Genomic DNA, 57,671 nt, shown 5'->3' on the forward strand with positions numbered 1-57,671 from the left:
GAGCGCACAAAATGGCGGTAGCCATTTCCCCGCCAGGAAAATGCCAGGGCCACGGGGTCGGAGCCGCCGTTGCTGTCGGCACCGCCCTGCACGTCGAGCATCGCTGCGGGGCTGCTGGTGCCAATGCCCACGCGCCCGCCGTTCAGCACGGTCAGGCGGGCGTTGTCGCTGCCCTCCACCACGAAGTCGCCCAGGCTGTTCTGGCCGATGTCCATAAAGCCACTGCCGGCCCCGGAGAAGCGCAGTTGGGGGCCGATGCCGCCCGTGGCTTCCAGGGCGCCCAGCAGCACGGTGCCGGCACCCGGCGCGTTGTTGTAGAGCGTGAACTGCCCGTTGGCCACTGTGGTGCGAAGCGCCCCGTTTACGTTCAGCCGGAAGCTGCCGCTGCCCGTTGTGCCAATGCCCACGCCGCCGCCGGTGCTGCTAAGGGTCAGGTGGCTGTTGCCCAGCCCCACGGTGGTATTTCCGGTGAGGGGGCCGCCTAGCTGAATATTCTGACCGGTCTTGGTCAGGCCGTTGTCGGCGGTAATAGCCGCGCCGCTGGCTGTGGCCAGCTGCTGCCAGCTGGGCACGGCCGGGGTGCCGGCATTGTAGTAAAAGCCTGCCGGGGCCCCGGTCTGAAACACGAGCAAGCCGGTAGCCGGGCTGGCCAGGGCTGCCGCATTGGCTACGCGCGGCAGCAGTACCCCCTTGGTCGTGCTGATGATGTCTAGTGCCGCCGAAGCGTCGGGGGCGGTGGTACCAATGCCCACGCCAGGCGTCTGGGCCTGGGCTGTGGTGGCAGCGGCCAGCAGCAGGGAGCCGGACAGTAGAAGTAAGTGTTGTTTCATATTAAGAAAGGTTAAAGCGTGTAAGCAACAGCAAGTGTAATCTGATTGAAAAGGTAAAGATAAAATCAAGAAATTTATATTAATTTCAGTTTGTTTATTTGTAAAGAATTAACAATCAAAATGATAGGTAAATAGTGTAATAGATGGTAAGGCAAGCATTCTTTCGCCTCAACCATAAAAAAGAGGGTCCGCCTGCCGGCGGACCCTCTTTTTTATGTGCAGGCCCGGCTGGGCAACTAGTGCAGCACCACGCGCTTGGTCAGAGTGCTGGTGCCGGCGTGCAGGCGGAGCGTGTACACGCCGGCCGACAGGCCGCTGGCGTCAACGGCGAAGCCTGCGCCGGCGGCGGTCAGCACTGCCGACTGGCTGCGTACCACCTGCCCCAGGGCATTCAGCAGCTGCGCTTCCACCTTGCTAGTGCCTGCCACGGCCGGCACCTGCACGGTAAAGGCTGCATGAGCCGGGTTGGGATAAAGCGAAACCTGCGCTGCTGTCAGGCCAGCGGTGTTAGCCAAGGCCGTTTGTGAGCGGAAAGCCAGCGCAAAGCGGCCGGTGACGGGGCCGGCGGCCTGCGAAGCCGTTACGGCGAAGGAGTAGCTGGCCAGCTGGCGGAGCGCTACTGCCTGGCCCGTAAGCGCGTCGGTCAGGTAGGCGTCGATACCGGCGGGCAGATTAGCCAGGATAGCAGCTGTGAGGCTGTAGGTGCCAGCAGCAGGTACATTCACCACCAGGGGCAGCACGGCGCCGGCCGCAAAAGCCGGGCGGCCATCGATGGCCAGCAGCTCATTGCCAGCGCTCAGGCTGGCCAGGCTCAGGCCGTTGGTGTTGGGCAGCTTCATGGCGTCGTACTGGGCGAGGAAGCCTGCGTCGGCCCCGGCTTCCGCGTAGGCGTCAAACACGTCGGTGGTGCCGGTGCTGCTGCGCAGCTCCAGCTGCACGCGGGCCCGGCTATCGGCGCTGGTACGCTGAAAGGCGGTGGCATCGGCCGTGGTGAGGCGCTGGCTGTTGCGGAAGGTGAGCGAGCCGCTGGTTTGCCCGCTGCTTACCCGCACAAAGAAGCCCTGGGCGACGGGCAGCACGGGGTTGCCGCCAATGCCGTTGACGTAGCTGCGGTAGGTGCCGCCATACTGGCTGGTGCTGGAGAACACGTAGATGGCAGCGTCGAGGTTGGTACGGTCGGCCGGAGCTACCAGGCTGTAGTTGAGGGGGCTGGGGTAGGGGTTGCCCACCAGGTGCCAGCCGGCATCAGCGTCGTTGGCCGTGCCGGCGGCGTTGCGGGCCAGCGTCAGCGTCGAGTTACCGGTGCTAAGCGCGCCGCCGAAGTCTACTACCGACGAGGCAGGGATGTTGACGGTGTAGCCGCGGCCGGTCAGCATGGGGTCGCTCAGCGAGCCCGGCGAGAACCAGCCTTTGTCGAAGCCCGATAAGTCGTTGGTCGCCGTAGCCAGGCGGGCCTGGTTGTAGCCAAACACGTTGGGGAAGGGCGTCACCAGTGCCGGGGTAGCAGAAGTGTTGTAGGCGGGGTTGACGAGGGGCGTGAAGCCCGGGGCAGCAAGGTCGGCAAAGGTGGTGCTTTGTACCGGCGAGCTGAAGTGGCGGTAGCCGGCGCCGGGGTTGAGGCTGGGGTCGATGTAGCGCTGCACGAGGGCGCTGCCGCTGACGATGCCGGTGCTGCCGTTTACCACCATCGCCGTTCCGCTGGCGCTGGAAAGCAAGGTCAGGGTCTGGCCGTTTAGGCTCAGGTTGCCGGTGCTGCCTACGGTTACCATCTGCGAAACGGCTACGGGGGCGGTCAGCGTCACGGCGCTGCTGTTCGTAGTTGTGAGGCTGCGAACCTGGCTGGGGAGGCCGCTGCCAGTGCTTTGGGCCGCGGTGCCGTTGTATACATAGCTGGCATCAGTGGAGAAGGAGCGGGTGCCGCTTACCTGCACCGAGCCAGTGGCGCCGCTGCTGCTGATGCCCGCCGCACTGCAGATGCCCAGGGTGCTGCCGGCCGCCAGGGTGAAGGTGCCGGTGCCGCCAATGGTGCTGCAGCCGTCGTTGAGTACGCCCCCGGCCTGCACCGTGAGGCCGCTGGCCACAGTTACCGGCCCACCCAGGGTGCCCACGCCGGTGCCGGTGATGGTAATGCTGTTGTAGTTGCCGGCGGGAATCGTCATGGTCGTGCTTACCACCAGGTCGGTTACTACGGTGAAGACCGGACCGTTGAAGCGCGACAGCAGGGCCGACGATACGCTAACGGCTCCGGTCGTGGCCGCGGCCGGTACGGTTACGGTAGCCGAGTAGTCGTCGGTGGGCGTAGTAAAGGGAGCTACCGCCGTGTTGTTGAAGGCCATGCCCGTAGCGTCGAGCAGGTTGGTGCCGCCCACGAGCACGCTGCTGCCCCGGGGCCCGCTGCTGGGCGTGAGGCTGGTGATGGTGGGGAAGCTGCGTACCCAGTTCGACGCCGTGCCGCTCAGGCCGAAGCCGTTCAGCGTGCCGGTGCGGCCGTTGCCGCTTTGGTCATTCAGGGTGGTCTGCCCCGCGTTGTTGCCGCCGGCCGTGCCCTGGTCGAAGGTGTAGTAGGCCACCTGGCTGCCGGGCAATGCCGAAGCCGAGCTGTACATGTCGGCCTGAATCTGGGCCTGGCTGAGCACGGCGTTGTACACGCGTACCTCGTCCAGGTCGCCGCGGTAGTTTTCGGCGAATCCCGGCTGGGTGCCCAGGGTCTGGGGGTTGGTGTTGGTGGTGATGGGGCCGTTAATCACTGCCCCGCTGGCTGTGGGCGTCATTTGTACGCCGTCGATGTACATGCGGACGGTGGTGCCGTCGTAGGTGGCCGCCACGTGGTGCCAGGTGCCGATGTTGGCCGCGTAGGGCACTGTGTACTGGCTCCAGTTGCCGCTCCGGTTCAGCCAGATGCGCAGCGAGTTCCAGGTGTCGTCGGTGCGTGGGAAAATGTAGCCCGTGTTCTGGCTGTTCGACGACTTGCACACCACGTTCTGGGTGGCCTGGCCCGTGCCCACCGGCCTAATCCAGGATTCGATGGTGAGGGCCGTGGTCAGGTTGAAAGCGGCATTGTGAGGAATGCTCACATTGTCGTCGATTCCATCGAAGCGTAAGGCGTTGTTGGGACTGCCCACCACAAACGAGGAAGTGGTGTAGCTGCTGAACTGCCCGTTGTTGGCCGGTTGCACGGTGCCCACCTGCACGCCGTTAATCAGCACGTTCAGGCGCTGGTCGTTGCTGGAGCAGCAGTTGCGCTGGGCCACCTGAAACCGCAGCTGGTACACGCCGTCGGCCAGGGTTAGGGTTTGCTGCAGCTGGCCGTTGGGCGAACCGGCCGTGCTTTGCACAAAGGCCACGGCCGAGCCGGCCGGCGCCGTGGGTGCCCCAAAGGCGCTGCCATTCACGGCAATGCCCGAGCGGGTATTAAACGACCAGGGCGCCGCCGTGGGGTTGTAGCCGTAGTTGCCGTTGCTCATGCCGCTGAAGGTTTCGAAGCTGGCATTGCCCACTGCGCCGGCCATCACCATGTTGTCCGACACGCGCACGATTTCCAGCTGGTCCACGAAAGCCGTTACGTCGGGGCTGGTGTTGCCCGTGCCCTGAATGGTGAGCACAGGGTTGGCCGCATTGGCCGCCAGCGGCATAGCCAGCAGCAACCCCAGGGCGTATTGCAGCCAGGGGCGTCTCCGCGATAGGCTCTTTCTTGTTGCAGATGGTGTAATCATTTGTAACATAGTAAAATGAGATGAAGTAAGGTGAGAAAAAAGGCAGTTGATGTTCGAGGACGAATATAGTAGAAATAGGAAGGTGAAAAGTAGCTGCGCGCAACGATGTTTTCCGCTTGCGGGCCAGAGGCTGGAAGCGCGCTTCAACAGAAGCGCTTCCCTGGCAAGCCAGCAGGATATATAGCCGCAGTATTCAGCTTGTCAAAAAAAAAGCCACCCCAAAGGGCGGCCTTTCTAGTGAAGCTATTCAGGAGTTATCAACACATTCTACTGGACACAACGCTTTATTGGTCGTCCTGCTGAATATGCTGCGCATCAGGCAGCGCTGAGGCGTGTAGCCCGCAAAATTCGTGGGTCAGGCAAACGGCTCGGCTATGTCCTCATACTTCAGGCCGTGGCGCTCGGCCGACTCGCGCAGCAGCTGTTGCTGCCAGGGGCGCAGGGCCGCGCCGGCGCCCTGCTCGATGATGTCGGCAATGAGGCGGTTGCTGAGCACCATGTTGGACATCACCGCGCCGTGGTCGGTGGCAAGGTGGCCTTTCAGGGCCATGAGCAGGCTTTCGCGGGCATCGGCGCGGGCCGCGGCCGGGCCGCTGAGGCGACGCCGGAAAGGGAAGCGGCGCTGGTCGGGCGGCAGGGGCGTTTCGGGCTCCAGCTCGGCGTGGGCCAGGTTGAGCAGCTGCTCGGCAAAGGGCGGGCGCTTCAGCTCGGGGTGCAGGCCGTTGGCGGCGCGCAGCTGGGCCACGGTTTTGATGGGCTGCCGCACCAGCTCGGCCAGCTTGTCGTTGCTGAGCACGTGGTAGGGCGGGCGGTCGAGGCGGCGGGCCACCATGTCGCGCAGCTTGTACAGCTCGCGGTACAAGGGCATTTCCTGGGGCGTGATTTTGTACTTGGCCGCGTTGCGGGCCCAGGGACGCTGGTCGTCGCGGCCGTAGCGCACGTCTTCCAGCGCCGCGTTTTCTTCCATGGCCCACTGCACCCGGTTCAGCTCGGCCAGGCGGGCCGTGAGCTTGTCGGTGAGCTCGAAGAGGTAGAGCACGTCGTTGGCGGCGTACTCTTTCTGGGCCTCGGTGAGGGGGCGCTTCAGCCAGTTCGATTTCTGCTCGCCTTTATCAACCTCAAAGCCCATCTCGGCCTGAATGAGGCGGCCCAGGGAAATGTTGTTGTCTTCGGCAGCCAGCAGGGTAAACTGCACGCTGGTATCCACGATGTTGCGGCAGTGCACGTCGAACAGCTCGTCGAGCAGCAGGATGTCGGACTTGCAGGAGTGAAACACCTTGGCCACGGCCGGGTCGCGCAGCACCACAAACAGCGGCTCCAGCCCGGCCGCCATGTCGGGCAGCTCCAGCGGGTCGATGAGATAGGCTTCCTGGCCGTCAAACACCTGAATCAAGGCCAGGTGGCGGCCATAGCGGTGGCGCATGTCATCAAATTCGAGGTCGATGGCAATGCGGGGCAGGGTGGCGAAGTGCGCGGCGGCTTGGGCAATGCCCTCGGCCGTAGTCAGGTAATGAATGGTTGGCTTCATGCAGCTGTAAAGGTAGCAGGGCCTGCAATGTTGCGGCGCCTTCGGCCCGGAAAACCTTTTTACCTCGCCAGGGGCAGGCTACGCTTCACCGCCTTTCTATTCCGCTTCACCGTTGTTCTGCTATACTGCGCTCTTAGCAGCGGGCAATTTTGAGTTATCAACTCAAACACCTGCTGTATGAAGACTACGTTTTCCTTTTCCGTACCCCTGCGCGCCGGCATCATCCTGCTGCTGGTTTTGCTGATGCACCTGGCCGGCTTTGCCCAGGGCCTGCCCACGCAGGTTGTGCGTGGCACCGTGCTCGATGCCGCCGCCAAGGCGCCCGTTATTGGCGCCACCGTGGTGGTGGTGGGCGTGGAGCCCGCCCTGGGCGCCACCTCCGACGTCGACGGCCGCTTCCGCCTGGCCGGCGTGCCCGTGGGCCGCGTCAAGCTGCGCATCAGCAGCATCGGCTACGAAGACTTATTCCTGAACGAAGTGACCGTGACGGCCGGCAAGGAAGTGGTGCTGGAGCTGGCCCTGACCGAGCGCCTGACCAAGCTCGACGAGGTGCAGGTGGTGTACAAGCGCAGCGAAGACCGCACCGTGGCCAACAACGAGATGGCCAGCGTGTCGGCCCGCCCGTTCTCGCCCATCGAGGCCAACCGCTACGCCGGCTCCCTCGGCGACCCGGCCCGTATGGCCCAGAACTTCGCCGGCGTGGGCAGCGCCAACGACACCCGCAACGACATCGTGGTGCGCGGCAACTCGCCGGCCTCCCTGCTCTGGCGCCTCGACGGGGTGAACATTCCCAACCCCAACCACTTCGGCTCCCAGGGCACCACGGGCGGCCCGGTGAGCATGCTCAACAACAACCTGCTGGCCAAGTCCGACTTCCTCACCGGTGCCTTCCCCGGCGAGTACGCCAACGCCCTGGGCTCGGTGTTCGACCTGCGCCTGCGCAAGGGCAACGACGAAAAGCGCGAGTTTCTGGGCCAGCTGGGCTTCAACGGCATCGAGCTGGGCGCCGAAGGGCCTTACAGTAAGAATTCCAAGGCCTCTTACCTGGTCAACTACCGCTATTCTATCTTTTCGCTGCTGAAAGCCGTGGGCTATGAAATTGCCGGCACGCCCAGCTACCAGGACTTCACCTTTAAAACCGACCTGCCCGTAGGCCAGCGCGGTACCCTGAGCGTGTGGGCACTGGGCGGGCTTAGCCACATCAAGTTCTTTGGTGCCGACATCGATTCCACCAAAGCCGATGTGTACGGCGACGAAAACCAGAACTCCCGCGTGCGCTACACTACCGGCATCGGGGCGGCCAGCTACGAGCACCGCTTCACCGACCGCACCGTGGGCAAGCTCACCCTGTCGGGCTCCCGCACCGTGCAGGACTACGGGCAGGATACCATTCTCTACCGCAGCGGCCGCAACATCCTGGCGGAGATTGAAAACTATAAGGCCGACTTCACCCAGGAAAAGCTTTCGGCCAACCTGTCGGTAACCCACAAGCTCAGCGCCCGCGACAAAGTCTCGGCCGGCCTCATCATCGACCTGATTCAGTACAGCTACTACAGCGCGATGCTCTACCCCCGGGTGGTAACTGAGCGCAAGGCCAGCGGCAACACGGCTTTCTCCCAGCTCTACGCCCAGTGGAAGCACCGCTTCACCGACCAGCTCACCCTGAACACCGGCTTGAGTGCCTCCCGCTTCGAGCTGAATGGCAGCACCGTGGTGGAGCCCCGCGTGGGCCTGCAGTACCAGGCCTCGCCCGCCAGCAGCATCAGCCTGGCCTACGGCCTGCACAGCAGTCTGCAGCCCCTGCTGGTGTACTTCTACCAAGCGCGGCAGGACGACGGCCGCTACCTGGAAAGCAACCGCGACCTGGGCTTTACCCGCAGCCACCACTTGGTGCTGGCCTACGACCGGCAGCTGAGCGACAACCTGCGTCTGCGAGCGGAAGCCTACTACCAGTCGCTGTTCGATGCCCCCGTGGAGCGCACGCCCAGCTACTTCTCCATGCTTACCGAGGGCACCGACTTCGCGCCCACCAACAAGGGCAACCTCGTGAATGAGGGCACCGGCCGCAACTACGGAATCGAGCTGACCCTGGAGCGGGCCTTCTCCCGGGGCTATTACTTCCTGCTTACCACCTCCCTGTTCGAGTCGAAGTACAAAGGCTCCGATGGTGTGGAGCGCAACACGCCCTTCAATACCGGTTTCGTAGCCAATGCCCTGGTAGGAAAGGAGTTCAAGCTGGGTCGTAAAGACAACACCTTCACCGTAAGCCTGAAGGCGGCCACCACCGGGGGGCGCTACACCACGCCCATCGACTACGAGGCATCCGGCGCCCTCCGCTCGGCCGTGTACCGCTACGACCAGGCCTTCAGCCAGCAGCAAACCCAGTACTTCCGGGCCGATGTGAAGCTGGGCTATAAGGTGAACCGCGCCCGCCTCACCCACGAAATTGCCATCGACCTGCAGAACGTCACCAACAACCGCAACATCTTTCAGCAGGCCTACAACCCCCGCACCAACAAAATCGGCACCGCCTACCAGCAAGGCTTCCTGCCCGTGCCATTCTACCGGCTCACGTTTTGATGTGCTGATTGTTTGGTGTGCTGATGAGCAAAGGCGTGTCATTGCGAGCACAGCGAAGCAATCCGTCCTCTCTGCGCGACCAACCAGGTAATGTGAAAAGCCCCACCGCCTGCTTCGGCGATGGGGCTTTTTTATGTCTGGGCTTACCTGATTTCTGAGAGCTAGAGGAAGGTTTGCCGCGCTCCGCGTTGCTCCGCTCGCAATGACACGCCTTTGCTCATCAGCACATCATTTATCCCCAATCAGCACCTGGGGCCCGTTCCCGCGGCCGTTCATAATAATTACCTTGGCGTTTTCGGAGGTGGCAATGGCCTGGTTGGCTTTGATGGTCTCGTACTGCAGGAGCTTGTCGCTGAGCTCGGCGTTGATGATGCGCTGGTAGTCGGCAATGCCCTGGGCCTCGACGCGCTTGCGCTCGGCTTCCTGGCGCTCCTTCTGCACCACAAACTGCATTTTCTGGGCTTCCTGCTCGGCGGAGATTTTGCTTTCGATGCTGCGCTTCACCGACTCGGGCAGCTGAATGTTGCGAATCAGAAGCTGGTCGAGCTGCAGGCCGGCGTTGCGGAAGTCCTTTTCGATAGCAGCCAGAATGCGGGTCTGAAACTCCTCGCGCCGCGTCGAGTACAGGGCCACCGCGTCGTAGTACACGGCATTGTCGCGGATGCGGGTGCGGGAAATGGCCCGCACAATCTTGTCCTGGTAGTCTTCGCCGATGGTAGAGAGAATTTTGGGCGTCTGGCTGGCTACCACGTGGTACAGCACCGTCAGGTCGATAACCACCTCCAGCCCGTCGGCCGACAGCACCCGGATGGCGTCGTCGCCGGCCTGCTGCCCCTCAGAATGCTGCGCCGACATGGTATAGTTCTGGGTGCGGGTGTCGAAGCGCGTGATGTCGACCAGGGGATTCACCACGTTCAGCCCGGGCTGCAGAATGCGGGGCTCCACCTTGCCAAACAGCGTTTGTACGCCCACCTGCCCGGCCCCAATCTGCACCACGGTGCTGAGGGCAATGCCCAGCCCAATGAACACCAGGCCCAGGCCCAGCAGCGCCCCGCGCAGCCGAACCAGGCCTTCGGAAAACCGGCCAGCGTTCAGGCCCAGCATCAGTAGAATAAAACCAAGGACTGCAAGTAGCATGGGAAGAGTAATTAAAAATTATGAATTAAAAATTGAAAATGAACTGAAGCTTGGCTTCAAGTTATAGCCTGATGGTGAGCAAAGAAGAATAACTCATAACTCATAACTCCCCTCTAATCCTCCTCCTCTTCGTCCTCAGTGAAGTCCAGCGTGCGGGCCAGGTCTACGGCGTCGAGGGCCACTTCTTCGAGTAATTGGGGGGCATCGGCATCCAGGGTGCGGCCGAACAGGTTGAGCAGCTCTTCGCCCTGCTCGTTCACGTAAAGGTTGCTGTAGAGCTGGTCAAACAGCTTGGCATCGCGGCTGATGATGCGGTCGATGTCCTCGGGCGAGCGGCCCTCGTTGAGGGCGCGGTGCAGCACGGCCAGCACCTGCCGGCTTTCGTGGTGGTCGCCGAGGTCGGCCAGCAGCTTGAGCAGGCCCATGGCCAGGCCCAGTCGTACCTGCTCGAAGCGGAAAGGCTGCTCATTCCGTGGCGCCTTTCGAAACGCGTCATAGGCCTGCAGCGCGGCTGGCGTGAGGTAGTAGCGCACGTCGTTGGGCGCGTGAAAGGCAATGTGCAGGAGCTGCTCGTAAGGCGACATGAGGAAGAGGGGGAGTAAATGCGAGGCACGATTGGGCTGCCACTGCCACCCAGGGATGACTTTTGGCGTAAGCCGGATAGCCAAAAGTACAACGCCCCCCCAAGCCGGGGCCTTCTTTCACTTCCATCTTCCGATTTCCGATGACGCACAAATCAAAATGGCTGCTCTTTGCCCCGGCCGGGCTGGTACTGGTAGGCGCTGGCGCCAGCATGCTGCCCTGGGCGGGCGGCCTCAAAGAAAAAGGGCGCCCGGCGCCCGAGTGGGTAGCAGCCGGCACGCTGGCCCTGGCCGTATTCAATGCCGGCCTGAGCATTTTTGGGCGCGGGGTAGTTGAAAAGGTGCTGCACGAGCTGCGCGAAAAGCCCCAGCCAGCCACCATGCCCACGCAGCTCGACCGCCTCAGGCTTCCTGCCTGAGGCGCTGGGCCTCGTCGTCTTCCAGGTCGTTGAGCTCGATGTTGAGGGCGTCGACGGAAATCTGAATCTCAACCAGCGCCATGCCCAGCGACACCAGCAGGAGCAGCAGGCTGGCCCCGAACAACACCTTGCCGGCTGTGAGCAGCCCGGCGTACAGCAGAAACATGGTGAGCACGCAGCCAAACATGCTGGCAATGCCCACGGCCTGCATGTTGCGCACGATGAGCAGGCGGCGGCGCAGGTTCTGAATCTGCCGCATCAGGTGCTCGCGGTGGGTGTCGACGTACAGCGACTTCAGGCTGCGCACCCGGTTGGCCAGGGTCATAAACCGGTTGGTGTAGGCCAGCAGCAGCAGCGACAGCGCGGGAAAGAGCAGGGCAGGGGTAGTAAGGGTTATTTCCATTGGCCGTTACGCCAGTATTGCGTAGTAAGTAGTGGGAAAAGATGCCAGGCAGTGCCGGACATACTTACAATCGGTACAACAAAAAAGCCCCGTCCGGGTGAGACGGGGCTTTTGGCTGGAAATGGAAAGGGGTATTAGTCGGCTACGTCCTTGGCTTTCTCGGCTACCTTGTTGGAGCCTTTCTGCACGACGTTCTTGGTTTTCTTAAACCCTTTTTTAGCGACGCTGCCGGTTTTCTGAGCGCCGCTCTTCACCGCATGGCCGGTTTTGTGGGTTACGTCTTTGCCGACTTCCTTGCCGGCGTGAATCACCTCGCCGGTGTTGGTGCGGCCGGTTTTGGTCGATACCTCGGCCCCGTTGGCATCCACGGTTTTGGTGCGAACCGTGCCATTGGCGCGTACGTTGGTTTCGGTTTTGGCCGTGGCCGGGTCAACGGGCGACTTAGTAGTAGTCTGTGCGCTGGCAGCCGTGGCAGCAAAGGCGAAGCAGGCGAGCAGCAGGGTTATCTTTTTCATGTGAATGGCGGAATGGAAAGGAGGAATGCCGCCTTATACGCAGGCCTCCAGTCCGGGTTCAACCGGCTTCAGGGCAGCAGCAAGGAGCTGTCGCCGTAGCTAAGGAAGCGGTAGCCCTGGGCCAGGGCGTGCTCGTACACCTGCCGCCAGTGCTCACCTATCAGGGCGGCCACCAGCAGGAGCAGGGTGCTTTCCGGCTGGTGGAAGTTCGTTATCAGCCCCTGCACGATGCGGAAGCGGTAGCCCGGCGCAATCAGCAGCTGCGTGGTAGCCCGCAGCTCCCCGTCGGTGTACTGCTCCATGTAAGCCAGCAGGGCCTGCAGGGCAGCTGCAACGGCTACTTCGGCTCCCTCTTCGTAGGGCTGCCACTGGCCTACGTGTAAGGCCGCATCCGGCGGCGTACTGCCACGGCCGGCTGCGCGCACCAGCCCGGCGCCCAGCCAGTACAGGCTTTCGAGGGTGCGCATGCTGGTAGTGCCCACGGCAATAACCGGCTGGCCGGCCTGGGCCTGCAGCTGCCGGATTAGCCCGGCCGACACTACGAAAGGCTCGCCGTGCATGGCGTGCCCGGCCATCTGCCCGGCCTTTACCGGCTGGAAGGTGCCCGCGCCCACGTGCAGCGTCACCTGGGCCGTGCCGAAGCCCTGCTGCCGGAGCTGCTCCAGGATTTCCGGGGTGAAGTGCAGCCCGGCGGTGGGGGCCGCCACGGCGCCCTCGTGGGCGGCATACACGGTCTGGTAGCGTACGGCATCCACGTCGGTATCGGCCCGGTTGAGGTAGGGCGGCAGGGGCAGGTGGCCAGCGCCGCGCAGCACCTCGGCAAAGGGCAGCTCGCCGGGCTGCCAGCTGAAGCGAACAAGGGAGAAACCGTCGCCGGCTTCCAGGCGCTCGGCCTGCAGGGTGGCCGGCTGGCCATTGGCTTCAAACTCCAGCAGCACCGGCCCGCTTTTCCAGCGCTTGCCGTTGCCCACCAGGCATTTCCACACGCATTCACCGGTTTGCTGCATGGCCGGCTCAATGGCCCGGTGCGGGGCAACGGGCTCCAGGCAAAACAGCTCTACCTGTCCACCCGAGGGCCGCCGGGCAAACAGCCGCGCCCGCACCACGCGGGTGTCGTTGAACACCAGCAGACTGCCCGCCGGCAGCTCAGCCGGCAGGTCGCGAAACTGCCGGTCCTGGATACGGCCGCTGCGGCTCAGCAGCAGGCGGCTGCCGCCACGGTCGGGCAGGGGCTCCGGCGCGATGCGCTCGGCGGGTAGGGCATAGGTAAAATCCTGAATGGAAAGCTGGCGCGGGTCGGTACTCATCGCCGCAAAGGTCGGGTGCAGGAAGTAGTAAATAAAAGCTACGTGTCATTGCGAGGCGAAGCCGAAGCAAACGCAGCTCGGCGTAGCCAATCCGTCCTCTAGCATGCAGTCGCCTTAAGTTGTGACACATGAAAAAGCCCCAATGCCAGACCTGGCGTTGGGGCTTTTTACATTAGAGGGTTGGTCGCTGAGAACAGGACGGCTTGCCACGGGCTGCGCCCTCGCAATGACACGTTGCTTCTCCTCACTCCTTCCGCTTAAACAGCAGCAGGTGCTGCTGGGGCAGGGTGCCCACGGTTTGCACCAGCTCCAGGCCGGCGGCGGCCATTTCCTTCTGGGCCTGCTCCACGCTCATTTTGTGGATGCGCTTGATGGGCACGTTCACGTCTTCGGCGCGGTACTCTACCAGGGCCAGGCGGCCGGTGCCGGGGCGCAGGGCCTTGCGAATGGCGCGGGCCATTTCGCGGGGATGGTCAAACTCGTGGTAGGCATCCACGATGAGCACCAGGTCGAGGCTGTCGGCCGGCAGGTGGGGGTCGGTGGTGGTGCCGAGCACGGGCACCACGTTGCTGATTTTGCGCCGGACTTTGTTCTCGTTGATGGCCGCCAGCATCTCGGGCTGGATGTCGACGGCCAGCACCTGGCCCTTGGGCACTTTTCTGGCCAGCTGAAAGGTGAAAAAGCCGGTGCCGGCGCCAATGTCGGCCACCACGTCGGTAGGCTTCAGCTGGAGCTCGTTGAGCAGTAAGTCGGTGCCTTCTTCCTGGCGACGGCCGTGCCGCTCCAGCCACTCGGCACCCTCGTGGCCCATGACGTGGGCAATCTGGCGGCCCATGTAGTACTTGCCAATGCCGTTGGGGTCGCGCGGGGCGGCCAGCTCATAGCCGCTGGTGTCGCGCTCCACAAGTTGCTGCAGGCGGGCTTGCGATAAGCTCGACGGATGGGTCTCGGCGGGCAGCTGGGTACAGCCCCAGGTAGCGCAGCCGGCTCCCACGCAGCTTACAAGCACGGTTTTCCAGGTCCGAAAAGCAGTATTCATACAAGTCGCAATTACGCACATCTGCAGGTGTCAACAGCAAATTTCGGTCCGGCGTTCAGTGCCGGGTCTCGCGGCGGGGCCGCAATTGGGCCGGCAGCGGCGCCAAGAAAAAAGCAGGCTGCCCTTCTACTATTTTGGGCTTAATGCCGTAGAAGAGGCTATTCTTACTTTTTTCTTTTTTCCATCTCACGATGAAAAACATCTTTTCTCCTCTCTATTCGCTGGTAGCGGCCGTTGCCTGTGCCCTTACTCTGGGAAGCTGCAGCCGGGCCGAGTATGCCATGCTGCCGCAGTCGTCGTCTTACCTGGGCGCCCACCGGGCCGTAGCCGCAGCACCGGCTGCCTCACCGGAAGCTGCCACTCCTGCACTCGTAGCAACCCCCGAAGCGGTTGCCTCTGCTGCTTCCGCCCCGGCGCCCACCGCGGCTCCAGCCAAATCCAAGGCTCCGTTGGCTACGAAGGCTGTCGAAAACAACGGGCAGGCCCACGAGCAAGCCCTAGCGGCTGCGCTGCCCGCGGCGGCTACCGGCTCCCAGCTTGCGGAGCCGGTTAAGCTGACCCGCGTGCAGAAGTTTGCTGCCAGCAAGGCCATGCGCACCCTAAGCAAAACCATGGGCGTGACGCAGTTCAAGGAAAAGCTGGATGTGGCCAAGACGGAGAAAATCAGCGGCAACCTGCGCACGGGTATTGTGTTGCTGCTCATTGCCCTGATTGTGTCCTTGTTCAGCAAGGTGAATAGCATCTTTGGCCTTATTGGCACCATCATCGCCATTATCGGCCTGGTGTTCATCGTGCTCTGGCTGCTGGATAATATTTAAGCCCGCAGCACTTTCAGCAAAAAGCCCCGGCTGCTCTGCGCAGCCGGGGCTTTTTTATTTACTATTTCAATCTATGCAGTGTTTTTCCGGGCTAGTTCGGGCAGCTATTTCCCGTCCAGCCGGCGCTGGCGCTATAGGTAACCATGCAGCAGCCATTGGCTATTACATAGTTCCTCACGCAGCTGGCGAAGCCAACCCCGGGGTTCTGACCGCCGGAGCATACCACTTTCTCCTGGCTTCCGGGCTCCTTAATCAGCGCAAAAAGGTAACCTCCTTCTGCTTTTGAAATCCGAAGACTGGTTTTTTCATCTACCATTCCTTTAGTCGTCTCATATACTAGCTCGTAGTCCTTCTCCGAAGTTGCCTCCGCCTGACCCGCCTGGCCGGCGGTTTGCGTGAGGTCCTTAATCTGTTCTTTCTTTTCACAGCTGGCACTGATGCCACCCAGCAGTAGCACCGCCAGGGCCAGTGGTAAACTGAGACGGGAAGTTTGGTTTTTCATGTTAAAAAGTAACTAGTAGTCTATTGCCTAGTCTGTTTGATATGTTTTCGGCTTTCCACAAAATTCTATTCATAGGGGAGAGCAGCCCGGCATAAGCTCATGATGCAGTAGTTGGTTAAGTGCCGGTCGAAATTAGGATTTTGTTTTATAAATGAATAGTTAATCTGCCGCTATGCTTATAGCCAGGCCGGCATGCTGAATTGCGACCTTATACCCTTGTAAACAAGGGAAACAATATTGCCAGCGCCGGCGCTCAGTCAATAACAAGCCTGACAACTAACAACTGACAACTAACAACTAAAAGCTACATTGGGTCTACATCGGCCACGAAGCGGGCCTGCTTGAACTCCTTCTGGTCTTTGCAGGCGTCGATGGCGTCGAGAATCTGCTGCTTGGCGTGCTTGAGCACGGTGTGGGCGCGGTCGAGCTTGATGGTGATTTCCTGGATGAAGAAGTTGCGGATGCGAAAGATGTAGGGCGCCTCGGGCCCCAGCACGGCCGTGCGGCCCAGGCGCTCCACCAGCTCCTGGGTGAGGAAGATGGCCGCCTGCTCGCACAGGCCCTGCTCCATGTGCTTCACCGTCATCTTGATAACGCGCATAAACGGCGGGTAGCCGTGCTCGCGGCGCTGCATGATTTCGTAGTTGTAGAACTCCAGGTAGTCGTTGCGAATCACCTTGTCGAAGATGACCTGCTGGGGGTCGGCCGTCTGAATCAGCACCTTGCCTTTTTTGCCCTTGCGCCCGGCCCGGCCGCTCACCTGCACAAACATCTGGTAGGCCCGCTCGTGGGCCCGGAAGTCGGGGTAATGAATGATGGAGTCGGCGTTGATGATGCCCACCAGGCTCACGTTGGCAAAGTCCAGGCCCTTGGTCACCATCTGGGTGCCCACCAGCACGTTGGTGTTCTGCTTTTCGAAGTCGCCGATAATCTGCTGGTAGGCATTCTTGGCGCGGGTGGTGTCGAGGTCCATGCGCTGCACGTTGGCCTGGGGCAGCATAATTTTCAGGTCGTCCTCAATCTTCTCGGTGCCGAAGCCCACGGTTTTCACGGCCCGGGAGCCGCAGCAGGGGCACTTGCTCACCATGGGGTCGTGGTAGCCGCAGTAGTGGCAGCGCAGCTCGTGGCTGTGCTTGTGGTAGCTCAAACTCACGGCGCAGTTGGTACACTTGGGTATCCAGCCGCAGTCCTGGCAGGCCACCACGGGCGCGTAGCCGCGGCGGTTCTGAAACAGAATCACCTGCTCCTTAGCACCCAGCTTGCGCTCAATCTCGCCCAGCAGCTCGGCCGAGAAGTGGTTGTGCATGGTTTTGGCCTCGCGCTGCTTGCGGGTGTCAATCAGCTCAATCTCGGGCATGCCGGCCTCGCCGAAGCGCTTGGTGAGGCTCACCAGGCCGTAGCGGCCCTGCTGGGCCTGGTAGTAGGTTTCGACGGCCGGCGTGGCGGAGCCCAGCAGGGTTTTGGCCCCCTGGAAGTTGCCCATCATCAGGGCCACCTCGCGGGCGTTGTAGCGCGGGGCGGGGTCGTACTGCTTGTAGCTCGACTCATGCTCCTCGTCCACGATGATGAGCGAGAGGTCATCAAAGGGCAGGAACACGGCCGAGCGCACGCCAATCACCACCTGGAAGCGGCCCGAAAGCACGCCGTTCCACACTTCCACCCGCTCGTTGTCGGAGAACTTGGAGTGGTACACGCCCAGGCGCGAGCCGAACACGCGCAGCAGTCGCGTCACAATCTGGGCGGTGAGGGCAATTTCCGGCAGCAGGTACAGCACCTGCCCGCCACCCTCCAGGGCCTTGCGAATCAGGTCGATGTAGATTTCCGTCTTGCCCGCCCCGGTCACGCCGTGCAGCAGCACGATGTCCTTTTCGCCGAAGTGGTTCAGGATTTCGTCGCGGGCGGCGGTCTGGGCCTCGCTCAGGGTGAAGTGCAACTGGGCCGTGGGCTCGTCTTCCAGCGGAAAGCGCGACACAATCTGGTCGAACTGCTCCAGCACGCCATTCTTAATCAGGGTGTTCACCGCCGAGGGCGAGAGGTGGGGGCTGCTGGTGAGGGCTGCCTTTTCCATGCCGGCGTGGTTGGCGTGCTCGTTCTGGTACACGGGCACGCGCTGCAGGTACTTCATCAGCACGTCCAGCTGCTTGGGCTTGCTGGTGAGGGTATTGAACAGCATCTCCAGCGAGGCCTCGTTTACAAAATGGTGGGCCAGGCGCACCTTCTTCAGCACCTTGGGCGAGTACTTGTCGGCGGTGTGCTCAAACAGGAAAATGGCCTCCTTGTGCATCAACGACTTGATGACCTTGTGGAAGGAGGCAACGCCCAGCAGCTCGCCCACCTCGGTAAAAGTGAGGGCCTTGCTTTCTTCCAGGGTGCCCAGCGCGTCGAGAATCTGCTCTTCCTGAGCGGTAAGCGGGTACTCGTTTTCCTCCCGCGAAAACGCCGGGTGCAGCTGAATGCGCGACTCCGAGCTGAGCTTGAGCGCCGAAGGCAGGGCCGCGTTGATGACCTCGCCCAGCGTGCACATGTAGTAGTCGGCCATCCAGCGGAACAGCTTGAGCTGGGGCTGGGTCACCACGGGCGCGTCGTCGATGAATTCGAGGATGTACTTGGCCTGGTAGTCTTTGGGCGCCTGCTCGTGCACGGCGGCCACGATGCAGCTCAGCGTTTTCTTGGCCCCGAACTGCACAATGACGCGCCCGCCAATCACCACGTTGTCGTTCAGCTCATAGGGCACGCGGTAAGTATAGAGCCGCGGCAGGGGCAGGGGCAGGATAACATCGGCAAATAGCGTCACCCGGTCGGCAGCCGAAGCCGGGGCGGGCGAGGTAAAATCTAGGGCGAGGCTCAAAACTATGGATAGGGTAGGGGGCGAATAGTAAAGATAGAAAGAAGCTAGCGGCGCTTGGCCACAAGCGCTACACAGCTGGCGTTAACCTGCAAGTAGTGAATTGCCTGCACGCAGAAGTAGCGCCGCGCCCGCTGGCCTAGGCAAAGCACAGCAGGGGCAAGGCATCAGCTGCGCTGTATACAGGGGCCATACACGCTTGATTACGACATACATAAATGGCCGTGCGCTCATGGGAAGGCAGGCGGTGCAGGCGCAGCAGAGGCAGCGAGCTGCCGGCCTCTGTACCAGCCAGCACGGCGTCGTGCAGAAAATGGCGGCTCAGAGCTTCCCGGTACTCGTCGGCGTCGGGCCCGACAATGGCTATTTCGGGCCCGGGCCGAAGCAGGGCCGCATACAGCGAAGCCCAGTTGCTGAGGTGCTGGGGCTCCTGCACTACCAGGGGCCGCACCTGCGTAAGCATGGCGGCTGCCAGCTCGGTATAGGCAGCGGTTTCAAGGTGGCGGCCCAGGCGGTGCAGGTTGTGCGCCATTACCGAGTTGGAAGCGGATATAACGTTGTCAAACAGCTCCTTCTTACGGGCAATAAGGGCCTCGGCGCTGCTGTCGGTAAAGTAGAACTGCTTTTCGGCCGGGTCAAAAAAATGATTCAGCACGTACTCCGTCAGCCCTTCGGCCTCGTGCAGCCATTCTTCCGCAAAGCCGATTTCGTACAGGCTGATGTAGGCCTGAATTACCAGGGCATAGTCTTCCAGAAAGCCGGGAATACTGGCTTTGCCCCCTTTGGTGGTTCGGAACAGCCGCTCGCCATCCCGCAGCGTTTGCTGGATATAGCGGGCGTTGCGGTGGGCCATCACCAGAAACTCGGGCTCGGCAAAGGCGCGGTAGGCGTCGCAGAGGCCCTGCAGCACCAGGGCGTTCCAGCCGGCCAGCACTTTGCTGTCGAGGCCCGGGCGCACGCGGTAGGCGCGGGCCGCCATTATTTTCTGCTTCCAGCCCTGCACCAGCTCCGCTACCAGGCCCGGCGTCAGCTGATGCGCGGCGGCAAAGTCGGCATCGCTGAGGCGGCGGTGCAGAATGTTGCGCCCGTGCTCCCAGTTGCCCAGGGCTGTGCAGTTGTAGTAAGCGGAGAACAGCGGCTCCTCATCGCCCAGAATCTGCTGCAGCTCTTCGCGGGTGAAAACGTAGTACTTGCCTTCCTCGCCTTCGCTATCGGCGTCGAGCGACGAGAAGAAGCCGCCTTCGGCATTCATCAGCTCCAGGCGGATAAACTCCACCGTGTCGTACACCACTTCCCGAAACAGCTCCTCGCCCGTCACCTGAAAAGCTTCGCTGTACAGGCTCAGCAGCTGCCCGTTGTCGTACAGCATCTTCTCGAAGTGGGGGGCCAGCCACTTCTCGTCGGTTGAATAGCGGGCAAAGCCGCCGTGCACCTGGTCGTATATGCCGCCCCAGGCCATTTCCCGCAGGGTCAGCACCACTTGGCTCAGCATTGCCTCACTGCCGCTGATGGCGTGGCAGCGCAGCAGAAAGCGCCACACGCTGGGCATAGGAAACTTGGGCACCCGGTCCATACCCCCGTGCTGCGGGTCCAGCTTGGCCGCCAGGTTGGCCGCCAGCGTCTGGAACTCGGCATCGCTCACCCCGGCGGGTTGATTCTGCACTGAAAAGGCTTCCATGCTGGCCCGTGCTTCCGCTACCTGCTTAGCGCCGTATTTTTCCAGCTCACTGCTGCCGATAACCCGGGCAAACCGCTCGGCCGACTGCTCCAGCTCCTGCCGGTGCTCGCCGTTGTAGGCCTGCCCGATGTTGGCCAGCAGCTGCTGCCAATTGCCTTTAGAGAAGTACGTTCCCCCGTAGAAAGGCTTAGCCGCAGGGGTCAGAAACACGTTCAGGGGCCAGCCGCCCTGTACCCCCATGGCATGCAGGGCATCGAGGTAAATCTGGTCTACATCGGGCCGCTCCTCGCGGTCTACCTTAATGCACACAAAGTGCTGGTTCATTACGCGGGCCACCCCGGCATCTTCAAACGACTCGCGCTCCATCACGTGGCACCAGTGGCAGGCGGCATAGCCGATGCTGACCAGAATGGGCTTCTGCTCGGCCTGGGCCTTCTGCAGCGCCTCCGGCCCCCAGGGATACCAGTCCACGGGGTTGTGCATGTGCTGGCGCAGGTAGGGGCTGGATTCCTGCGCCAAGCGGTTGGTAAACTCCGAAGCATTGCCCATAAAAAGTGCTGTTCAAGTAGAAGACGCCCTAAAGCAACAAACCCGGCTTCAAAGCCGGGTTTGTTGTAGTCTGTTTATTCCTTTTTGGTTGCACCCCGGCCGCCTCTGGACCGCGCCTTGGGCTTGGCCGCGGCTGGCTCAGCAGCTGGAGCTGGCTCGGTCGGGGCGGCTGGCGCTGCTTTCGCCGGTTTTCGGCGCGCCTTGGGGGCGGGGGCTTCCACCGGAGCAGCTGGAGCCGCTGGTGCTTCGGCGGCGGGCGGTACTACCGGGGCCGCCACCTTGCCCTTGCCCCGCTTGGGAGCTGGCTTGGGTACCTCGGCTGCCGCGGCTTCTGCAGGGGGCAGCACAGGGGCCGGAGCGGGCTCCGCCGCCGGCTCCTGGTAGAGGGCCTTGCGCTTGGGGCCTTTGCCCTTGCCTTTGGCAGCGGCTGGTGCCGCTGGCTGCTCCAGAGCTTCCGCTACTGGCGTCACAGGCTCAGTTGTCGGACTATCCGTACCTGGCAGGGGCAGTGACTGGTCGGGAGCCGCGGCCTTACCCGATTTTTTGCTCCGGCTTTTCTTCGACGGAACCGGGCTTGCGGCCAGCTCCGCAGCCGCTTCAGGCTGCGGCAGCACCGGCAGCACGGGAGCGGTGGGCGTGGCCACTACCTCCGGCAGCTCGGGCAGCTCGGCCTGGCCCTGCAGGGGCAGCGGTGCCGGGGGCGCGTCCACTACCCGCGGTGCCCGACGGCTGCCGCGCTTAACGGGTGTCGACTTGGTAATGACAGAGGACTTCTTCCCTTTACGCTCTTCCGGACGGAGCGCGGGCGCTGGCTCGGGCAGGGGTTCCACCACCTGTTCCACGGGGGCAACTGCCGGAGTCTCGGGCAACACCACTGCTGGCGTGTTTTCCCCGGCCGTGGCCGGTTCGCTTAGCGGCGCTGCCGGGGTGGGCGTGGAGGCTGGCAGCGCGGGCGTAGTCGCGGTGTCGGCTGTGGCATTTTCGGTGAAGTCAGCCGGCAATTCCTGCCCAGCGGTGGCTTGGCCTTCGGCTTCCGCCGCCAGCCGGGCCGCGTGCTTGCGGGCGGTGCGCTTGGCCCCACCGCGGGAGCGGCGCTTTTTCTTCTTCCCCGGCTCCTGTGCCGGGGCGGGGTCCAGGGTAGCTGTGGCCGCTGTTTCGGAGCTAAGGCCCAGAACTTCCGTAGCGGAAGCATATTCCTCCGCCACATCCAGGTCTGCTTGCTCGTCCACAGGAGCAGGCATGGCTTCTGCCGGCTCGGGCACAGGGGCCGCTTCCTGGCGGGACGGCCGCTCGGGGCGCCGCTCGTCGCGGCCACGGCGGTCGCGCTCGGCCCGCTGCCGGCGGAACTCTTCCGGCGACAAACGCCCGGGGCGACTATCGGCCGGGGCCGGGCTGGCAGCCGGCTCAGCTCCCGCTGCTGCTTCGCCGTCTTCAGGGTTTCCAATGTCAATCCGTTCCTCGCCATCGTCCTCGGGCTCTGGTGCCGCCGGTGGGGGAGGGGGCAGTGGCAGCGCGGCAATGCGCTGCTCCAGGTTGTGCAGCTCGGCCTCTACGGGCACCTGCTGCCCCACCAGGCGCTGCAGGCGCTCGCGGGTGTTTTCCAGGAACTGCCGGTGCTCGGGCGCGCCTTCGTGCAGGGGGCGGTGGCCCAGCGACTGCCGGATAGCCGACCACTCCTTGCGGAAGCGGCCAAAATCCACGTCGAAGTAGGTACGGGCAAACTTGTCCCAGATATAGTCCTCGGCCACCTCCGAGGGGTGCAGCATGTCGGAAGCATAAAACCGGTAGTCGCGCAGGTCGTCCAGCAGCAGCTCATAGGCCGGGAAGTAGCTCACGCCGTCGAGCAGCTCACTTAGGTAATGGCAGGCCACACGCAGCACCGACTTGCTAACAGCATTCAGCTGCAGCGTATCTTTCACGTGCCGCACCGGGCTCACCGTCAGAATAATCTGAATGCCGGGGTTGATGCGCCGCAGGTAAGCATGGGTTTCCGCCAGGGCGTTGATGATTTCATCGGGCGTCAGCAGCTCCTTCACGAACAGGTCGGCGGGCATCTTGTGGCAGTTGCTCACCAGCTCGCCGGTTTCCCGCAGGCGGTAGGCCCAGGCCGTGCCCAGGGTCAGCACCACCAGGTCGGCGCTGCGCACGAAGTCGGCCGTGCGCTGCACCAGCTGCTGCACGGTCTGCAGCAGCTCTACCGGCGAGGCGGCGCCCAGGGTTCCATGCAGGTCGTAGCTCTGCCAGCGGCCGCGGGCTTCCACCACGTGCTGCTGCCAGTCGACGCTGTCGCCGGCGGCAGCACGCAGCAGCTGGGCCAGGGCCAGGGGCTGAAACACCGTCCCGAAGGGGTTAACCAGCGTTTCTACTTTATTCATCACCAGCCGCGCTCCCATGCTGTCGGCAAAGCAGGAGCCCAGGGTCAGCACCCGGGCTGTGCGGGAAAGTTGGCGCGAGGCCGGCGTAAGGGTAAGCTCAGTTCTAAACATCAGGGCAAAAATAGCCGCCAGAAAGGTGGCAACGCCAACTAAACAAAAAGCCCCGCCAGCAAGGCGGGGCTTTTCTATCAATTAGCTGAACAGAAACTACTCAGCTACCACGCGGAATTTCACCGAGTGCTTTACTTCTTTGTGCAGCAGAGCCGTGGCAGTGTAGTCGCCGGCAGCCGAGGGGTCCGAGTCAAACGACAGGCGCTTGCGGTCTACCTCAATGCCTTTGGACTTCAGGGCTTCAGCCAGCTGCAGCGTGGTTACGCGGCCAAAGATTTTGCCGCTCTCACCCACCTTAGCCGGGATTTCCAGTACCATGTCGCCAATCTGGTCGGCAATAGCCTGGGCATCACCTTTGATTTTATCGGCCTTGTGTGCGGCCTGGCGCACGTTCTCGGCTACGATTTTCTTGTTGGTCTTGTCGGCCAGCATAGCCAGGCCCTGGGGCAGCAGATAGTTGCGGCCATAGCCCGACTTCACCGTTACCTGGTCGTTCTTGAAACCAAGACCTTTAACGTCGTCTTTGAGGATTACTTCCATGTCTTTTTGAGAAGTGAGACATTAGACATAAGACATTAGAATCGTTCTACCGATTTCTAGCGTCACATGTCTCAGGTCTCAGGTCTAACTTATTTCAGGGCGTCGGTTACGTAGGGCATCAGGGCGAGGTGACGGGCCTTGGCTACGGCCTGAGTCACTTTGCGCTGGAACTTGAGGCTGGTGCCGGTCAGGCGACGGGGCAGCACGCGGCCTTGCTCGTTCACGAACTTCAGCAGGAAGTTCGGGTCTTTGTAATCCACGTACTTGATGCCGTTCTTCTTGAAGCGGCAGTACTTCTTGCGGTTGTCCACCGGCTTGTTCATTGCCGACCGGTCGTTGTTGTTCCGGTTGTTAGCGGGAGTTGCCATGTTCGTACTACGTTATTAGGCTACGGCTTCGGTTTCTTTGGCGGCCTTCTGCTGGTTCATCTCACCATTGCGGCGGCGCTGGTTGTAGGCCACGGCGTGCTTGTCGAGCACCGTGGTCAGGAAGCGGATAACCCGCTCGTCACGACGGAACGCGAGCTCCAGCGTGTCAACGAGGTTACCGGCAGCAGTGAACTCTACCACGAAGTAGTAGCCAGTGGTTTTCTTCTGAATCGGGTAGGCGAGCTTGCGCAGGCCCCAGGCTTCAGTGGACAAAATGTCGGCGCTATTTTCCTTAAGCACCTGGGTGAACTTCTCGACCGTCTCTTGCACCTGGCTCTCGTTCAGCACGGGAGTCAAAATGAAGACCGTCTCGTAATTTCTTACTTCCATTACGACGGGGTGAAAATTAGGGGGTGAAAAATTTGATTGGGGCGCAAAGGTACTGACTTTCGGGCAGATTGCCAAGCATTGCTCCGGATATCAGGTCAGAAGCGGGCGAGATGGTTCCCGTTTAGTTATTAGTAATGCCGAGCGAGCACTGCCGGCATTGCCAGGCGCCCCACACTTTATATAAAGGAGTCGCATCATACCTTATATAATATGACTGCGCCGGGAAGGCCAGGAGAGGTGTGGCTCCTGGCTGGTTCAAGCGGGGCTGTGCTCCAGGCCTGGCCGTAGCCAGTAAATTTTGGTAGCCTAAGGCTTGGCTCCCGAGAAGGTACCGGGACTGAGGACAATAGACCTGATACGCCTTCTTACCCCCCGCTAACGAAAGGGCCGGCAACGCCCGGCCTCCCCCAAAAATTGTACTCCAACTTTTGTCGCCCGCGAATCCTGACCTACATTTGTGGCCTTGAAATACCCCTGCGTTCCGTTTTCCCCGTCTGATTTGACTATGAGTAGCCCTCGATTTCGCGCACTACCTCATCTGTTACTGGCCCTGTTTCTGACGTTTGCCGGCACCTACCGGGCCTCAGCTCAAGGTGATGCCGCGACAGTAAGTAAGGCTGGTGTAACCCCCGGTGCCACCGATGGTGCCGCCGCCCCGGCCGCCGGTGGTGGAGACGCCGCCGCCATCTCCGCCGGCGATGCCCTCTTCAAAGGTAACTGCGCCCAGTGCCATGCAGTTAAGGACAAAGTAGTAGGCCCGGCCCTGGCTGGCATCAACAAGCGTCGCCCCATTTCCTGGCTGATTCCCTGGGTGAAAAACTCCAGCAAGATGGTAGCCAGCGGCGATGAGTACGCGGTGAAAATCTTCAACGAGTACAGCAAGCAGCAGATGCCCAGCTTCCAGTTGTCGGACGACGAAATCAAGTCGATTTTCGCCTGGGTAGCCGCCGAAGAAACCAAAGCCGCTCCGGTAGGAGACTCCCAGCAGAACCTTGCCAAAGGAGAAGGCGTGGGCCAGGACGCTGCCGGTGCCGGTGGCGCCGCCAAATACGTCGACATCCTCCTCATTGTACTGGTAGTAGTGCTGATTGTGCTCGTGGTAACCCTGGTTATCATCGGCAACCTGATGCGCGACGTGCTGCGCGGCCGCAAAGACCTCGACGGCCGCGACGTGGAAATCCTGGAGCAGCGCTTCAACTGGGCCGGGCTGTACCGCTCGCCCGTGCTGCGTGGCATCGTTGGCGTGCTCTTCACGCTGATTCTGCTCTACCAAGGCCTGCAGAGCGTAATGGCTGTGGGCCTGACCCAGGGCTACCAGCCCACCCAGCCCATTGCCTTCTCGCACAAGCTGCACGCCGGTGAGCACCAGATTAACTGCTCCTACTGCCACACTTCGGTGTACAAGAGCAAGAGCGCCAACATTCCTTCGGCTAACATCTGTATGAACTGCCACTCGCAGATTAAGACGGAGTCGCCCGAAATCAAGAAAATCTACCGCGCCATCGAGCGCAAGCAGCCCATTCAGTGGGTGCGCGTGCACAACCTGCCCGACCTGGCTTACTTCAACCACGCCCAGCACACGCAGGTGGGTGGCCTCGAGTGCCAGACCTGCCACGGCCCCATCCAGAACATGGAAGTGGTGTACCAGTACTCGGCCCTCACCATGGGCTGGTGCATCAACTGCCACCGCGAGACGCCCCTCAACACCAAGGACAACCACTACTACGACAACCTCGTGAAGCTGCACGACACCGCCAACAACGGTGCGCCCTTCACCGTGTCGTCGAACGGCGGTACCGAGTGCTCGAAGTGCCACTACTAGGGTTTAGGTATTAGAGATTTAGGGCTTAGTTCTGCTTTTGAATAAGGACAAGCCGGACTCCCTTTTTGACCTGCCTTCCCACAAGAAAATTCCGCCTACAAATACAGATTCTTTTCGGCTTAGCTAACCCTAATACCTAAGCCCCTAAGACCTAAGTCCCTAAAAATGAAATACTGGAAAGGAATTGAGGAGCTGGAGAACTCGCCGGAGTTCATGCAGTCGGCCTTCGCCGAGTTTATGCCGGTGAAAGAAGCCCACGCCAGCAGCGATGCGACGTCGGCTCCCCGACGCGACTTTCTCAAGCTGATGGGTTTCGGGGTGGCCGCGGCCACGCTGGCCTCCTGCGAATCTCCCGTTCGCAAAGCCATTCCGTACCTGAACAAGCCGGAAGAAGTAGACCCGGGCATTGCTAACTTCTACGCTTCCACTTATTTCAATGGCGCCGACTACAACGCGGTCCTGGTAAAGAACCGCGATGGCCGGCCGATTAAGCTGGAGGGCAACCCCGAGTCGCCCATCACCCGCGGTGGCCTCTCGGCCCGTGCCCAGGCCGCCGTGCTGAGCCTCTACGATGGTGGCCGCCTGCAGCACTTCACCATCCGCAAGGGCAACACCCACGAGAAGGCCACGAAAGAGCAGGTCGACCAGGAAATCCGCACCAAGCTGGCCAGTGCCGGCCGCATTGCCATCGTGTCGCCCACCATCATCAGCCCCAGCACCAAGCGCGCTATCGCTGACTTTACCGGTCGCTACCCCAGCACTACCCACGTCATGTACGACACGCAGTCGGTGACGGGCCTGCTGCAGGCCAACGGCGGCATGGTGCCGGGCTACGACTTCAGCAAGGCGAAAGTCATCGTGAGCCTCGGCGCCGACTTCCTCGGTACCTGGATTTCGCCGGTGGAGTACGCCAAGCAGTACATCACCAACCGCAAGGTGAGCAGCGACAACCGCACCATGTCGCGCCACTACCAGTTCGAAACCGCCATGACGCTGACCGGCTCCAACGCCGACGTGCGCGTGCCGGTGAAGCCCTCGGAGATGGGGGCCGTAGCGCTGGCCCTGTACAACGCCGTTACCGGCGGCGGCTCCGCGGGCTACAGCAACCCGCAGCTTACCAAGGCCGTGGCCGACCTGAACGCCAACCGCGGCGCCGCCCTCGTGGTGTCGGGCTCCAACGACCCGGCCGTGCAGGCCCTGGTTGCTGGCATCAACCAGGCTCTGGGCAGCGTGGGGACTACCATCAACCCGGCCGCGCCCAGCATGGTGCGCCAGGGCGATGATGCCCGCATGACGGCCCTTATTAACGACATGAACAGCGGCGCCATCGGTGCTGTCATCTTCTACAATGCCAACCCGGTGTTCAACCACCCCCAAGGGGACAAGGTAGCTGCCGGTATCCGCAAAGTTGGCCTGAGCATCTCGCTTAACGACCGCCTCGACGAAACGGCCAGCCTCTGCCAGTACGCCGCGCCCGACCACCACTGGCTGGAGTCGTGGAACGACTACGAGCCCAAGCGCGGCTTCCTCAGCCTGGCTCAGCCGGCTATCACGCCGCTGTTTGCCACCCGTCAGGCCCAGGAAAGCCTGCTCACCTGGGCCGGCAACACCACCACCTACTACAACTACCTGCGCAACAACTGGCGCGGTGTACTGAGCGGCGACTTCAACACAGCCTGGGATAAGGCCGTGCACGATGGGGTAGCCACCGGCACCGCCCTGGCACCGGCCCCGGCCATGCTGTCGCCCGCCGTAGCCGCTGCCGACGCTGCTTCGCGCCTGGGCTCCGCCCCCAAAGGCAATGGCGTGGAGGTGGTGTTCTACGAAAAAGTAGGCATCGGCGCTTCGGGCTGCGAGTCCAACAACCCCTTCCTGCAGGAGCTGCCCGACCCGGTGTCGAAGGCTACCTGGGGCAACTACCTGGCCGTACCCCGCAAGATGGCGGTGGACAACAAGTGGGAGCAGAACGACGTCATCAAGGTGTCGGCCAACGGCAAGAGCATTGAGCTGCCCGTACTGGTGCAGCCCGGCCAGGCCAACGGCACGGTCAGCATCGCCCTCGGCTACGGCCGCGAGCTGGCTGGCAAAGTAGGCGACAAGGTGGGCGCTAACGCCGCCCCGCTGATGCCTGTGGTAAATGGCATGACTTACACCGGCGTGGTAACGCTGGAGAAAACCGGCGGCAGCCAGCCCATCGCCCAGACACAGACCCACCACACCATCATGGACCGCAAGCCGGTGGTGCAGGAAAACACGCTGGCCAACTACATCAAAGACCCCAAGAAGGTAACCGAGTACGACCGGATTGCTACCCCGGATGGCCTGGAGAAGCCCGCCAAAGTATCGCTGTGGCAGGACTACCAGTACAACAACCACCACTGGGGCATGGCCATCGACCTCAACTCCTGCATTGGCTGCGGCTCGTGCGTGATTGGCTGCCAGACCGAGAACAACGTGGCCGTAGTAGGCAAGCAGGAGGTTATCAACCGCCGCGAGATGCACTGGATGCGCATCGACCGCTACTACTCTTCGGACCACCACAAGAACGAGTTCGAGACCGAAGGCAAGCTCGGCACCTACGCCAACATGGAAGACCCCTCGGACAACCCGCAGGTAATCTTCCAGCCCATGCTGTGCCAGCACTGCAACCACGCTCCCTGCGAAACGGTGTGCCCCGTACTGGCTACCACCCACAGCAGCGAAGGTCTCAACCAGATGACCTACAACCGTTGCGTGGGTACCCGCTACTGCGCCAACAACTGCCCCTACAAGGTGCGTCGCTTCAACTGGTTCTCGTACTACTCCAACGAGAAGTTTGAGAACGTAAACGGCCACATGTTCACCGACCTGGGCCGCATGGTGCTGAACCCCGACGTGACGGTGCGCGCCCGTGGGGTTATGGAAAAGTGCTCCTTCTGCGTGCAGCGCATTCAGCTGGCCAAGCTCGAAGCCAAGAAGCAGAAGCGCCGCCCGGTAGATGGCGAAGTGGTAACGGCCTGCGCGCAGAGCTGCCCCACCGAAGCCATTGTGTTCGGCGACATGCGCGACCCCAACAGCCGCCTGAGCAAGCTTCTCCGTCGCGAAGATGGGGAGCGGGCCTTCCACGCCCTGGATGCCATCAACGTGCAGCCCAACATTGCTTATCTGACCAAGATTCGCAACGCCCCGGAAACTCACTTCTTCGCCGAAGAAAACGCTTAATTAAGTCGGAAGACTAGGTTCCTAAGACCCTAAGACCCCCATACTATATGCAACATATCTCCGCCGTACGCGAGCCACTGGTTACCGGGGGCAAGACGTACCACGACGTGACCGAGGACATCTGCCGGCAGGTAGAGGCCAAGCCCAACCTGCGCTGGATGGCGGCCCTGGGCGTGGCCCTGTTCTTCCTGGGCATCTTTTTCTACTCCGTGTACCGCACCCTCTGGTACGGCATCGGCGAATGGGGCCTGAATAAAACCGTGGGCTGGGCCTGGGACATCACCAACTTCGTGTGGTGGGTAGGTATCGGCCACGCCGGTACGCTTATCTCGGCCGTACTGCTGCTCTTCCGCCAGAAGTGGCGGAGCTCCATCAACCGGGCGGCAGAAGCCATGACCATCTTCGCCGTTATCTGCGCCGCCATGTTCCCGGTGCTGCACATGGGCCGTCCCTGGCTGGCTTACTGGGTATTCCCCTTCCAGAATACGTTCGGCTCCCTGTGGGTTAACTTCAATTCGCCGCTGCTCTGGGACGTATTCGCCATCTCGACCTACTTCACCGTGTCGCTGGTGTTCTGGTACATTGGTCTGATTCCCGACTTCGCCACCATCCGCGACCGCGCCAAGGGCCCCATTGCCCGCGTGAGCTACTCGCTGCTGAGCTTCGGCTGGAAAGGCTCGGCCAAGGCCTGGTCGCGCTACGAAACCGTGTCGCTGATTCTGGCCGGTGTGTCGACCCCCCTGGTACTCTCGGTACACACCATTGTATCGATGGACTTTGCTACCTCGGTCGTGCCGGGCTGGCACACCACCATCTTCCCGCCCTACTTCGTGGCCGGTGCTATCTTCTCGGGCTTCGCCATGGTACTGACGCTGATGCTCATCACCCGCGTAGTATTTAAGCTGGAAGACTACATCACCCTGGAGCACATCGCCCTGATGAACAAAATCATGATGGTGACCGGCTCCATCGTAGGGGTAGCTTACATCACGGAGTTCTTCATCGCCTGGTACTCGCAGGTGGAGTTCGAGCAGTACGCCTTCATCAACCGTGCTACCGGTCCTTACTGGTGGGCTTACTGGTCGATGATGACCTGCAACGTAATTACGCCCCAGCTGGTGTGGATTCGCCGCGTGCGCTACAGCATTCCGCTGACGTTCGTGCTGTCCATTATCGTGAACATCGGTATGTGGTTCGAGCGCTTTGTAATCATTGTTACCTCGCTGCACCGCGACTACCTGCCCTCGAGCTGGGTAATGTTCTCGCCCACCATCATCGACATCGGCATCTATGTAGGTACGCTGGGCCTGTTTTTCACCCTGTTCCTGCTGTTCGCCAAGTTCTTCCCTGTCATCAACATGGCTGAGGTGAAGACCATTCTTAAGTACACCGGCGACAACGGCCCCACCTACACGGGCAACCACGGCCATGGTCATGGCCACGGTCACGCGCCCATTCACCCCGGCACTCCCGGTGTTCCTGCCTCGGCTCCCGTAAACTACGACAAGCATGACTAAGCGCTTTGCCCTCGGCATCTTCGATGACGAAGACGTGCTGCTGCACGCCATCGAAAACATTCGCGCCACCGGCGTGAAAATCTACGACGTATTCTCGCCCTACCCCGTGCACGGGATAGACGATGCCCTCGGCATCGAACGCTCGCGTCTGCCCATCGCCGCCTTCTTCTATGGCTGCTGCGGCCTGGCCTTCGCGCTGTGGATGCAGATTTACATGCTGGGCTTCGACTGGCCCCTCATTATCGGGGGTAAGCCGCACATCGCCCTGCCGGCCTTCGTGCCGGTGTCGTTCGAATTGACGGTGTTCTTCACCTGCCACGGCATGGCACTCACCTTCTTCATCATCACCAGCCTCTACCCCCGGTGGAAAACCCCGGTGATGGACGTGCGGGCCACCGATGACAAGTTCGTAGTGGCCATCGAGCTGGATGAAACCAGCTCGCAATTTCCCCGGCTGACGCAACTGCTGCGCGACAACGGCGCATCGGAAGTCAACCAAAAAGAAATGTCCAAAAACTAATGATGCATCCGCTGAACCTGAGCCTGCGCGTTTCAGCGCTGCTGTTATCCCTGGGATTGGCCTCGGCCTGCACCCACGATGGTAACGACCCCGGACTGGAATATGCTCCGGAAATGTACGAGTCCATTCCGTACGAAGCTTTGAAGCAAACCGGCTACAACCGCGTGAATGCCTTCGGCATCAACCAGCGGACGCCGGCCAACGCCACCATCCCCCGGGGCAAGCTCAACTACTACAACCACATTCCCAAGGATAGTGTAGGTACTGCGGAGCGCAAGCTGCGCAATCCTTTCGCCTACACCAAGGCCAACCTGGAAGAAGGCAAGGTGCTGTACACCCGCATCTGCTCCCACTGCCACGGTGAAGCCGGTGCCGGCGACGGGCCGGTAGGAGCGAAGTTCAAGGGTGTGCCGAACTACGCGGCTGGCGCCTACAAAACCATGAACGACGGCCATATCTACCACGTCATTCAGTGGGGTAAGGGCCGCATGATGCCGCACGGCTCCATTGTTAACCCGGAAGAGCGCTGGAAAATCGCCATGTACGTTCGCGTGCTGCAGCAGGGCGAAGGCCCCGATGGGCTGAGCAAGCTGGTGGCCCAGGGCACTGCCAACACCGCCGTCAGCACCAATGCTGACCCCTCTGAAATTACGGACCGCGCCAACCAGAAACCGGTTGGTCAGGCCCAGGCCGGCACGGGCTCCGCAACGCCCGGGCATGGCAATACCACCGCACCCAACGGCACCGCCACTCCTCAATAACGCACTATGGCAACTCTGACGCATCAAGAAAGCGCCACGGCTGAACACGTCGTCATTACGGATGGCGCCCGTAAAACCTTTATCACCATGATTGTGGCCGGCATCGTGGTGCTGGCCCTGGGCCTGGTGGCCGCCTTCATGGGCTGGGGCGAAGAGCACCACGCCGCAGCAGGCCATGCGGCCGCTGCCGGCCATGATGCCGGTGCAGGCGCATCAGCTCATCACCACGGCAGCCCCAACTGGCTGAAGCGGGTAATTGTAAGCCTCTGGCACAGCAACGTATTCTTCGTTGGTATCTCGGTGGTAGGCACCGTATGGATGGCTATTCAATATGTAGCCTATGCCGGCTGGTCGGTAATGGTGAAGCGCATTGCTGAGGCCTTTAGTGCCTGGCTGATTCCTGGCGCCATTATCATGGTAGTGGTGTTCGGCGTGAGCCTTCTCAACCACGACCTGTTCCACTGGACGATGCCGGGCATTATGGAGAAAGGCTCGGAAAACTACGACGCCATCATTGCCGGCAAGAGTGGCTTCCTGAACCTGCCTTTCTACGTTGCCCGCATGGTCATCTACCTGGGCATCTGGATTTATTTCTCCAAGCGTCTGCGCGACCTGTCCCTGGCTGAAGACCTCAACGGCGGCACGGCTTACTTCCACAAGAGCATCACCGTGGCCGCCATGTTCCTGGTGCTGTTCGCCGTGACTTCCTCAATGGCCGCCTGGGACTGGGTGATGTCGGTCGACACGCACTGGTTCAGCACCATGTTTGGCTGGTACGTATTCGCTTCGTGGTGGGTGTCGGGCATTGCCGGTATTACCCTCACCGCCATCTTCCTGCGCCAGAACGGCTACCTGCGCTTCCTCAACGAAGGCCACCTGCACGACCTGGGCAAGCTGATGTTCGGCTTCAGCATCTTCTGGACCTACGTATGGTTCGCCCAGTTCATGCTGATTTGGTACGCCAACCTGCCCGAAGAAGCCGTGTACTACAACCAGCGCCTCGGTGGCTGGGAAGGACGCTATACCTGGATGTTCTTCTTTAACATTTTCATCAACTTCGTGTTCCCCTTCCTGGGACTGATGACGCGCGATGCCAAGCGCCAGATGATTATCCTGAAAATTGTCTGCATTGCCATCATTGTAGGCCACTGGTCCGACTTCTATTTAATGCTCATGCCGGGCACTATGAAGGGCGATAATGGGTTTCTTATTGAGATTGGCATCTTCGCCATTTTCGCCGGCTCTTTCCTGCTGCTGATGACCCGCCGCCTGGCCAGTGCTCCCTTGGTTCCGCTCAAGCACCCCTTCCTGGACGAGAGCCTCCACCACAACACCTAAGATTTTAGTATGAAGTATTGAGTACCCGGGCCTTAGCTGCCCCTTCTCAATACTCATTACTTAGTACTTAATACTAAAAACTCAATGACTGCTCTTGCCATTTTACTGGTGTTGGTGCTACTGCTGGTCGTATTTGGCCTGCTGTTCCGCCTACAGATTCTGACTTCTATTTTCTCCGGGACGTTCACCCGCGACATCGGCATGAGCAACAGCGTGAATGCCGTGCTGTTCCTGGTGTTCCTGATTGGCGGCGGTCTGTGGTTTGCCTATTCGTTTGCGGAAAACTTCAACAAGATGAATCCGCCCATTGCATCGATTCACGGCCACGCCATGGAAACGATGTTCTGGACCACGATGGCTGTTATTGCAGTACCCTTCGTGCTCTGCCACGTCCTGCTGTTCTTCTACTCCTATAAGTATCAGCACAAGGAAGGCCGCCGCGCTTACTTCTTCGCCCACAACAACAAGATTGAAGTAATCTGGACCATCATCCCCGCCGTGGTAATGGCCTCGCTGATTTTCGCCGGCTGGAAGGCCTGGACCCGCATCACGGGCCCTGCTCCCAAAGAGTCGGTAGTAGTAGAGGTAATGGGCAAGCAGTTTAACTGGCTGGTGCGCTACCCCGGCCGCGACATGAAGCTGGGCGTGGTAAACTACCGCCTGATTGACGCCACCAACGAGTTTGGCTTCGACCTGAACGACAAGGCGGCCCAGGACGACTTCACTGCCGCTGAGATTCACGTACCCAAGGGCCACCCGGTGCTGCTGAAAATCCGCTCACGCGACGTGCTCCACGCCGTGTACTCGCCCCACTTCCGGGTGCAGATGTACGCCGTGCCCGGCATGCCTACCCGCTTCTGGTTTACGCCTACGATGACGACCGACGAGATGCGCGCCAAGCTGGGCAACCCGGGCTTCAACTATGAGGTAGCCTGCAACCAGATTTGCGGCCGTGGCCACTTCGCCATGAAGGTGAACATCGTGGTTGACGAGCCAGACGACTACGTAAACTGGTATGCCGCTCAGAAGTCGTTTGCTGAGCAAAACCCTGACATCATGGCGGCTTTCAAACAGAAAGCCAACTCTGTGGTTTCTCAGAGTGCCAAGCCGGCGGAAGTGGCAGAAGCTGCTCCGGCGCCCCTGGCCAGCATGTCCCACTAACGCATAATTAACGCTCTTTTTTTGTCAGATATGGCTGTAGATATTCATTCCGACGCGCAGGGTCAGGCGCAGGCGCAAGGTGGACGCGGCACGCTGGTGCCTTCCACCGAGCACGGCGACCACCTGCATCATGGAGAACACGAGCACGACCACGAGCACCACGACCAGCACTGGCTGTGGAAGTACGTGTTCAGCCAGGACCACAAGGTTATTGCCAAGCAGTTCCTGATTACGGGTATCTTCTGGGCAATTCTGGGGGGCACGCTCTCGAGCCTGTTCCGCCTGCAGCTGGGCTGGCCCGAAGCCACCCTGGAGTGGCTGACTCCCGTGCTGGGCAAGTGGATTAACGCCGGCAAGCTGGACCCCGAGTTCTACCTGGCGCTGGTAACCATGCACGGCACCATCATGGTGTTCTTCGTGCTCACGGCTGGTTTGAGCGGTACTTTCTCGAACTTCCTGATTCCGCTGCAGGTAGGCGCCCGCGACATGGCTTCGGGCTTTATGAACATGCTCTCGTACTGGTTCTTCTTCCTGTCGAGCGTGGTGATGTTCGTTTCCCTGTTCATTGAAACCGGTCCGGCCGCAGCCGGCTGGACGATTTACCCGCCGCTGAGCGCGCTGCCCCAGGCCATTGCCGGCTCGGGCATGGGCATGACCATGTGGCTGGTGTCGATGGCGCTGTTTATTGTGTCGCAGCTGCTCGGCGGTGTTAACTACGTTACTACGGTTATCAACCTGCGTACCCGCGGCATGAGCATGAGCAAGCTGCCCCTCACCATCTGGGCTTTCTTCCTCACGGCTATCCTGGGCATCCTGTCGTTCCCGGTGCTGTTCTCGGCGGCTCTGCTGCTGATTTTTGACCGTTCGTTTGGTACGTCCTTCTTCCTGTCGGATATCTACATCGCCGGTCAGGCGCTGAGCAACCAGGGCGGTTCGCCGGTTCTGTTCCAGCACCTATTCTGGTTCCTGGGCCACCCCGAGGTGTACATCGTAATCATGCCCGCCATGGGTATGGTGTCGGAGGTACTGGCCACCAACGCCCGTAAGCCCATCTTCGGCTACCGCGCCATGATTGGCTCGCTGATTGGCATCTCGCTGCTGTCGTTCGTCGTGTGGGCTCACCACATGTTCGTGACGGGCATGAACCCCTTCCTCGGCTCGGTGTTCATGTTCCTGACGCTGATTATCGCCGTACCCTCGGGGGTGAAGGTGTTCAACTGGCTGGCTACGCTCTGGCGCGGCAACATCCGCTTCACCTCGGCCATGCTCTTCGCCATCGGCTTCGTGTCGCTGTTTATCTCGGGCGGTCTGACGGGTATCATCCTGGGTAATGCTACCCTCGACATTCAGATGCACAACACCTACTTCGTGGTAGCTCACTTCCACCTGGTAATGGGCAGCTCGGCCTTCTTCGGCCTGTTTGCCGGTGTGTATCACTGGTTCCCCAAGATGTTTGGCCGCATGATGGACGAGAAGCTGGGCTATATCCACTTCTGGCTGACTTTCCTCGGCGTGTACTTGGTGTTTATGCCCATGCACTACGTAGGCATCGCCGGTTTCCCCCGTCGCTACTACGCCTGGACCGGCTTCGATGCCTTCTCGCAGTTTGCCGACATGAACAAGTTCATCTCCATCGCGGCAATTCTGGCGTTCTTCGGTCAGTTCATCTTCATCTTCAACTTCTTCTACAGCATCTTCCGCGGCCGTCGCGCTACCCAGAACCCCTGGAACTCGACTACCCTGGAGTGGACAGCGCCCATCATCCCCGGCCACGGCAACTGGCCCGGCGAGATTCCCGCCGTGTACCGCTGGCCCTACGACTACAGCAAGCCGGGCTCGGAGGCAGACTTCATCCCCCAGCACATTCCCTACTCGCAGACGCAGTCCTCGAACCTGCCCTACGAAAAGGAGCAGGACGACTAGCCAGTCGTTGACTTAGTCCCGAAGCGGGCCGCCTGACCGGCGGCCCGCTTTTGTTTTGCCCCTAGGGGCAGTCTCCGGTTTCTATTTAGTATCCCTATGCAAGACGCATCAATTCGCCGCTTCCGCTTTGTGGGCCTGCTGACAGTCGTGGCCGTGTACCTGCTTATTCTGGTAGGAGGCATTGTACGCAGCACCGGCTCCGGCATGGGCTGCCCCGATTGGCCCAAGTGCTTTGGCACCTGGGTGCCTCCCACGCACATCAGCCAGCTGCCGGCCAACTACAAGGAAATCTATACCGCGCAGCGCGTGACCAAAAACCAGAAGCTGGCCCGCACCTTACAGCGCCTGGGCTTTTCGCAGGTGGCCGGCGACATCTTCTCTCATCCTACGCAGTACATCGAAACCGACTTTAACCCGGTAAAAACCTGGATTGAGTACGTTAACCGGGTGCTGGGGGCACTCATTGGCATTTTCGTCTTTCTAACCCTACTCTTTGCGCTGCCCTTTAGGCGCGCAGACCCGGCCGTATTCTGGCTTTCAATGGGTAGCTTCCTGCTCACGGGGGTACAGGGCTGGCTGGGCTCGCTGGTGGTGTCGACCAACCTGCTGCCCATAATGGTGACCATACACATGGGGCTGGCCCTGGTGATTGTGGCCATGCTGCTTTATGCCGTCGACCGGGTCCGGCAGGGTAGGAGCGGGGCCTTGCATGATGGTAGCGCTGGCAAGTTGCAGGCCGGTAGCTTAAGCCATAGCACCGCTTCGCTGCAGCTGGCGCTATGGACGGTTCTGTTGCTTACGTTTGTGCAAATCGTGCTGGGCACGCAGGTGCGCGAGGAGGTTGATATGGTGTCGGCTGCGGCAGACTATGCGGGGCGTGAAACCTGGGTGGCTAAGCTGAGCGGAGCATTCAGCCTGCACCGCACGTTCTCGGCGTTGGTGCTGCTGGCCAACGTGTACGTGAGCTACGAAGTATGGCAGATAGGTGAAAAGCGTCTGCGGCGGCTGGTGGTGGCCATGCTGGCCCTTATTGGGCTGGAAATAGCCGCCGGCGTTATTCTAGCAGAGTTTGCCTTACCGGCCATTGTGCAGCCCGTACACCTGACGCTGGCCACGGTGCTGTTTGGCATTCAGTTTTTACTGCTGCTTGCCGTGCGTCAGGTAGGGAAGGCAGGGCAAATGATTGCGCCAAAGGGTGCTGCCCAACGGGTTGTTGCGTAACTTTGCGGCCCGATTGGCTGAGGCTGAAGGATTGTACTTTTTACCCGATTGATGAATAAGGCCCGCGCCTATTTTCAGCTGCTCAAGTTTCGGCTCTCGCTTACGGTGGCGTTTTCCAGCGCCATTGGCTACATGCTGGCGCCGCGCGACTTTGAGTGGACCAAGGTGCTGCTGGTGATGCTGGGCGGGCTGCTGGTGACGGGCTCAGCCAACATCATCAACCAGATTCACGAGCGGGAGCTGGACAAGCTCATGAACCGCACCGCCAAGCGCCCGCTGCCCTTGGGCATTCTCTCGACCAACGAAGCCTGGATTTTTTGCGTGCTCCTGGGCCTGGCCGGCTTAAGCCTGCTGGCAACCGTGTTCAATCCACTCACGGCGGCGCTGTCGCTGCTCTCCCTGATTCTGTACGGCTTTATCTACACGCCGCTGAAGACCATCTCGCCGGTGTGCGTGGCCGTAGGGGCCATTCCCGGGGGGCTGCCGCCGCTGATTGGCTGGGTGGCCGCCACCAACCACGTCGACCTGCAGGCCTGGGTGCTATTCGGCATTCAGTTTATGTGGCAGTTTCCGCACTTCTGGGCCATTGCCTGGGTTGCCGACGAGGACTACAAGCGGGCAGGGTTCAAGATGCTGCCTTCGCCCGGCAACCGCGACATGAGCACGGCCTTTCAGATAATGACTTACACGCTGCTGCTGATTCCCCTCAGCCTGCTGCCGCTGGAATTTGGCATTTCCGGGCGGGTATCGGCGCTGGTGGCTGTAGTATGCGGCGTACTCTTTTTGATGCTTACGCTGCAGCTGATGCGAACGCAGTCGCGCAAGGCGGCGCTTAGTATCATGTTCGCTTCTTTTTTGTATTTGCCCATCGTACAAATTGCGCTGGTTTTGGACAAAATATAGGGTAGCGGTGTTTACATAGCGGGGATAGAGCAAAGGAGTCCGGGCTTGGTGTTGCGCGCAACGCAGCGGCTTAAACCAGGAGTCTCAGGTGCCGGAAGCTGCTCTTTCAGCCACTTAATCCAACAATTTTTTCAGTATTATGAATACTTCGGAAGCATTAACCGGCAAGGAAATCGGACTCGGCTGGCACCCCAAGCGGGTGGTGCTGATTCTGCTGATATTCAGCATTGTGATGATGTTTGCTGCGTACACCAGCGCTTACATCGTGCGCCGTGACGAGGGCAACTGGCGGGAGTTTGAGCTGCCGGCTTCGCTGCTCATTAACTCCATCATCATTGCGCTTAGCAGCGCCACGATGCACTGGGCCTATCTATCCGCTAAAAAGGATGAAATCGGCCGCCTGAAGACGGCCCTGCTGGCAACCCTGGTGATTGGGGTAGCCTTCCTCATCGGTCAGTTTATCAGCTGGGGCGATTTGGTAGAGGGCCGCACCTTCTTTGGCGGGGCCGATGCCAATCCTTCCGGCTCCTTCGTATACGTGCTGATGGGTGTGCACGCATTTCACTTGATTACGGGCTTGATTTTCGTGGCGGTAGTGCTGGCGCGTGCCCTTAAGTATCAGGTGCATTCGCGGGCCATGCTCTCCATTGGCAACGCCTCTCTCTACTGGCACTTCCTGGGCGGCCTTTGGTTGTACCTGTATTTGTTCCTACTTTTGAACCACTAAAACGACCTTTTGCTGTCCGCTATGGCCCATACTGCCTCTACGCAGCCGATATCTGCGACCTCCACCCTCGACGCGCCGCGCACCGGTACCTGGGATGGTGGCAACGAACCCTTCAAAGCGAGCTATGGTAAGCTCATGATGTGGTTCTTCCTGCTTTCGGATGCTTTCACCTTTGCCGCCTTCCTGACCACCTACGGCCTTATCCGCCACAAGCACGAAGTATTTGCCGGTACCGGCAAGTTTGTATTCAGCACCCGCTGGTGGCCAGTGCCCGACAAGGTGTTCAACGCTTTCCCGGGCCTGCACGGCGTAGACCTGCCCCTGGCTTTCGTGGCCCTGATGACGATGATTCTCATCTTCAGCTCGGTGACTATGGTACTGGCGGTAGAAGCGGGCCACCGGATGGACAAAGCCGATGTGCAGAAATGGCTGCTTTGGACTATTCTGTTTGGCTCGACCTTCCTGGCCAGCCAGGCCTGGGAGTGGACCCACTTCATCGGCGGTACCGACGAAGGGCTGATGATGGCCGACGGCACGGTGTTCCATGGCGCCAACCTGGCCATGAACCAGTATGGGCCGGTGCTATTTGCCGACCTGTTCTTCTTTATCACGGGCTTCCACGGCACCCACGTGTTCTCGGGTGTGTGCTTGCTCATCTGGTGCTTTATCGCCACCACCAACGGCACCTTCCACAAGCGGGGCCACTACGAGATGGTGGAAAAGATTGGTCTCTACTGGCACTTTGTAGACTTGGTGTGGGTATTCGTATTCACCTTCTTCTACCTCGTTTAAAAAGAATTATGAGTTATGAATTATGAATTATGAAGCGGGCTTGCCCTCAGAACATAACTCATAACTCATAACTAATAACTCATAACTCCCCTCTAAAATGGCTTCTCACGCAACTAACAACCACGCCCACGTTGAGGGCGAAATTGCCAAGCCGAATACCGGCTGGATTTGGCGGACTTTCTGGGTACTGGTAGGTATTACTGCCGTTGAATTCGTGTTTGTGTTCTTCATGAACGCGGGTACCCTGCGCAATGCCATCTTCATTATCCTGACGATTTTCAAGGCATTCTTTATCGTGGCCGAGTTCATGCACTTGAAGCATGAAACCAAGGGCCTGATTTGGACCATTCTCATCCCCACTTCCCTGCTGATTTGGCTGCTCGTGGCCCTTATCACCGAAGGCTCCTTCATCGGCGAAGTGCTGCAAAACATGTTTAAATAGCGGATGCGGCCCCGCCACACTTTGCTGCTGGGCCTCCTGCTATTGGTGCCGGTACTGGCATTCCTCTTCCTGTACCGCTTCGGCTCCAACCGTTTCGCGCTGCCTACTTACCTGCCCGACCGCGTGGACTCCACCCAGGTCGACGGGAAGTGGCAGCGCGATACTGTTTTTCACCAGGTCGCTCCGTTTCGGCTGAAGGCCGCCACGGGCCGTGAGGTAAGCAGCACAGAGCTGGGGCAGGGCCTCTATGTAGTGCAGTTTTATGCCAACGACGAGGCCAGCGCCCAGGCCGCGCGGGAGCTGCTGCGGGTGCAGGAAAAGTTTCGGCGGGAACCCCGGCTGCGCATCGCAACCATCGTGCTGAACACGCAGGAGCAGGGCGAGGCAGCCTTGCCGCCCCTGGCGGAAAAGTACGGCACCATTGCCGGCAAGTGGTTTTTCCTAACCGGCCCGGCCGACACCCTGGCCCGCCTGGCTCAGCAGGAGTTCCGGCTGGCCGCCAACCCCAAGCGCATTGGCGGCACCGCGGCCTTTGCCGGAAACCTGCCGGGCGGCCGGCTGTTGTTGGTAGACCGTAACCGCCGGGTGCGTGGCATCTACGATGGAACGGATGGCCGAGAAATAGACCGGCTTCTCACTGAAATTACCGTGCAGCTTTACGATTATGAGCACCCCCACTGAAGAACTGCGGCCGCCTGTGCTGGCCCCTGCCGATTATACCCGCTACAAAATCATCATGGGCGTGCTCGGCGCGGTAGTGCCGCTGCTGGTGGCCGTGCTGTATTACTTCCCGGAGACCTTTCGTATTCCCGGCGCCGAGGTGAAGTTTCTGCCGGCGGTGAATGCCGTGCTGAACTCGCTGACGGCCGTATGCCTGCTGCTGGGCTACTACTTCATCCGGCAAAACCAGGTGCTGCGGCACCGCGCCATGATGGGCACGGCATTCGCCCTGGGCGGCTTGTTTCTGCTATCCTACGTTACCTACCACTCGCAGGTAGCCAGCACTCACTTCGGCGGGGTAGGAGCCGTACGCTACGTGTACTTCTTCCTGCTGCTGACCCACATCTGCCTGGCGGTGGTGACGGTAGGGCTGGTGCTGTTTACGCTGTATTTCGCCCTCACCGGGCAGTACACCAAGCACAAGGCTATTGCCCGCTGGACTTTCCCCATCTGGCTTTATGTATCCGTAACCGGCGTAATCGTGTACTTCATGATTTCGCCTTATTATACCTGATGCTAAACGGCGTCAGCTAAGAACTTTGCCCGCTTATTTGTGTTGAGTTTGTTATGAAAAAGTCAGCCTTTATTGCGATGCTGGGCATGCTGCTGGTGCTGGGCCTGAGCCTTGCGCCCCTGGCAGCCTCGGCCCAATGCGTGATGTGTAAGACGCAGGTGGAAGCTGCCCAGCAGGAAAGCGACGACTACGATGTGTCGGGCCTGAACAAGGGCATTCTGTACATGATGACGGTGCCATACATCCTGATGGGCGCCGTGGGCTACTTCTGGTACCGCCGCACCCACCCCAAGCCAGTTCGGGCGTAGCGGTGGAGCCGGTACGCTCCACTTCGCTCGCCCTGCTCAAGCTACGCTGCCCCCGCTGCCATACCGGGACTTTATTTAGCTACCCGGCCCGGAGCGTGGGGAAGTTCGCCGTAATGCCCACCGCCTGCCCGGTGTGCGCGCTGTACTACGAGCCGGAGCCCGGCTTCTATTATGGGGCGATGTACATCAGCTCCGGGTTTTCTACCCTGATAATGTTGTTGACCGGCATGGGGCTTAACTTCCTGGCCAACGACCCGCCGGCCTGGGTGTATGTGGCCTCGGTAGCTGCCGTGGTACTGCCCCTCGCGCCGCTGCTTTACCGCTATTCCCGGGCCCTGATGCTCTATGCCTTTGGCGGCACGCAGTTTGACCCCCGCTACCAGCGTAGCTAGTTGGGCTTAAATTCCAATGTAAGCCAGGAAGTGCCGCCAATTGGCGGCATTTTTGTTGCGCTTTTTTTCAGTGCTCAACTTGAAGAAATCGATACCAACCTTACGCTGGCTGCCCTGGATTTTGCTGCTTGCCGCGGCCCTGTGCTTCGCGGGAGGCTACCTGGCCAGTCGCTATGGCCAAACACCGGGCGTGGTGCAGCGCAACGACGTCGCGCGCCTGCAAAAGCTGGTGCGCGACGCGGAGAACCGGGCCCGGCGCGAAGCCGATACCATCGCGGCGCAGCTGCCCCGCGGGGACTATGGCTTCCGTCGGCTGCTGGCGCAGAGCACCTACCCGACATTTATCCTGGAAAACGGGCAGCTGCGGTACTGGTCCGATGCCACGCTACGGCCAGAGGCCGACGCCATTGCCGGCCCGGCCGCTGAGCGGCTGATTGAAGCGCAGTTTGGGCGCTTCCTGCTGCTGCGCCGCATGGCCGGGCGCTACCTGATTCTGACGTATCTGCCCCTGGAGCGCCACTATGGCATCAGCAACCGCTACCTGCGCGAAGGCGACGAGCAGGCGCTATTCCGGGGGCTGGACCTGAAAGTAGTGGCCGACAGCGCCGCCCGCGGCCTGCCCCGCTTTGAGGCGGCCGATGGGCGCTATCTTTTTTCCATCCGGCGGCTGCAGCCCAACCCGCTTACGGGGCAGTATGTGCCGTTGGCGCTGCTGGTACTGGGCATAGGGCTGTACACGGCCGGCTGGCTGCTGCTGGGCCGGCGCTGGTGGCAGGCCGGGCGCGGAAATGCCGCAGTGGCCGCGCTGGTGCTGCCCCTGGTGCTATTGCGGGTGGCGCTGTTGCAGCTGGGGCTGCCGTACTCGTTTATTGAGCTGCCGCTGTTCGACCCGCGCATCTACGCGGCTTCGTGGTGGGCGCCTTCGCTGGGCGACCTGCTGCTGAATGCTCTGCTCGCCCTGGTTGTTGCCTATGGTATTGCCCTGCTCTGGCGGCATCATCGGGTGCTGGAGCGCGTGGCGGCGCCGCGCAGCCGGGGAGGGCAGGCCCTGGCCCTGCTGGGAGTGGGACTGGCCTTCTGCGCAGTGCTGAGCATGCTGTTTCTCTACTACCGCGATGCCTTCGGCAGCTCCCAGCTGAGCCTGGATGTCACGCGCAGCATGCAGATAACCAGCTTCCGGGCCGTGCTGGCGCTGGCAGTGCTGCTGCACACCGGCGCTTACCTGACGGTGCTGTTCCTGCTCACCCAGCTGGGCGGCCCGGTGCTGCAGCATGTGCCGCGACGGATGTTGCTGCTGCTGCCGGCCTTGCTGGCCCTGGCTGCGCTGGGCGTGGGGCTGGCCCTGGGGCACGCCTGGGTGCTGCTGGCCGGGGTGCTGCTGCTGTTTGCGGCCCTGGTCCGGGCCGTGGGGCTGCGGTCGGTGCCCACCGCCGGCGACTACCAGGCCTCGGTGCTGCTGGTGCTGCTGCTGGCGCTGTCGTCGGCCACCGGGGCGCTGGCGCTGTATGCGCACTTCGAGCAGCAGCTGCTGCTGGATAAGCAGCGGCTGGCAGGCAACCTGCTCGTGGATAACGACCTGCAGGGCGAGTTTTTATTGGGCGAGCGTATCCGCCAGATTTCGGCCGACCCTTTCATCCGTCGCTCGCTGTCGGGCGCGTTTGGCCGGCCGGAGGCCGTCAGGCGCCGTGTGGCCCGGCAGTACCTGGGCGACTACTTCGATAAGTACGAAAGCACTATTACGGTGTACGACGCGGCCGGGCAGCCACTCGCAGCCCCGGCCGGCACAGCACCGCTGACCGATGCGCTGGCCCGCCTCCGGCAGAATGCCACCCAAACCGACCAGCCCGGGGTGTACCTGCTGCGCTCCAGCAACTCGTTCAGCTCGCGGCGCTACGTGGCCCTGGCAGCGGCTGGGGGGCCGCAGGACGGCGGCATGGGGCCGGCGCTGGGCACTGTGCTGGTGGAGCTCACCCTGAAAAAGCTGACATCCTACAGCGTGCTGCCGGAGCTGCTTGTTGACCAGAAGTTTTTCCAGCCCGGCCTGGCTACCCAGCTCAGCTACGCAGGGTACGACCACGGGCGCTTGGTGTACAGCGAGGGCGACTTCGACTACGCCAACCGCCTGCCCGCTGCCCGCCTGGCCGAGCCCCGGCTGTACACCGACGGGCTGGTGCTGGGCGGCTTCCACCACCTGGCGGTGCGGGGCTCACAGGAGCGCACGGCCGTGGTGACTACGGCCACCTACTCTTTGGCCGACTGGCTGGCCAACTTCTCGTTTCAGTTTTTGCTGGCGGCGTTCTTCTGGCTGCTGCTGGGCGGGCTCTACGTGCTGCTGCGCGGCCGGGCGGCCCTGCGCTTCCGGCTCAACTTCAGTACCCGCATTCAGCTGCTGCTCAACGTGGGCATTGTGGTGCCCTTGCTGGTGGTGAGCGTGGCCACGGCCAGCCAGCTTATTGCCTCCTACCAGCGCGACCTGGCCCATACCTACGAGCGGCGCGGGCAGCTGGCCCTGGAAAGCCTGCGCCGGCAGCAGCACCTGATGGCCGATACCACGGCCCGCATGACCCTGGCCCGGCTTACCCGCAACGTGGCGGCCCTCACCGAAACCGACCTCAACCTCTACGATGCCCACGGCGAGCTGCTGGCCAGCAGCCAGCCCCTGATTTTTGAAGCCGGCCTGCTGGGGCCCCTGCTCAACCCCCAGGCCGTGGCCGCCCTGGGCGAGCGGGGCCGGCCCCGGGCCCTGCTGACCGAGCAGGCGGGCTCGCTTTCCTTTAATGCCCTTTACCTGCCCGTGCGGGCCGCGGCCGGCGAAGCTGCCGACCTGGCCGGCCATGCGCTGGTTCATTCGCCCGCTACGGCCACCGCCGAGCCCCTGGCGCAGGCCGAGCCGGCCACACCCGAGGAAACGGCCACGTCCACGGGACCCATCGTCGGCTACGTGGGCATTCCCTTCTTCGACTCAGAAAAAGAGCTGAACACCAAGCTGACGGAGCTTTTTACGACCATCCTGAACATCTTCACGGTGATGTTCCTGCTGTTTCTGGGCCTGGCCTTCGTGGCCGCCCGGCAGCTGACGGCCCCGCTCAAGCTCATCACCGAAAAGCTGACCCACACCACGCTCACCGGCAACAACGAGCTGCTCACCTACCGCTCCACCGACGATGAGATTGGCCTGCTGGTGCGCGAGTACAACACCATGCTCACCAAGCTGGAAGCCAGTAAGCAGGAGCTGGCGGCCCAGGAAAAGGAGGCGGCCTGGCGCGAGATGGCCCGGCAGGTGGCCCATGAAATCAAGAACCCGCTCACGCCCATGAAGCTGAGCCTGCAGTTTCTGCAGAAAGCCATTGCCGAGCGCCGCCCCAACGCCGAGGAGCTTATCAGCCGCATCAGCCAGACGCTTATCACCCAGATTGACGTGCTGAGCGACATTGCCACTTCGTTCAGCACCTTCACCAACCTGCCCGCCATGCGGCCCGAGCGACTGGATGTGGCCGCCATTCTGCGCCGCTGCGCCGGCCTGCACCAGCCCGACGCCGCCGACGGCTCCCTGGTCCTTAGCTTGCCTGACGATGCCGAAACCGGCCGTTACACGGTTTTTGCTGATGAAAACCTACTAGTGCGCACCTTCAACAACCTACTGATAAATGCGCGGCAGGCCGTGCCGGCCGGGCGGGCACCTTATATCGAAGTGGCCCTGGCTGCCGTGAGTGAGGGCAATGTGCGCGTGAGCATTCGCGACAACGGGGCCGGCATTGCCGAGGAAGTGCGCGAGAAGGTGTTTGTGCCCAACTTCACCACCAAGGAAAGCGGCTCGGGCATTGGGCTGGCCGTGGCCAAGCGCGGCATTGAAAGTGCCGGTGGCAAAATCTGGTTTGATACCGTAGTAGGGGAGGGCACCGTGTTTTTTATTGAGCTGCCGCTGGCGGGCTAATGAAGGCAGGAAAGTGTGCCGCCCTTGGCACGAAACCGGCTCCCAGTCACGTTACTGCCCAGATACGACCTTTGCTGCATGATGCTTCGCTACCGCCTGTGCTTTACCCTGATGGGCCTGCTCGTCATGGGAGCATGGGCGCTGCTGCCGCAACAGGCGCTGGCCCAGCAGAAACCGGCGCTAAAAGAAACCGGCCCGCCCAGCACGCGGCGCTGCCGCTACCTGCGGCTCACGCCGGGCCGGGATACCACCCGCTTCACGCTTACCGACACGCTCACCATCGTGCCATCGTCGGTGGTGGCCGATGGGCGCTCCGTGGACTATAACCCGCGCACGGAAACCTACCGGCTGCTGCGCCGCGCCGCTGCCGGGCCCGACTCGGTGCTGCTCTGCTACAGGGTGCTGCCCCTGCAGCTAACGGCGCCGCGCTTCCACCGCTCGCGCCGGGAGATGGACAGCATTGACTTTCCGCGCCGGGCGTTTGGGGTGGAGGACTTCTCGGTGCAAGAGCAGATTCTGAGTACGCCGGGCATCAACAAAACCGGCAACCTGGCCCGGGGCATCAGCTTTGGCAACACCCAGAACGTGTTCGTGAACTCGGCCCTGAACCTGCAGCTGGAGGGCCAGCTCACGGAAAACATCCAGCTCACGGCGGCCATCAGCGACCAGAGCGTGCCGTTTCAGCCCGAGGGTAACACCCAGCAGCTGCAGCAGTTCGACCGCATCTACATCACCCTGGTCAACCCTAACTGGAACCTGACGGCCGGCGACGTGGTGCTGCGCAACCGGCCCGACTACTTCCTGCGCTACTACAAAAACATTCAGGGCGCGGCGGCTGAGGCCAATTTCGGCCCGCCCCTGCTGGGCCTGGACGGCGGCGTGGCCCAAGGCGTTTCCAACAACCCCTTCACCAACGGGCAAATCAACCAGTACCCCGGCAGCAGCCTGCCCCAAACCCTGAACCCGCCGGCCATCAGCCAGCCCCAGCTGACCGACCCCAACCGGCAGCTGCCGAGCGCGGCGGGCACCAATGCCGAGGACGCCGCCCGCGTGGGCGACCTGGGTGCCCGGCCCGGTCCGCGCCGGCTGGGGCCCTGGCGCTCCTCCACCTCAGCCGCGGGCGGGGTGGCCAAGGGCAAGTTTGCCAGCATCGCCGTCACGCCCATTGAGAACGTGCAGGGGCCTTACCGCCTCAGCGGGCCCAACGGCGAGCAGTTCATCATCGTGCTGGCCAACTCCGAGCGCGTGTACCTCGACGGCCGCCTGCAAACCCGGGGCTTCGACGCCGACTACACCATCGACTACAACCTGGCCGAGGTCACGTTTACGCCGCGCCACCTCATCACGCGCAACACCCGCATTCGCATCGACTTTGAGTACTCCGACCTCAACTACGCCCGCTCGCTCTACACCCTGAGCCACTACCAGCAGGTGGGCAAGCTCAACCTGCGGGCCAACTACTACCAGGAGGCCGACAACCCCGACAACGCCGCCAACCTCAACCTGCGCGACGAGGACCGGGAGATTCTGCGCGCCGCCGGCAACGTGGGCGTGGCCGAGGCCCCCGGCGGGGAGCGCACGCCCTACAGCCGCAGCATTGTGCAGTACAACCTGAACCCGGCCACGGGCGTGTACACCTACCCGCCCGACTCCCTGCGCCCGGTGTACACGGTGCGCTTCACCGACGTGGGGCAGGGGCAGGGCGACTACGAGCTGAGCACCACCGACCTGAACGTGAACGGCCGGGTGTACAAGTACGTGGGGCCTGGCCTGGGCCGCTACCGGGCGGTGCGCCGCCTGCCCACGCCCCTGCTCAAGCGCCTCGTCAGCGCCGGGGCCAGCCTGCAGGTGGACAGCAGCACGGCGGTGTTTGTGGACCTGGCCAGCTCGCGCCTGGAGCGCAACCGCTTCTCGCCGGCGCGCGACGAGGGCGGGGCGCTGCGCGTAGGCTACGCGGTGCAGGACCGCCGTATTGGCTTTCTGGGGCGCTACCGCCTGCGCTCGGCCCTCGACTATGAGTACACCCAGGCCCGGTTTGCGCCCATCGACCGCTACCGCGACATTGAGTTCGACCGCAACTGGAGTGCCAGCAGCACGGTGCAGGGCAACGGCAACGTGGGCACGGCCCGCGAAGACAACATCTTCAATGCCAGCGTGGGCCTGTTTAAGGACGGGGCTAACAACGTCAGCTACCGCCTCAGCCGGCGCTTCCGGCCGGGCGAGGTGAGCGGGCTGCAGCACTGGGCCGAGGCCGCCCAGAAAGTAGGGCGCCTGGAAACGCGCGGCTCGCTGTTTGTGCTGAGCTCGGCCGCCGGGCGGGCCCACTCCGACTGGCTGCGCGGCGAAGCCACCGGCCGCTTCGTGGGCGGCCCCCTGGTGCCGGGCTATGCCTACCGCTTCGATAAGAACATCGTGCGCTCCGACACCAGCAAGGTCATTCGCTCGGCCAACTACTTCGACGAGCACAACGTGTTTGTGGAAAGCCACGACACGGCCCGCACCCGCTTCCGCCTCGACTACAGCTACCGCCGCGACCAGGCCCCCAACCGCCAGGAAACCAACCTGCAGATGCGGGGCGAGGCCCAGACCTGGCAGGGCACGCTGGCGTCGCGCATCGGCAAAAACCAGGACCTGCGCCTGCTGGCCACCTACCGCGACCTGGCTGCCCGCGACTCGGCCCGGGCGCGCACCGTGCTGGGGCAGCTCAGCTACAACCTGGGCCTGCTGCAAAACCAGGTGCGCTCGGAGCTGACCTACAGCGTGGCCACCGGCCGGGAGCTGAAGCGTGACTTTTCCTTTTTGTCGGTTCCTGCCGGGCAAGGCACGCACTATTACCAGGATACCAACGGCGACGGGCGCCAGGACAAAGACGAATTCTTTGAAGCCCAGACGCCGGACGCCCAGTTCCGAACTTACATCAAGGTGTACCTGCCTACCAACGACTACATCCTGGCGTTTTCCAACCGCCTCAGCTACCGCCTCACTACCGCGGCGCCCCGGGGCTGGCGCGATGCCGGCGGGGTACGGGCAGTCCTGGCCCGCTTTTCAACCCTGAGCAGCGTGGCCGTGGACCGCCGCACCACCGATGAAAGCCTGGGTGCGCGGCTTAGTCCCTTTAGCTTCGACAAAGAGGACGAGGAGCTGCTGGCTTTCAACCAGCTGTTTCGCAATACGCTGTACTTCAACCGCTCCAGCCCCATCTTTGGGGCGGAGCTGACCTTGCAGCAAAACCAGCAGAAAACCCAGCTCGTGCAGGGCACTGACCTACGCAACTTCAGCACCCAGACCCTGCTGGTGCGGCGCACGCTGGCGTCTACGTTTACCGGCCGCGTATCGGGCGGGCGCGAAATCCGGGAGTCGAACAGCAGCTACCTGCCCACCCGCAACTACCGCCTGCTGTTTTACACCCTGGAGCCGGAAGTCAGCTACCAGCCCGTGCCTTCCCTGCGCCTCACGGCCAACTACCTGCGTACCATCAAGCGCAATACCTACGAAGGAGCCGAAAACACCCGCGGCAGCTTCGACGAGCTGGGCCTGGAAGCCCGCCTCAGCCAGGTGGGCAAGCGCACCATCACGGCAGCCACGCGCTACACGGGGGTGGAATTTTCCGGCAACCCCAACTCGGTGGTGGCCCTGGAAATTCTTAACGCCCTGCGCCCCGGCGCCAACTTCACCTGGAACATCAACCTGGAGCAGCGCCTGAGCAACGGCCTGAATATCAACATTGCCTACGACGGCCGTAAGGCTCATGGCCTGAACGCCGTGCACACCGGCCGCATGCAGGTGGCAGTGCTGTTTTAAGACCAGGCAAGAAAAAGAAGCTTGCCGCCTTCCCGGCCGCCCCGCCCGGCCGGTTTGCAGAGCGCAGCGCTGCCGGCTTGTTCAGAACCGGCCAGCGCCATTCCCTGCGTAAATTGCCGCCTGTGCTGCTACGACCCGTATTTCTTCTGCTCCTGCTGGCTTGGGGCACTACCCAGCCCCTGGCCTGCGCCCAGAATCCCAAGCCCGCCGCGCCCGCGGCCGACTCCCTGAAGCCCGCCGTGCGCCTGGCCTGGCTGGACTCGCTGCTGAATGCGGCGCCGGCCCTGCGCCAGCACCAGGTGGGCCTGAGCATTGCCGATGCCGTAACCGGCGAGGTGCTGCACGAAGTGAGCGAGGCCCGCTACTTCACCCCGGCCAGCACCATGAAGCTGTTGAGCTTCTACACCGGCCTGCGCCTGCTGGGCGACTCCCTGCCCAGCCTGCGCTACTTCAGCCGGGGCGACACCCTGTTTTTTCAGGGCACCGGCGACCCCAGCTTTCTGCACGGCGACGTGCCCTCGCGCCGGGCTTACAACTTCCTGGCCGGCCGGCCCGAGAAGATGCTGGCGTACTGCGACATCGCCGCGCCCAGCGCATATGGCCCCAGCTGGGCCTGGGACGACTTCAACTACTACTTCCAGCCCGAGCGCACGGCCTTCCCCATTTACGGCAACACCGTGCGCTTCTATGCCAGCGCCCCGGTGCCGGCCCGGGGCAAAGTGCCCGCAGTGCCCCAGCGGGTGCGCGTGCTGCCCCGGAATTTCGCCCCGCTGGCCAGTGCCGCCGAAGCCGCGGATATGCTGGGGCACGACCCCGACGTGCACGTGATGCGGGCCCAGCTCGAAAACCGGTTTACTTATTTTCCGGCGCCCAAAAAGTGGATAGATGAGGTGCCATTCCGCACCAGCCGCAGCCTGCTGCTGCGCCTGCTGGGCGACACGCTGCGGCGGGCCGTGGTCAACAAAGCCTGGAAGCCCCGCCCCGGGCGCGACTCCATCCGGGTGCTGCACGGCCTGCCCGCAGACTCGCTGTACCGGCGCATGCTGCGGGTGAGCGACAACTTCCTGGCCGAGCAGCTGCTGCTGATGTGCGCCACGCGGCTGGGGCCCCCGCGCGACTCGCTAAGTCCCTACCGCGTGATTCGCTACGCCCGCCGCCACCTGCTCGACTCCTTGCCCGACCGCCTGCCCTGGGTAGACGGCTCAGGCCTCTCGCGCCTCAACCTCATCACGCCCCGCAGCCTCAATGCCCTGCTGCTGCGCCTGCACCGCGAGGTGCCCGAGCGGCGCCTGCTGAGCCTGCTGGCGGCCGGCGGCGGGCAGGGCACCCTGCGCAAGCGCTACCACGACGCCCAGGGCACCTGGTTCTGGGGCAAGACCGGCACGCTCACCCACACCTTCAACCTGGCCGGGTACGTGCGCACCAAAAGCGGCCGCCTGCTAGCCGTGAGCTGGCTCAACAACAGCATCCCCGGCGACGACCAGCCCGTGCGCAACACCATGCAGCGGATTCTGGGGGAGGTGCGCAACCGGCTGTAAAGTCCGGCGCTACATTGGGTAGTACGGGCGCGAAGGCCCAATCAGCAGCTCATCGAGGTACTGCGCGGCATCGAGCAGGTCCAGAAAGCTGCGCACCGGCAGGGTGCCGATGTTGACGGCGTCGGTGAGCAGGTGCGTAGCCTCGCCTGGCACGTGTACTTCGGCCACCAGGCGCACCCCGTGCTGCCGCAGCAGCTCTTCGGCCGCCTGAAAAACCGGGGGCAAGGCCGCCGAGCCGGTCTGGTTCACAAACTCCAGGTCGGCCAGGATGGTGAAGCCGGGCTGCACTTCCTGTAGCGTCAGGTGCCAGTCGGCCAGGTAGAAAGGCAGCTGCACGGCCGTCTGCATGGCCCCGAAGTTCTGGTAGAACACCCGGTTTTTGTCGGGCTCCACGGCAATCTGGTACTCCGGGCGGGCAGCGATGAGCTTCATAAGGCAGCTGGCAGGAGATTCAAGTTTAGACCGTAGACGTTAGACATGAGACGTTAGAATCGTTCTGACAAAAGAACTTTCTAATGTCTAACGTCTCATGTCTAACGTCTAAGCTCTTCTTAATACAGCACCCGGAACCGGATGGTGTGCTCCACCCCGCGCAGGGCCTTGATGACTTCCTGGTCGTACTCCTTGTCGATGTCGGTGATGACGTAGCCGATTAGCTCGTTGGTTTTGAGGTACTGGCCCAGGATGTTAACGTGGTGGGCGGCCAGCACGTTGTTGATGTTGGCCAGCACGCCGGGCACGTTGGTGTGGATGTGGATGAGGCGGTGGGCCTGCTGGGAGGGCAGCTGAATGTTGGGGAAGTTGACGCTCTGCTGGGTGTTGCCGGTGTTTACGTAGGCCATGATGCGCTCGGGCACAAACTCGGCGATGTTGCGCTGGGCCTCGGCCGTGCTGCCGCCGATGTGGGGCGTGAGCAGCACGTTGGGCAGGCCGCGCAGCTCGCTCTCGAAGCCTTCGTCGTTGGTTTTGGGCTCGTAGGGAAACACATCCACGGCCGCGCCGCCGAGGTGGCCGCGGCGCAGGGCGTCGGCCAGGGCAGGCACGTCCACCACGTGGCCGCGGGCGTTGTTGATGAGCAGGGCGCCGGGCTTCATCTGGGCCAGCTCGCGGGCGCCGATGAAGCCGGTGTTTTCGGGGCGGCCGTCGATGTGCAGGGTTACGATGTCGGCCTGCTGCAGCAGCTCGTCCAGGCTGCGGCACTTTACGGCGTTGCCGAGCTGCAGCTTCTCGGCCACGTCGTAGTACAGCACCTGCAGGCCCACGGCCTCGGCCACTACCGACAGCTGGGCGCCGATGTTGCCGTAGCCCACGATGCCCAGCTTTTTGCCGCGAATCTCAAACGAGCCGCTGGCCGACTTGTCCCACTCGCCCTGGTGCATCTTGGGGTTTTTCTCCGGAATGCGGCGGGCCAGCACGATGATTTCGCCCAGCGTGAGCTCCACCACCGAGCGGGTGTTGGAGAAAGGGGCGTTGAACACGGCCACGCCGCGGCTCATGGCCTCGGGCAGGGCAATCTGGTTGGTGCCGATGCAGAAGGCGCCGATGGCAATGAGGCGGTTGGCGGCTTCCAGCACCCGGGGCGTCACCTGGGTTTTGGAGCGAATGCCCAGGATGCTGACGCCCTCAATGCGCGCTATGAGCTCCTCTTCGTCGAGGCCGCCGCGCACTTCCTCTACCTGGTAGCCTTCCTGCCGGAACAGCTCGGCCGCCCGGGCGTCGGGGTTTTCGAGCAGCAGCACCTTGATGCGGTTCTTGGGGTACGAAAGAGTCATGGGAAGTTTTAATTGGTACAAAAACTCGTCGAACGAGGGTAATACGGAATCGGCCTGGGCTACTACCCGGGGGCGGGCCACGTTCTCGGTGTAGGCGTAGAAGCGGTTGGCTAGGCCGGCCTCGCGAATCTGGTAGTCGGTGTAGCCGTCGCCGAGCACGTACACGTCGCCTTCGAGGTCGAGTTGCTGCAGCTGGCGGATTTTGCCGCCGTCCTGGCTCAGCACGTTGCCAGGGTCGCAGCCCGTGATGTTGCCCTGTTCGTCGAAGGTGAAGGTATTGGCCAGCACGTGCTCGGCGTCGATGCTGTAGTCGGCTACCACCGGCTCGATAAACTCGCGGAAGCCGCTGCTGACAACGTAGATGCGGCCGGCAAACTGCCGGAAGAAGTCGGCATTGCGGCGGATGCTCTCGCTCACCTTGCCTTTCAGCCGCTCCACCAGCGGCGCCAGGTGGCGGCGGTGGGCCCCCAGCAGCGCCAGCCGCTGGCTCAGCGACTCCTGAAAGCCGATTTCCCCACTCATGCCGCGGTCGGTAAGGGCGCGAATCTGGCCTACTATGTCTTCCTGCTGAGGGTGGCCCTGCAGGGCAATTTCGGCCAGCTCGTCGAGGCCCTCCACTTGCGTGAAGGTGGAGTCGAAGTCGATGATGAGGTAGGGCAGGGGCTGTTTGGGCTCGGGCATGGGCGCAAAGATGGGCCCAGACCCAGGTAATCAAGTTGGCTGAGCTGATTTTATGAGGGGCAGGGTGAGGGAGTACCTTGTCGGTACTTATCTTCTTTCGGACATGAAACAGCTGGTAATATTGATTTTCTGGTCACTCACGGTGGCTGCCAATTCTGCTCTAGCGCAGACCATTACCGTTGCATCCGTCAGCAAAGAGGCCTACCTGCGGGCCTTAAAAAGCCGCATCGACACCAAGCCAAAGGTTACGTATCCGCTGAAAAAGCAGGCAGGCCGGATTGTTATTCCTACAGCAGAGGGGAAGAGCATTTTCCAGGATAGAGGCTTGGGAGCCGAAGGAGATGAAGAAAATATGGGACAGTACATTTATAGCGACGCTAAGAGTGAATACAGCTATGGCGGGTATTGGCCGCAACTCAGCTTGCACTCAATACTAGGTAATTACCGTGAGTCGGGGCGGGACAGTTGGGAAGAAATTTTAGTTGGTGACAATGGGCAGAGGCTCCACCTGCCGGGAGGTCCGAATTTCTCCCCGGATATGCGCTGCTTCGTGGTAGAGTCGGCTGATTTAGGAGTTCACCTAATGCCCAATGTGATACAACTCTATCAACTAAAAAATGACATCTGGCGCAAAATATGGGAAGTGCAACCCAAAACCTGGGAGCCGGCGGAAGCCTTTTGGACGGCTGAAAATGTGCTTTTCCTTAAGAAGAAATTATGGAAAGCCGGTAAGGCGACGGGTGCTTTCACGTACTCGAAAATAACTATTCAGTAGGCCGACAAAGGCAGAAGGACTAAAAGTCCCGCAGCCGCCTTTTGCTCACTTCGTACCCGATAATAGCCGGGATGTAAAACGTTACGTCGGCCAGGAACTTGGCCAGGGTGATGCCCCAGCCCAGGTGGCCCAGCCAGCGCGGCACGTAGTACATCAGCGCGGGGCGGATGAGCAGGCTGTCGGCCAGCTCGGCCAGGCCGAACTCTACCAGCAGGGCCCGCACGTTGCGGCCGAAAGTGGCCAGGGTGTAAGGCTGGCCCGCTGCCAGCCGGCTGCGGCGGGCGCTGCGCACATCAATCAGCAGGATGTAGCCGAAAAACGCCACGTTGCCGGCCCAGGTGGCGGCCAGGGCAGTGCTCACCCCGTTCTGCGTAGCCCGAAAAGTAAGGGCCGCCGCACCCAGGGTAGCCGCCAGCGACAGGGCTTCGGCGGGGAGGTAGCGGCGGGCCCATTCCTGGAGTTTGGCGGGAAGCATACGGATGGTGACTGGAAACCATTGCCCATACGGAAATGAGCGGCAGGAGCGCCAGCCGTAAGTTTGCCCCCGGCCAGGACTTCACAGAAAACTGCCGGGCCGCCTGCTCTACCCTATGAAAAAGATTACTGCCGCGCTAGTCCTGGGTGTGCTGCTCAGCGCCTGCCTGGGCACCAAGCCGAGAGCCAGCCTGCCTGCCCCGGAAGCTGCTTCCGCCACCACTGCAGCCCCGGAGCTGCTGAAGCTGTACGATGCCAGCCGGAGCCGGGAAGTTCCGGTGGCGCTCTACCGCCCGGCCACCCGAAAAAAGCCCGTCGGATTGGCTCTGCTCAGCCACGGCTATGGGGGACAGTACACGGACTATTCCTTTATTGCCCAAGCCCTGGCTGCCGAAGGCTATCTGGTGGCCAGCGTGCAGCATGAGCTGCCGGGCGATGCGCCCCTGGCGACCACAGGCACCGTCTACCAGGCGCGGATGCCCAGCTGGCAGCGGGGCGTGCAGAACCTGCTCTTTGTGCGGCAGCAGCTGCAGGGCTGGGAGCCTGCCCTGCAAAAAGCTCCGCTGCTGCTCGTGGGCCACTCCCACGGTGGCGACATCTCCATGCTGCTGGCCCAGCAGCAGCCCGCCCTGGTGGATAAAGTCATTTCCCTCGACAACCGCCGGGTGCCCTTCCCCCGTGCCAGCCGGCCCCGGGTGCTGGGCCTGCGCTCCAGCGACCAGCAGGCCGACCCCGGCGTGCTGCCCACCCCCGCCGAGCAGCAGCAGCATGGTACCATCGTGGTTACCCTGGCCGGGCAGCTGCACAACGACATGTACGACGGCGCTTCGGCAGCGCAGAAGGCGGAGATGCTGCGCCATATCCAGGCCTTTGTGAAGTAAAAGTTAAAAGTGAAGAGTTAAAAAGCAGACCCGCCTTTTAACTCTTCACTTTTAACTTTTAACTCAAAAAAAGGAGGTGCTACCGCGCCCCGGCCTTGCTCCAGCGCGGGTCGTAGTGGGCGCCGCCGAACCAGTACAGCATCAGGGCTCGGGAGTAGCGCAGGATGGCCGGAGTGAGCAGCAGCGTGACGGCCGTCACCACCACCACATACACCCAGGTATCGGGATTACCGAACAGGTAGTACAACGGAATGCCGACGGCAAACATGGTAGCCACGTTGAAGGCGAAGGTGATGTACATGGAGCCGTAGTAAAAACCCGGCTCCGGCTCAAACGACTGGGCGCAGACCGGGCACTGGGCCGGCATCTGCGCAAACCGGGTGATGTTGAACGCGGAGGTAGAAAACAAGCGGCCCTGGTGGCAGCGCGGGCAGCGCAGGTCGAGCAGCGACAAGGTGGAAGATTCAGGAGCAGCCATGGATGGTATTGGGTAGTAAGTAATAAGACGGACTTCAAAAGAGAAACCAGGCCTTTTATAGGGTCGCGGCGGTGCTGCTTTGTTCGCGAAATCTTCTCTGATTAAGCGAACGATGAAGCCAGAGGCTATACGCAGATAGCGCCGTTTTGAACCTCAACCGGAAGCTTTTCCAGCCTTTGAATTATCAACTATACAAAATTACTTCCTGGGGTACGGGCCCTGGCAGCCTACTTGCGGGTACTTACAGGACAAATCAACGCTGCTGCCGAAACGCTTCCGGGGTGTGGCCGGCGTACTTGCGGAAGTAGCGCACGAAGTAGGAGGCATCGGCAAAGCCCAGCTCATCGGCCACCTGGCCCACGCTCAGGGCGCTGTGGCTGAGCAGGCGCTGGGCTTCGAGGATGACCCGCTCGTGAATCAGGGCCGAGGCGGTTTTATTCAGCACGCGGCGGCACAGGGCGTTGAGGTGGTTGGCGCTCAGGTGCAGCAGCTCGGCGTAGTCCTGCACGCTGCGCCGCTGCCGGTAGTGCTGGTTGAGCAAGGCGCCAAACTGCCGGATTTGCTGCTGGGCCAGGCTGGATTCGGGAGCGGGGGCATCGGCGCCGTAGTAGCGGCTGGCCAGCTCCAGGCACAGGTGCAGGTAGCTGCGCAGCACCTCGGCCTGGTTGGCCTGGGTGCCGCCGTACTCGGCCAGCATGCGGGCCAGCAGGGGCTGAATTTCGGCTTCCCCGCTTGCCAGGTAAAGCACCGGCGGGTGGGAGCTGCTGAAGAAAGGGTAGTCGTACAGCCGCGAGCCGGGGTAGCGGAACAGGTAGAAGTCGGCATCGAAAAACAGCACGTAGCCCTG

Annotated in this window: 46 protein-coding genes (2 of these 46 cut by a window edge); 25 read left to right on the plus strand and 21 right to left on the minus strand. The window is 61.7% G+C overall.

Annotation, left to right across the window (positions count from 1 at the left end; genetic code table 11):
• From ABD919_RS00745 to ABD919_RS00755, 3 genes are all read right to left on the minus strand, one after another.
• On the minus strand, window positions 1-830 hold the beginning of the coding sequence (locus tag ABD919_RS00745; protein WP_345232862.1) for a hypothetical protein. It extends 1,000 nt beyond the left edge of the window; 830 of the gene's 1,830 nt are visible here — the first part of the coding sequence; its start codon is at window positions 828-830; its stop codon lies beyond the left edge, outside the window.
• 236 nt (window positions 831-1,066) lie between these two features.
• Window positions 1,067-4,462, minus strand: coding sequence for a LamG-like jellyroll fold domain-containing protein (locus ABD919_RS00750; protein ID WP_345232864.1), 3,396 nt, complete (start codon window positions 4,460-4,462; stop codon window positions 1,067-1,069).
• Between the two features lie 436 nt (window positions 4,463-4,898).
• The gene (locus ABD919_RS00755; protein ID WP_345232866.1) at window positions 4,899-6,071 is read right to left on the minus strand and encodes a ribonuclease D; all 1,173 of its coding nucleotides are present in this window, start codon (window positions 6,069-6,071) and stop codon (window positions 4,899-4,901) included.
• 177 nt (window positions 6,072-6,248) lie between these two features.
• Here ABD919_RS00755 and ABD919_RS00760 point away from each other — a divergent pair, with 177 nt between their 5' ends.
• A complete protein-coding gene (locus ABD919_RS00760; RefSeq protein ID WP_345232867.1) occupies window positions 6,249-8,651 on the plus strand; it encodes a TonB-dependent receptor in 2,403 nt (800 codons plus the stop codon).
• A gap of 228 nt (window positions 8,652-8,879) precedes the next feature.
• Here ABD919_RS00760 and ABD919_RS00765 read toward each other — a convergent pair whose 3' ends face one another.
• Window positions 8,880-9,788 carry a prohibitin family protein gene (locus tag ABD919_RS00765; RefSeq protein ID WP_345232869.1) on the minus strand — a complete coding sequence of 303 codons (909 nt, stop codon included), beginning with the start codon at window positions 9,786-9,788 and terminating at the stop codon, window positions 8,880-8,882.
• 113 nt (window positions 9,789-9,901) lie between these two features.
• Complete coding sequence (locus ABD919_RS00770) at window positions 9,902-10,372, minus strand: hypothetical protein (RefSeq protein ID WP_345232871.1); 471 nt, start codon at window positions 10,370-10,372, stop codon at window positions 9,902-9,904.
• Window positions 10,373-10,512: 140 nt separating this feature from the next.
• On the opposite strand from ABD919_RS00770, the gene ABD919_RS00775 reads away from it, so the two are divergent.
• Window positions 10,513-10,788 carry a hypothetical protein gene (locus tag ABD919_RS00775; RefSeq protein ID WP_345232873.1) on the plus strand — a complete coding sequence of 92 codons (276 nt, stop codon included), beginning with the start codon at window positions 10,513-10,515 and terminating at the stop codon, window positions 10,786-10,788.
• On the opposite strand, the gene ABD919_RS00780 is transcribed toward ABD919_RS00775, so the two are convergent.
• From ABD919_RS00780 to ABD919_RS00795, 4 genes are all read right to left on the minus strand, one after another.
• Window positions 10,772-11,191: a DUF2721 domain-containing protein gene (locus ABD919_RS00780; protein ID WP_345232875.1), complete on the minus strand. Its 420-nt coding sequence runs from the start codon at window positions 11,189-11,191 to the stop codon at window positions 10,772-10,774. The genes ABD919_RS00775 and ABD919_RS00780 overlap by 17 nt on opposite strands.
• 134 nt (window positions 11,192-11,325) lie before the next feature.
• Window positions 11,326-11,706 carry a hypothetical protein gene (locus ABD919_RS00785; RefSeq protein ID WP_345232877.1) on the minus strand — a complete coding sequence of 127 codons (381 nt, stop codon included), beginning with the start codon at window positions 11,704-11,706 and terminating at the stop codon, window positions 11,326-11,328.
• Between the two features lie 68 nt (window positions 11,707-11,774).
• A complete protein-coding gene (locus ABD919_RS00790; RefSeq protein WP_345232879.1) occupies window positions 11,775-13,013 on the minus strand; it encodes an S-adenosylmethionine:tRNA ribosyltransferase-isomerase in 1,239 nt (412 codons plus the stop codon).
• Between the two features lie 244 nt (window positions 13,014-13,257).
• Complete coding sequence (locus ABD919_RS00795) at window positions 13,258-14,052, minus strand: class I SAM-dependent methyltransferase (RefSeq protein WP_345232881.1); 795 nt, start codon at window positions 14,050-14,052, stop codon at window positions 13,258-13,260.
• Between the two features lie 191 nt (window positions 14,053-14,243).
• Here ABD919_RS00795 and ABD919_RS00800 point away from each other — a divergent pair, with 191 nt between their 5' ends.
• Window positions 14,244-14,870 carry a hypothetical protein gene (locus tag ABD919_RS00800; RefSeq protein ID WP_345232882.1) on the plus strand — a complete coding sequence of 209 codons (627 nt, stop codon included), beginning with the start codon at window positions 14,244-14,246 and terminating at the stop codon, window positions 14,868-14,870.
• Window positions 14,871-14,961: 91 nt separating this feature from the next.
• On the opposite strand, the gene ABD919_RS00805 is transcribed toward ABD919_RS00800, so the two are convergent.
• From ABD919_RS00805 to rpsF, 7 genes are all read right to left on the minus strand, one after another.
• On the minus strand, window positions 14,962-15,372 hold the full coding sequence (locus tag ABD919_RS00805; protein WP_345232884.1) for a hypothetical protein: 411 nt from the start codon (window positions 15,370-15,372) through the stop codon (window positions 14,962-14,964).
• 304 nt (window positions 15,373-15,676) lie between these two features.
• Window positions 15,677-18,220: a replication restart helicase PriA gene (gene priA, locus ABD919_RS00810; protein WP_345232886.1), complete on the minus strand. Its 2,544-nt coding sequence runs from the start codon at window positions 18,218-18,220 to the stop codon at window positions 15,677-15,679.
• 136 nt (window positions 18,221-18,356) lie between these two features.
• Window positions 18,357-20,444: a thioredoxin domain-containing protein gene (locus ABD919_RS00815; protein WP_345232888.1), complete on the minus strand. Its 2,088-nt coding sequence runs from the start codon at window positions 20,442-20,444 to the stop codon at window positions 18,357-18,359.
• A 74-nt stretch (window positions 20,445-20,518) separates the two neighbouring features.
• Complete coding sequence (locus ABD919_RS00820; RefSeq protein ID WP_345232890.1) at window positions 20,519-22,930, minus strand: GSCFA domain-containing protein; 2,412 nt, start codon at window positions 22,928-22,930, stop codon at window positions 20,519-20,521.
• A 96-nt stretch (window positions 22,931-23,026) separates the two neighbouring features.
• The gene (gene rplI / locus ABD919_RS00825; RefSeq protein ID WP_345232891.1) at window positions 23,027-23,470 is read right to left on the minus strand and encodes a 50S ribosomal protein L9; all 444 of its coding nucleotides are present in this window, start codon (window positions 23,468-23,470) and stop codon (window positions 23,027-23,029) included.
• Window positions 23,471-23,559: 89 nt separating this feature from the next.
• On the minus strand, window positions 23,560-23,793 hold the full coding sequence (gene rpsR, locus ABD919_RS00830; RefSeq protein WP_345233092.1) for a 30S ribosomal protein S18: 234 nt from the start codon (window positions 23,791-23,793) through the stop codon (window positions 23,560-23,562).
• A gap of 60 nt (window positions 23,794-23,853) precedes the next feature.
• Window positions 23,854-24,228, minus strand: coding sequence for a 30S ribosomal protein S6 (gene rpsF / locus ABD919_RS00835; protein ID WP_345232893.1), 375 nt, complete (start codon window positions 24,226-24,228; stop codon window positions 23,854-23,856).
• Between the two features lie 505 nt (window positions 24,229-24,733).
• Between rpsF and ABD919_RS00840 the strand changes: the two genes are divergently transcribed.
• The 20 genes from ABD919_RS00840 (at window position 24,734) to ABD919_RS00935 (ending at window position 51,763) form a co-directional block, all read left to right on the plus strand.
• On the plus strand, window positions 24,734-26,050 hold the full coding sequence (locus ABD919_RS00840) for a cytochrome c3 family protein (protein WP_345232895.1): 1,317 nt from the start codon (window positions 24,734-24,736) through the stop codon (window positions 26,048-26,050).
• A 165-nt stretch (window positions 26,051-26,215) separates the two neighbouring features.
• Window positions 26,216-29,251: a TAT-variant-translocated molybdopterin oxidoreductase gene (locus tag ABD919_RS00845; RefSeq protein WP_345232898.1), complete on the plus strand. Its 3,036-nt coding sequence runs from the start codon at window positions 26,216-26,218 to the stop codon at window positions 29,249-29,251.
• 47 nt (window positions 29,252-29,298) lie between these two features.
• Window positions 29,299-30,768: an NrfD/PsrC family molybdoenzyme membrane anchor subunit gene (nrfD, locus tag ABD919_RS00850; protein ID WP_345232900.1), complete on the plus strand. Its 1,470-nt coding sequence runs from the start codon at window positions 29,299-29,301 to the stop codon at window positions 30,766-30,768.
• On the plus strand, window positions 30,761-31,288 hold the full coding sequence (locus tag ABD919_RS00855; RefSeq protein WP_345232902.1) for a DUF3341 domain-containing protein: 528 nt from the start codon (window positions 30,761-30,763) through the stop codon (window positions 31,286-31,288). The genes nrfD and ABD919_RS00855 overlap by 8 nt, the downstream gene beginning before the upstream one ends.
• Window positions 31,288-32,049: a c-type cytochrome gene (locus ABD919_RS00860; RefSeq protein ID WP_345232904.1), complete on the plus strand. Its 762-nt coding sequence runs from the start codon at window positions 31,288-31,290 to the stop codon at window positions 32,047-32,049. Before ABD919_RS00855 ends, ABD919_RS00860 begins: the two co-directional genes overlap by 1 nt.
• 6 nt (window positions 32,050-32,055) lie before the next feature.
• Window positions 32,056-33,387: a quinol:cytochrome C oxidoreductase gene (locus tag ABD919_RS00865; RefSeq protein ID WP_345232906.1), complete on the plus strand. Its 1,332-nt coding sequence runs from the start codon at window positions 32,056-32,058 to the stop codon at window positions 33,385-33,387.
• A gap of 84 nt (window positions 33,388-33,471) precedes the next feature.
• A complete protein-coding gene (locus ABD919_RS00870; RefSeq protein WP_345232908.1) occupies window positions 33,472-34,548 on the plus strand; it encodes a cytochrome c oxidase subunit II in 1,077 nt (358 codons plus the stop codon).
• A 30-nt stretch (window positions 34,549-34,578) separates the two neighbouring features.
• Complete coding sequence (locus tag ABD919_RS00875; protein ID WP_345232910.1) at window positions 34,579-36,471, plus strand: cytochrome c oxidase subunit I; 1,893 nt, start codon at window positions 34,579-34,581, stop codon at window positions 36,469-36,471.
• Between the two features lie 96 nt (window positions 36,472-36,567).
• Window positions 36,568-37,692 (plus strand): COX15/CtaA family protein, encoded by a 1,125-nt coding sequence (locus ABD919_RS00880; protein ID WP_345232912.1) that lies wholly within the window; start codon window positions 36,568-36,570, stop codon window positions 37,690-37,692.
• 51 nt (window positions 37,693-37,743) lie between these two features.
• A complete protein-coding gene (gene cyoE, locus ABD919_RS00885; protein WP_345232914.1) occupies window positions 37,744-38,595 on the plus strand; it encodes a heme o synthase in 852 nt (283 codons plus the stop codon).
• Window positions 38,596-38,734: 139 nt separating this feature from the next.
• Window positions 38,735-39,322, plus strand: a complete 588-nt coding sequence (locus tag ABD919_RS00890) for a cytochrome c oxidase subunit 3 (protein WP_345232916.1) — start codon at window positions 38,735-38,737, stop codon at window positions 39,320-39,322.
• Between the two features lie 21 nt (window positions 39,323-39,343).
• Complete coding sequence (locus tag ABD919_RS00895; protein ID WP_345232918.1) at window positions 39,344-40,114, plus strand: cytochrome c oxidase subunit 3; 771 nt, start codon at window positions 39,344-39,346, stop codon at window positions 40,112-40,114.
• 97 nt (window positions 40,115-40,211) lie between these two features.
• Window positions 40,212-40,556 (plus strand): cytochrome C oxidase subunit IV family protein, encoded by a 345-nt coding sequence (locus ABD919_RS00900; protein WP_345232920.1) that lies wholly within the window; start codon window positions 40,212-40,214, stop codon window positions 40,554-40,556.
• Between the two features lie 3 nt (window positions 40,557-40,559).
• The gene (locus ABD919_RS00905) at window positions 40,560-41,237 is read left to right on the plus strand and encodes a hypothetical protein (protein WP_345232922.1); all 678 of its coding nucleotides are present in this window, start codon (window positions 40,560-40,562) and stop codon (window positions 41,235-41,237) included.
• The gene (locus tag ABD919_RS00910; RefSeq protein ID WP_345232924.1) at window positions 41,221-41,790 is read left to right on the plus strand and encodes a DUF420 domain-containing protein; all 570 of its coding nucleotides are present in this window, start codon (window positions 41,221-41,223) and stop codon (window positions 41,788-41,790) included. Before ABD919_RS00905 ends, ABD919_RS00910 begins: the two co-directional genes overlap by 17 nt.
• A 53-nt stretch (window positions 41,791-41,843) precedes the next feature.
• Window positions 41,844-42,098 (plus strand): hypothetical protein, encoded by a 255-nt coding sequence (locus ABD919_RS00915; protein ID WP_345232926.1) that lies wholly within the window; start codon window positions 41,844-41,846, stop codon window positions 42,096-42,098.
• Window positions 42,099-42,211: 113 nt separating this feature from the next.
• Window positions 42,212-42,490, plus strand: coding sequence for a DUF983 domain-containing protein (locus ABD919_RS00920; RefSeq protein WP_345232928.1), 279 nt, complete (start codon window positions 42,212-42,214; stop codon window positions 42,488-42,490).
• A gap of 79 nt (window positions 42,491-42,569) precedes the next feature.
• Complete coding sequence (locus ABD919_RS00925; protein ID WP_345232930.1) at window positions 42,570-46,424, plus strand: sensor histidine kinase; 3,855 nt, start codon at window positions 42,570-42,572, stop codon at window positions 46,422-46,424.
• Window positions 46,425-46,502: 78 nt separating this feature from the next.
• The gene (locus tag ABD919_RS00930; protein ID WP_345232932.1) at window positions 46,503-50,225 is read left to right on the plus strand and encodes a hypothetical protein; all 3,723 of its coding nucleotides are present in this window, start codon (window positions 46,503-46,505) and stop codon (window positions 50,223-50,225) included.
• A 122-nt stretch (window positions 50,226-50,347) separates the two neighbouring features.
• Window positions 50,348-51,763 (plus strand): D-alanyl-D-alanine carboxypeptidase, encoded by a 1,416-nt coding sequence (locus tag ABD919_RS00935; RefSeq protein WP_345232934.1) that lies wholly within the window; start codon window positions 50,348-50,350, stop codon window positions 51,761-51,763.
• Window positions 51,764-51,772: 9 nt separating this feature from the next.
• Here ABD919_RS00935 and ABD919_RS00940 read toward each other — a convergent pair whose 3' ends face one another.
• Complete coding sequence (locus ABD919_RS00940) at window positions 51,773-52,195, minus strand: hypothetical protein (RefSeq protein WP_345232936.1); 423 nt, start codon at window positions 52,193-52,195, stop codon at window positions 51,773-51,775.
• Window positions 52,196-52,314: 119 nt separating this feature from the next.
• Window positions 52,315-54,216 (minus strand): phosphoglycerate dehydrogenase, encoded by a 1,902-nt coding sequence (gene serA / locus ABD919_RS00945; RefSeq protein WP_345232937.1) that lies wholly within the window; start codon window positions 54,214-54,216, stop codon window positions 52,315-52,317.
• Window positions 54,217-54,319: 103 nt separating this feature from the next.
• Here serA and ABD919_RS00950 point away from each other — a divergent pair, with 103 nt between their 5' ends.
• Window positions 54,320-54,991 carry a hypothetical protein gene (locus ABD919_RS00950; RefSeq protein ID WP_345232939.1) on the plus strand — a complete coding sequence of 224 codons (672 nt, stop codon included), beginning with the start codon at window positions 54,320-54,322 and terminating at the stop codon, window positions 54,989-54,991.
• Window positions 54,992-55,010: 19 nt separating this feature from the next.
• Here the strand turns inward: ABD919_RS00950 and ABD919_RS00955 are convergent, their stop codons facing one another.
• The gene (locus tag ABD919_RS00955; protein WP_345232941.1) at window positions 55,011-55,466 is read right to left on the minus strand and encodes a hypothetical protein; all 456 of its coding nucleotides are present in this window, start codon (window positions 55,464-55,466) and stop codon (window positions 55,011-55,013) included.
• 115 nt (window positions 55,467-55,581) lie between these two features.
• Here ABD919_RS00955 and ABD919_RS00960 point away from each other — a divergent pair, with 115 nt between their 5' ends.
• The gene (locus tag ABD919_RS00960) at window positions 55,582-56,346 is read left to right on the plus strand and encodes a serine aminopeptidase domain-containing protein (RefSeq protein ID WP_345232947.1); all 765 of its coding nucleotides are present in this window, start codon (window positions 55,582-55,584) and stop codon (window positions 56,344-56,346) included.
• Between the two features lie 79 nt (window positions 56,347-56,425).
• Here ABD919_RS00960 and ABD919_RS00965 read toward each other — a convergent pair whose 3' ends face one another.
• Both ABD919_RS00965 and ABD919_RS00970 read right to left on the minus strand, forming a co-directional pair.
• Window positions 56,426-56,824 carry a DUF983 domain-containing protein gene (locus tag ABD919_RS00965; protein WP_345232949.1) on the minus strand — a complete coding sequence of 133 codons (399 nt, stop codon included), beginning with the start codon at window positions 56,822-56,824 and terminating at the stop codon, window positions 56,426-56,428.
• Window positions 56,825-57,077: 253 nt separating this feature from the next.
• Window positions 57,078-57,671, minus strand: partial view of a helix-turn-helix transcriptional regulator gene (locus ABD919_RS00970; protein WP_345232951.1) — the 3' portion only. Its footprint extends 270 nt past the window's final position; only the last 594 of its 864 coding nucleotides appear in the window; its start codon lies beyond the right edge, outside the window; it ends in the stop codon at window positions 57,078-57,080.

Source organism: Hymenobacter saemangeumensis, from assembly GCF_039541835.1.
GTDB lineage: Bacteria > Bacteroidota > Bacteroidia > Cytophagales > Hymenobacteraceae > Hymenobacter > Hymenobacter saemangeumensis.

Coding starts and splice junctions, on each gene's coding strand:
- ABD919_RS00750 (WP_345232864.1), bottom strand. CDS start 4,462: ATGCCGCTGGCGGCCAATGCGGCCAACCCTGTGCTCACCATTCAGGGC.
- ABD919_RS00755 (WP_345232866.1), bottom strand. CDS start 6,071: ATGAAGCCAACCATTCATTACCTGACTACGGCCGAGGGCATTGCCCAA.
- ABD919_RS00760 (WP_345232867.1), top strand. CDS start 6,249: ATGAAGACTACGTTTTCCTTTTCCGTACCCCTGCGCGCCGGCATCATC.
- ABD919_RS00765 (WP_345232869.1), bottom strand. CDS start 9,788: ATGCTACTTGCAGTCCTTGGTTTTATTCTACTGATGCTGGGCCTGAAC.
- ABD919_RS00770 (WP_345232871.1), bottom strand. CDS start 10,372: ATGTCGCCTTACGAGCAGCTCCTGCACATTGCCTTTCACGCGCCCAAC.
- ABD919_RS00775 (WP_345232873.1), top strand. CDS start 10,513: ATGACGCACAAATCAAAATGGCTGCTCTTTGCCCCGGCCGGGCTGGTA.
- ABD919_RS00780 (WP_345232875.1), bottom strand. CDS start 11,191: ATGGAAATAACCCTTACTACCCCTGCCCTGCTCTTTCCCGCGCTGTCG.
- ABD919_RS00785 (WP_345232877.1), bottom strand. CDS start 11,706: ATGAAAAAGATAACCCTGCTGCTCGCCTGCTTCGCCTTTGCTGCCACG.
- ABD919_RS00790 (WP_345232879.1), bottom strand. CDS start 13,013: ATGAGTACCGACCCGCGCCAGCTTTCCATTCAGGATTTTACCTATGCC.
- ABD919_RS00795 (WP_345232881.1), bottom strand. CDS start 14,052: ATGAATACTGCTTTTCGGACCTGGAAAACCGTGCTTGTAAGCTGCGTG.
- ABD919_RS00800 (WP_345232882.1), top strand. CDS start 14,244: ATGAAAAACATCTTTTCTCCTCTCTATTCGCTGGTAGCGGCCGTTGCC.
- ABD919_RS00805 (WP_345232884.1), bottom strand. CDS start 15,372: ATGAAAAACCAAACTTCCCGTCTCAGTTTACCACTGGCCCTGGCGGTG.
- ABD919_RS00815 (WP_345232888.1), bottom strand. CDS start 20,444: ATGGGCAATGCTTCGGAGTTTACCAACCGCTTGGCGCAGGAATCCAGC.
- ABD919_RS00820 (WP_345232890.1), bottom strand. CDS start 22,930: ATGTTTAGAACTGAGCTTACCCTTACGCCGGCCTCGCGCCAACTTTCC.
- rplI (WP_345232891.1), bottom strand. CDS start 23,470: ATGGAAGTAATCCTCAAAGACGACGTTAAAGGTCTTGGTTTCAAGAAC.
- rpsR (WP_345233092.1), bottom strand. CDS start 23,793: ATGAACAAGCCGGTGGACAACCGCAAGAAGTACTGCCGCTTCAAGAAG.
- rpsF (WP_345232893.1), bottom strand. CDS start 24,228: ATGGAAGTAAGAAATTACGAGACGGTCTTCATTTTGACTCCCGTGCTG.
- ABD919_RS00840 (WP_345232895.1), top strand. CDS start 24,734: ATGAGTAGCCCTCGATTTCGCGCACTACCTCATCTGTTACTGGCCCTG.
- ABD919_RS00845 (WP_345232898.1), top strand. CDS start 26,216: ATGAAATACTGGAAAGGAATTGAGGAGCTGGAGAACTCGCCGGAGTTC.
- nrfD (WP_345232900.1), top strand. CDS start 29,299: ATGCAACATATCTCCGCCGTACGCGAGCCACTGGTTACCGGGGGCAAG.
- ABD919_RS00855 (WP_345232902.1), top strand. CDS start 30,761: ATGACTAAGCGCTTTGCCCTCGGCATCTTCGATGACGAAGACGTGCTG.
- ABD919_RS00860 (WP_345232904.1), top strand. CDS start 31,288: ATGATGCATCCGCTGAACCTGAGCCTGCGCGTTTCAGCGCTGCTGTTA.
- ABD919_RS00865 (WP_345232906.1), top strand. CDS start 32,056: ATGGCAACTCTGACGCATCAAGAAAGCGCCACGGCTGAACACGTCGTC.
- ABD919_RS00870 (WP_345232908.1), top strand. CDS start 33,472: ATGACTGCTCTTGCCATTTTACTGGTGTTGGTGCTACTGCTGGTCGTA.
- ABD919_RS00875 (WP_345232910.1), top strand. CDS start 34,579: ATGGCTGTAGATATTCATTCCGACGCGCAGGGTCAGGCGCAGGCGCAA.
- ABD919_RS00880 (WP_345232912.1), top strand. CDS start 36,568: ATGCAAGACGCATCAATTCGCCGCTTCCGCTTTGTGGGCCTGCTGACA.
- cyoE (WP_345232914.1), top strand. CDS start 37,744: ATGAATAAGGCCCGCGCCTATTTTCAGCTGCTCAAGTTTCGGCTCTCG.
- ABD919_RS00890 (WP_345232916.1), top strand. CDS start 38,735: ATGAATACTTCGGAAGCATTAACCGGCAAGGAAATCGGACTCGGCTGG.
- ABD919_RS00895 (WP_345232918.1), top strand. CDS start 39,344: ATGGCCCATACTGCCTCTACGCAGCCGATATCTGCGACCTCCACCCTC.
- ABD919_RS00900 (WP_345232920.1), top strand. CDS start 40,212: ATGGCTTCTCACGCAACTAACAACCACGCCCACGTTGAGGGCGAAATT.
- ABD919_RS00905 (WP_345232922.1), top strand. CDS start 40,560: ATGCGGCCCCGCCACACTTTGCTGCTGGGCCTCCTGCTATTGGTGCCG.
- ABD919_RS00910 (WP_345232924.1), top strand. CDS start 41,221: ATGAGCACCCCCACTGAAGAACTGCGGCCGCCTGTGCTGGCCCCTGCC.
- ABD919_RS00915 (WP_345232926.1), top strand. CDS start 41,844: ATGAAAAAGTCAGCCTTTATTGCGATGCTGGGCATGCTGCTGGTGCTG.
- ABD919_RS00920 (WP_345232928.1), top strand. CDS start 42,212: ATGCCCACCGCCTGCCCGGTGTGCGCGCTGTACTACGAGCCGGAGCCC.
- ABD919_RS00930 (WP_345232932.1), top strand. CDS start 46,503: ATGATGCTTCGCTACCGCCTGTGCTTTACCCTGATGGGCCTGCTCGTC.
- ABD919_RS00940 (WP_345232936.1), bottom strand. CDS start 52,195: ATGAAGCTCATCGCTGCCCGCCCGGAGTACCAGATTGCCGTGGAGCCC.
- serA (WP_345232937.1), bottom strand. CDS start 54,216: ATGCCCGAGCCCAAACAGCCCCTGCCCTACCTCATCATCGACTTCGAC.
- ABD919_RS00950 (WP_345232939.1), top strand. CDS start 54,320: ATGAAACAGCTGGTAATATTGATTTTCTGGTCACTCACGGTGGCTGCC.
- ABD919_RS00955 (WP_345232941.1), bottom strand. CDS start 55,466: ATGCTTCCCGCCAAACTCCAGGAATGGGCCCGCCGCTACCTCCCCGCC.
- ABD919_RS00960 (WP_345232947.1), top strand. CDS start 55,582: ATGAAAAAGATTACTGCCGCGCTAGTCCTGGGTGTGCTGCTCAGCGCC.
- ABD919_RS00965 (WP_345232949.1), bottom strand. CDS start 56,824: ATGGCTGCTCCTGAATCTTCCACCTTGTCGCTGCTCGACCTGCGCTGC.